The 55,642-nt window shown below is 42.8% G+C and carries 65 protein-coding genes, 1 tRNA gene and 2 pseudogenes (1 of these 68 cut by a window edge); 31 read left to right on the top strand and 37 right to left on the bottom strand.

The features are described from left to right. The 5 genes in view from O8C68_07745 to O8C68_07725 are tightly spaced (at most 30 nt apart) and all read right to left on the bottom strand, a layout consistent with a single transcriptional unit that may run on beyond the window. A protein-coding gene (locus O8C68_07745; GenBank protein MCZ7395693.1) for a hypothetical protein crosses the window boundary here: on the bottom strand, nucleotides 1-9 show its 5' portion. It extends 144 nt beyond the left edge of the window; 9 of the gene's 153 nt are visible here — the first part of the coding sequence; the start codon lies at nucleotides 7-9; its stop codon lies beyond the left edge, outside the window. Between the two features lie 30 nt (nucleotides 10-39). Continuing rightward, nucleotides 40-2,409: a CRISPR-associated helicase Cas3' gene (cas3, locus tag O8C68_07740; protein ID MCZ7395692.1), complete on the bottom strand. Its 2,370-nt coding sequence runs from the start codon at nucleotides 2,407-2,409 to the stop codon at nucleotides 40-42. Next, entirely contained in the window at nucleotides 2,393-3,073 is a 681-nt protein-coding gene (cas5, locus tag O8C68_07735) for a CRISPR-associated protein Cas5 (GenBank protein ID MCZ7395691.1), read from the bottom strand. The genes cas3 and cas5 overlap by 17 nt, the downstream gene beginning before the upstream one ends. 17 nt (nucleotides 3,074-3,090) lie before the next feature. After that, nucleotides 3,091-4,275, bottom strand: coding sequence for a CRISPR-associated protein (locus O8C68_07730; protein ID MCZ7395690.1), 1,185 nt, complete (start codon nucleotides 4,273-4,275; stop codon nucleotides 3,091-3,093). A 12-nt stretch (nucleotides 4,276-4,287) separates the two neighbouring features. After that, a complete protein-coding gene (locus tag O8C68_07725) occupies nucleotides 4,288-6,333 on the bottom strand; it encodes a hypothetical protein (GenBank protein ID MCZ7395689.1) in 2,046 nt (681 codons plus the stop codon). A gap of 320 nt (nucleotides 6,334-6,653) precedes the next feature. Between O8C68_07725 and O8C68_07720 the strand changes: the two genes are divergently transcribed. The 5 genes from O8C68_07720 to O8C68_07700 all read left to right on the top strand — a co-directional run bounded on the left by O8C68_07720 (nucleotide 6,654) and on the right by O8C68_07700 (nucleotide 10,982). Next, entirely contained in the window at nucleotides 6,654-7,466 is an 813-nt protein-coding gene (locus tag O8C68_07720) for a DUF6293 family protein (GenBank protein MCZ7395688.1), read from the top strand. A 30-nt stretch (nucleotides 7,467-7,496) separates the two neighbouring features. Beyond that, nucleotides 7,497-7,652: a hypothetical protein gene (locus tag O8C68_07715; protein ID MCZ7395687.1), complete on the top strand. Its 156-nt coding sequence runs from the start codon at nucleotides 7,497-7,499 to the stop codon at nucleotides 7,650-7,652. A gap of 164 nt (nucleotides 7,653-7,816) precedes the next feature. Next, complete coding sequence (thiI, locus tag O8C68_07710) at nucleotides 7,817-8,983, top strand: tRNA 4-thiouridine(8) synthase ThiI (GenBank protein MCZ7395686.1); 1,167 nt, start codon at nucleotides 7,817-7,819, stop codon at nucleotides 8,981-8,983. A 90-nt stretch (nucleotides 8,984-9,073) separates the two neighbouring features. Then, on the top strand, nucleotides 9,074-10,033 hold the full coding sequence (locus O8C68_07705) for a hypothetical protein (protein ID MCZ7395685.1): 960 nt from the start codon (nucleotides 9,074-9,076) through the stop codon (nucleotides 10,031-10,033). Between the two features lie 58 nt (nucleotides 10,034-10,091). Beyond that, on the top strand, nucleotides 10,092-10,982 hold the full coding sequence (locus O8C68_07700; GenBank protein ID MCZ7395684.1) for a pectinesterase family protein: 891 nt from the start codon (nucleotides 10,092-10,094) through the stop codon (nucleotides 10,980-10,982). Nucleotides 10,983-10,989: 7 nt separating this feature from the next. Here the strand turns inward: O8C68_07700 and O8C68_07695 are convergent, their stop codons facing one another. From O8C68_07695 to O8C68_07665, 7 genes are all read right to left on the bottom strand, one after another. Further along, nucleotides 10,990-11,757, bottom strand: a complete 768-nt coding sequence (locus O8C68_07695) for a sugar phosphate isomerase/epimerase (GenBank protein ID MCZ7395683.1) — start codon at nucleotides 11,755-11,757, stop codon at nucleotides 10,990-10,992. 202 nt (nucleotides 11,758-11,959) lie between these two features. Next, on the bottom strand, nucleotides 11,960-12,220 hold the full coding sequence (locus O8C68_07690; GenBank protein MCZ7395682.1) for a hypothetical protein: 261 nt from the start codon (nucleotides 12,218-12,220) through the stop codon (nucleotides 11,960-11,962). A 78-nt stretch (nucleotides 12,221-12,298) separates the two neighbouring features. Further along, nucleotides 12,299-12,526, bottom strand: a complete 228-nt coding sequence (locus O8C68_07685) for a winged helix-turn-helix domain-containing protein (protein MCZ7395681.1) — start codon at nucleotides 12,524-12,526, stop codon at nucleotides 12,299-12,301. Nucleotides 12,527-12,655: 129 nt separating this feature from the next. Beyond that, a complete protein-coding gene (locus tag O8C68_07680) occupies nucleotides 12,656-13,267 on the bottom strand; it encodes a TatD family nuclease-associated radical SAM protein (GenBank protein MCZ7395680.1) in 612 nt (203 codons plus the stop codon). 42 nt (nucleotides 13,268-13,309) lie between these two features. Then, on the bottom strand, nucleotides 13,310-14,149 hold the full coding sequence (gene map, locus O8C68_07675; GenBank protein ID MCZ7395679.1) for a type II methionyl aminopeptidase: 840 nt from the start codon (nucleotides 14,147-14,149) through the stop codon (nucleotides 13,310-13,312). Then, nucleotides 14,146-15,009, bottom strand: coding sequence for a DMT family transporter (locus O8C68_07670; protein MCZ7395678.1), 864 nt, complete (start codon nucleotides 15,007-15,009; stop codon nucleotides 14,146-14,148). Before O8C68_07670 ends, map begins: the two co-directional genes overlap by 4 nt. A gap of 79 nt (nucleotides 15,010-15,088) precedes the next feature. Beyond that, nucleotides 15,089-15,910, bottom strand: a complete 822-nt coding sequence (locus O8C68_07665) for a radical SAM protein (GenBank protein ID MCZ7395677.1) — start codon at nucleotides 15,908-15,910, stop codon at nucleotides 15,089-15,091. A 118-nt stretch (nucleotides 15,911-16,028) separates the two neighbouring features. Here O8C68_07665 and O8C68_07660 point away from each other — a divergent pair, with 118 nt between their 5' ends. Genes O8C68_07660 through O8C68_07645 form a run of 4 tightly spaced genes read left to right on the top strand, consistent with a single transcriptional unit; the run spans nucleotide 16,029 to nucleotide 20,757 of the window. After that, complete coding sequence (locus tag O8C68_07660) at nucleotides 16,029-16,346, top strand: phasin family protein (GenBank protein MCZ7395676.1); 318 nt, start codon at nucleotides 16,029-16,031, stop codon at nucleotides 16,344-16,346. Further along, complete coding sequence (locus O8C68_07655; protein ID MCZ7395675.1) at nucleotides 16,347-18,032, top strand: AarF/ABC1/UbiB kinase family protein; 1,686 nt, start codon at nucleotides 16,347-16,349, stop codon at nucleotides 18,030-18,032. Nucleotides 18,033-18,081: 49 nt separating this feature from the next. Then, on the top strand, nucleotides 18,082-19,605 hold the full coding sequence (gpmI, locus tag O8C68_07650; protein ID MCZ7395674.1) for a 2,3-bisphosphoglycerate-independent phosphoglycerate mutase: 1,524 nt from the start codon (nucleotides 18,082-18,084) through the stop codon (nucleotides 19,603-19,605). 36 nt (nucleotides 19,606-19,641) lie between these two features. Further along, nucleotides 19,642-20,757: a hypothetical protein gene (locus O8C68_07645; protein MCZ7395673.1), complete on the top strand. Its 1,116-nt coding sequence runs from the start codon at nucleotides 19,642-19,644 to the stop codon at nucleotides 20,755-20,757. On the opposite strand, the gene O8C68_07640 is transcribed toward O8C68_07645, so the two are convergent. Further along, nucleotides 20,747-21,445, bottom strand: a complete 699-nt coding sequence (locus tag O8C68_07640) for a peptidylprolyl isomerase (protein ID MCZ7395672.1) — start codon at nucleotides 21,443-21,445, stop codon at nucleotides 20,747-20,749. The two genes, O8C68_07645 and O8C68_07640, sit on opposite strands and share 11 nt — an antisense overlap. Nucleotides 21,446-21,583: 138 nt before the next feature. On the opposite strand from O8C68_07640, the gene ruvC reads away from it, so the two are divergent. Genes ruvC through ruvB form a run of 3 tightly spaced genes read left to right on the top strand, consistent with a single transcriptional unit; the run spans nucleotide 21,584 to nucleotide 23,642 of the window. Beyond that, complete coding sequence (gene ruvC / locus O8C68_07635; protein ID MCZ7395671.1) at nucleotides 21,584-22,054, top strand: crossover junction endodeoxyribonuclease RuvC; 471 nt, start codon at nucleotides 21,584-21,586, stop codon at nucleotides 22,052-22,054. A 4-nt stretch (nucleotides 22,055-22,058) separates the two neighbouring features. Next, on the top strand, nucleotides 22,059-22,646 hold the full coding sequence (gene ruvA, locus O8C68_07630; GenBank protein MCZ7395670.1) for a Holliday junction branch migration protein RuvA: 588 nt from the start codon (nucleotides 22,059-22,061) through the stop codon (nucleotides 22,644-22,646). Nucleotides 22,647-22,655: 9 nt separating this feature from the next. Continuing rightward, nucleotides 22,656-23,642, top strand: coding sequence for a Holliday junction branch migration DNA helicase RuvB (gene ruvB / locus O8C68_07625; GenBank protein ID MCZ7395669.1), 987 nt, complete (start codon nucleotides 22,656-22,658; stop codon nucleotides 23,640-23,642). A gap of 3 nt (nucleotides 23,643-23,645) precedes the next feature. On the opposite strand, the gene O8C68_07620 is transcribed toward ruvB, so the two are convergent. The 6 genes from O8C68_07620 to O8C68_07595 are packed head-to-tail and all read right to left on the bottom strand — an operon-like array spanning nucleotide 23,646 to nucleotide 26,881. Beyond that, nucleotides 23,646-24,212, bottom strand: a complete 567-nt coding sequence (locus O8C68_07620) for a DUF447 family protein (GenBank protein MCZ7395668.1) — start codon at nucleotides 24,210-24,212, stop codon at nucleotides 23,646-23,648. Then, a complete protein-coding gene (locus tag O8C68_07615) occupies nucleotides 24,209-25,072 on the bottom strand; it encodes a triphosphoribosyl-dephospho-CoA synthase (GenBank protein MCZ7395667.1) in 864 nt (287 codons plus the stop codon). Before O8C68_07615 ends, O8C68_07620 begins: the two co-directional genes overlap by 4 nt. 3 nt (nucleotides 25,073-25,075) lie before the next feature. Continuing rightward, complete coding sequence (locus tag O8C68_07610) at nucleotides 25,076-25,513, bottom strand: HEPN domain-containing protein (protein MCZ7395666.1); 438 nt, start codon at nucleotides 25,511-25,513, stop codon at nucleotides 25,076-25,078. Further along, nucleotides 25,510-25,929, bottom strand: coding sequence for a nucleotidyltransferase domain-containing protein (locus O8C68_07605; protein ID MCZ7395665.1), 420 nt, complete (start codon nucleotides 25,927-25,929; stop codon nucleotides 25,510-25,512). The genes O8C68_07610 and O8C68_07605 overlap by 4 nt, the downstream gene beginning before the upstream one ends. Nucleotides 25,930-25,942: 13 nt before the next feature. Then, a complete protein-coding gene (locus tag O8C68_07600; protein ID MCZ7395664.1) occupies nucleotides 25,943-26,698 on the bottom strand; it encodes a hypothetical protein in 756 nt (251 codons plus the stop codon). Nucleotides 26,699-26,716: 18 nt separating this feature from the next. Beyond that, complete coding sequence (locus O8C68_07595) at nucleotides 26,717-26,881, bottom strand: hypothetical protein (protein MCZ7395663.1); 165 nt, start codon at nucleotides 26,879-26,881, stop codon at nucleotides 26,717-26,719. A 315-nt stretch (nucleotides 26,882-27,196) separates the two neighbouring features. Between O8C68_07595 and O8C68_07590 the strand changes: the two genes are divergently transcribed. Next, nucleotides 27,197-27,637, top strand: coding sequence for a hypothetical protein (locus tag O8C68_07590; GenBank protein ID MCZ7395662.1), 441 nt, complete (start codon nucleotides 27,197-27,199; stop codon nucleotides 27,635-27,637). Between the two features lie 3 nt (nucleotides 27,638-27,640). Here the strand turns inward: O8C68_07590 and O8C68_07585 are convergent, their stop codons facing one another. The 3 genes from O8C68_07585 to O8C68_07575 form a co-directional block, all read right to left on the bottom strand. Further along, nucleotides 27,641-29,029, bottom strand: a complete 1,389-nt coding sequence (locus O8C68_07585) for an NAD(P)/FAD-dependent oxidoreductase (protein ID MCZ7395661.1) — start codon at nucleotides 29,027-29,029, stop codon at nucleotides 27,641-27,643. Then, nucleotides 29,026-30,096: a formate--phosphoribosylaminoimidazolecarboxamide ligase gene (locus tag O8C68_07580; GenBank protein MCZ7395660.1), complete on the bottom strand. Its 1,071-nt coding sequence runs from the start codon at nucleotides 30,094-30,096 to the stop codon at nucleotides 29,026-29,028. The genes O8C68_07585 and O8C68_07580 overlap by 4 nt, the downstream gene beginning before the upstream one ends. A gap of 102 nt (nucleotides 30,097-30,198) precedes the next feature. Further along, nucleotides 30,199-30,828, bottom strand: coding sequence for a class I SAM-dependent methyltransferase (locus O8C68_07575; protein ID MCZ7395659.1), 630 nt, complete (start codon nucleotides 30,826-30,828; stop codon nucleotides 30,199-30,201). A gap of 207 nt (nucleotides 30,829-31,035) precedes the next feature. Between O8C68_07575 and O8C68_07570 the strand changes: the two genes are divergently transcribed. The 11 genes and pseudogenes from O8C68_07570 (at nucleotide 31,036) to O8C68_07520 (ending at nucleotide 39,530) form a co-directional block, all read left to right on the top strand. Then, nucleotides 31,036-31,434, top strand: a complete 399-nt coding sequence (locus O8C68_07570) for a heat-shock protein (protein ID MCZ7395658.1) — start codon at nucleotides 31,036-31,038, stop codon at nucleotides 31,432-31,434. 69 nt (nucleotides 31,435-31,503) lie between these two features. Beyond that, the gene (gene mutL / locus O8C68_07565) at nucleotides 31,504-33,231 is read left to right on the top strand and encodes a DNA mismatch repair endonuclease MutL (protein ID MCZ7395657.1); all 1,728 of its coding nucleotides are present in this window, start codon (nucleotides 31,504-31,506) and stop codon (nucleotides 33,229-33,231) included. A gap of 55 nt (nucleotides 33,232-33,286) precedes the next feature. Continuing rightward, on the top strand, nucleotides 33,287-34,297 hold the full coding sequence (locus tag O8C68_07560; protein MCZ7395656.1) for a hypothetical protein: 1,011 nt from the start codon (nucleotides 33,287-33,289) through the stop codon (nucleotides 34,295-34,297). 1 nt (nucleotide 34,298) lies between these two features. Next, nucleotides 34,299-34,520 carry a hypothetical protein gene (locus tag O8C68_07555; protein MCZ7395655.1) on the top strand — a complete coding sequence of 74 codons (222 nt, stop codon included), beginning with the start codon at nucleotides 34,299-34,301 and terminating at the stop codon, nucleotides 34,518-34,520. Between the two features lie 139 nt (nucleotides 34,521-34,659). Beyond that, complete coding sequence (locus tag O8C68_07550; GenBank protein ID MCZ7395654.1) at nucleotides 34,660-35,916, top strand: hypothetical protein; 1,257 nt, start codon at nucleotides 34,660-34,662, stop codon at nucleotides 35,914-35,916. Between the two features lie 101 nt (nucleotides 35,917-36,017). Next, a complete protein-coding gene (locus tag O8C68_07545) occupies nucleotides 36,018-36,377 on the top strand; it encodes a DsrE family protein (protein MCZ7395653.1) in 360 nt (119 codons plus the stop codon). Between the two features lie 7 nt (nucleotides 36,378-36,384). Next, on the top strand, nucleotides 36,385-36,546 hold the full coding sequence (locus O8C68_07540; GenBank protein ID MCZ7395652.1) for a hypothetical protein: 162 nt from the start codon (nucleotides 36,385-36,387) through the stop codon (nucleotides 36,544-36,546). Between the two features lie 20 nt (nucleotides 36,547-36,566). Continuing rightward, entirely contained in the window at nucleotides 36,567-37,730 is a 1,164-nt protein-coding gene (locus O8C68_07535; protein MCZ7395651.1) for a cysteine desulfurase family protein, read from the top strand. Nucleotides 37,731-37,739: 9 nt separating this feature from the next. Beyond that, a pseudogene (gene nifU, locus O8C68_07530) lies at nucleotides 37,740-38,117 on the top strand (Fe-S cluster assembly scaffold protein NifU). Beyond that, entirely contained in the window at nucleotides 38,106-39,074 is a 969-nt protein-coding gene (locus O8C68_07525) for an NAD(P)/FAD-dependent oxidoreductase (protein MCZ7395650.1), read from the top strand. Before nifU ends, O8C68_07525 begins: the two are co-directional and overlap by 12 nt. 24 nt (nucleotides 39,075-39,098) lie before the next feature. Next, nucleotides 39,099-39,530 carry a flavodoxin domain-containing protein gene (locus O8C68_07520; GenBank protein MCZ7395649.1) on the top strand — a complete coding sequence of 144 codons (432 nt, stop codon included), beginning with the start codon at nucleotides 39,099-39,101 and terminating at the stop codon, nucleotides 39,528-39,530. A 155-nt stretch (nucleotides 39,531-39,685) separates the two neighbouring features. Here the strand turns inward: O8C68_07520 and O8C68_07515 are convergent, their stop codons facing one another. Both O8C68_07515 and O8C68_07510 read right to left on the bottom strand, forming a co-directional pair. Further along, entirely contained in the window at nucleotides 39,686-40,129 is a 444-nt protein-coding gene (locus tag O8C68_07515; GenBank protein MCZ7395648.1) for a type II toxin-antitoxin system VapC family toxin, read from the bottom strand. Beyond that, nucleotides 40,126-40,371: an AbrB/MazE/SpoVT family DNA-binding domain-containing protein gene (locus tag O8C68_07510; GenBank protein MCZ7395647.1), complete on the bottom strand. Its 246-nt coding sequence runs from the start codon at nucleotides 40,369-40,371 to the stop codon at nucleotides 40,126-40,128. Before O8C68_07510 ends, O8C68_07515 begins: the two co-directional genes overlap by 4 nt. Before the next feature lie 148 nt (nucleotides 40,372-40,519). Between O8C68_07510 and O8C68_07505 the strand changes: the two genes are divergently transcribed. Beyond that, nucleotides 40,520-40,891: a VOC family protein gene (locus O8C68_07505; GenBank protein ID MCZ7395646.1), complete on the top strand. Its 372-nt coding sequence runs from the start codon at nucleotides 40,520-40,522 to the stop codon at nucleotides 40,889-40,891. A gap of 289 nt (nucleotides 40,892-41,180) precedes the next feature. On the opposite strand, the gene O8C68_07500 is transcribed toward O8C68_07505, so the two are convergent. Then, complete coding sequence (locus O8C68_07500) at nucleotides 41,181-42,353, bottom strand: DEAD/DEAH box helicase (GenBank protein ID MCZ7395645.1); 1,173 nt, start codon at nucleotides 42,351-42,353, stop codon at nucleotides 41,181-41,183. A gap of 427 nt (nucleotides 42,354-42,780) precedes the next feature. Here O8C68_07500 and O8C68_07495 point away from each other — a divergent pair, with 427 nt between their 5' ends. Beyond that, the gene (locus O8C68_07495; GenBank protein ID MCZ7395644.1) at nucleotides 42,781-44,796 is read left to right on the top strand and encodes a vitamin B12-dependent ribonucleotide reductase; all 2,016 of its coding nucleotides are present in this window, start codon (nucleotides 42,781-42,783) and stop codon (nucleotides 44,794-44,796) included. Nucleotides 44,797-44,860: 64 nt separating this feature from the next. Here the strand turns inward: O8C68_07495 and O8C68_07490 are convergent, their stop codons facing one another. From O8C68_07490 to O8C68_07470, 5 genes are all read right to left on the bottom strand, one after another. Further along, complete coding sequence (locus O8C68_07490; GenBank protein ID MCZ7395643.1) at nucleotides 44,861-45,214, bottom strand: HEPN domain-containing protein; 354 nt, start codon at nucleotides 45,212-45,214, stop codon at nucleotides 44,861-44,863. Next, the gene (locus tag O8C68_07485) at nucleotides 45,192-45,539 is read right to left on the bottom strand and encodes a nucleotidyltransferase domain-containing protein (GenBank protein ID MCZ7395642.1); all 348 of its coding nucleotides are present in this window, start codon (nucleotides 45,537-45,539) and stop codon (nucleotides 45,192-45,194) included. Before O8C68_07485 ends, O8C68_07490 begins: the two co-directional genes overlap by 23 nt. A gap of 124 nt (nucleotides 45,540-45,663) precedes the next feature. After that, nucleotides 45,664-46,179: a DUF84 family protein gene (locus O8C68_07480; protein MCZ7395641.1), complete on the bottom strand. Its 516-nt coding sequence runs from the start codon at nucleotides 46,177-46,179 to the stop codon at nucleotides 45,664-45,666. A gap of 12 nt (nucleotides 46,180-46,191) precedes the next feature. Continuing rightward, nucleotides 46,192-46,713: a hypothetical protein gene (locus O8C68_07475; GenBank protein MCZ7395640.1), complete on the bottom strand. Its 522-nt coding sequence runs from the start codon at nucleotides 46,711-46,713 to the stop codon at nucleotides 46,192-46,194. A gap of 60 nt (nucleotides 46,714-46,773) precedes the next feature. Beyond that, on the bottom strand, nucleotides 46,774-46,917 hold the full coding sequence (locus O8C68_07470; protein MCZ7395639.1) for a hypothetical protein: 144 nt from the start codon (nucleotides 46,915-46,917) through the stop codon (nucleotides 46,774-46,776). A gap of 244 nt (nucleotides 46,918-47,161) precedes the next feature. Here O8C68_07470 and O8C68_07465 point away from each other — a divergent pair, with 244 nt between their 5' ends. Continuing rightward, a complete protein-coding gene (locus O8C68_07465) occupies nucleotides 47,162-49,294 on the top strand; it encodes a tetratricopeptide repeat protein (GenBank protein MCZ7395638.1) in 2,133 nt (710 codons plus the stop codon). Nucleotides 49,295-49,335: 41 nt separating this feature from the next. Here O8C68_07465 and O8C68_07460 read toward each other — a convergent pair whose 3' ends face one another. Continuing rightward, nucleotides 49,336-49,542 (bottom strand): hypothetical protein, encoded by a 207-nt coding sequence (locus O8C68_07460; GenBank protein ID MCZ7395637.1) that lies wholly within the window; start codon nucleotides 49,540-49,542, stop codon nucleotides 49,336-49,338. Nucleotides 49,543-49,572: 30 nt separating this feature from the next. On the opposite strand from O8C68_07460, the gene O8C68_07455 reads away from it, so the two are divergent. Continuing rightward, on the top strand, nucleotides 49,573-49,794 hold the full coding sequence (locus O8C68_07455) for a type II toxin-antitoxin system HicB family antitoxin (GenBank protein ID MCZ7395636.1): 222 nt from the start codon (nucleotides 49,573-49,575) through the stop codon (nucleotides 49,792-49,794). 24 nt (nucleotides 49,795-49,818) lie between these two features. Here the strand turns inward: O8C68_07455 and O8C68_07450 are convergent, their stop codons facing one another. From O8C68_07450 to O8C68_07430, 5 genes and pseudogenes are all read right to left on the bottom strand, one after another. Then, nucleotides 49,819-50,646 carry a 4Fe-4S binding protein gene (locus tag O8C68_07450; protein ID MCZ7395635.1) on the bottom strand — a complete coding sequence of 276 codons (828 nt, stop codon included), beginning with the start codon at nucleotides 50,644-50,646 and terminating at the stop codon, nucleotides 49,819-49,821. A gap of 35 nt (nucleotides 50,647-50,681) precedes the next feature. Next, a complete protein-coding gene (locus tag O8C68_07445; GenBank protein MCZ7395634.1) occupies nucleotides 50,682-51,122 on the bottom strand; it encodes a flavodoxin domain-containing protein in 441 nt (146 codons plus the stop codon). 10 nt (nucleotides 51,123-51,132) lie between these two features. After that, nucleotides 51,133-51,627, bottom strand: coding sequence for a rubrerythrin family protein (locus O8C68_07440; GenBank protein MCZ7395633.1), 495 nt, complete (start codon nucleotides 51,625-51,627; stop codon nucleotides 51,133-51,135). 464 nt (nucleotides 51,628-52,091) lie between these two features. Then, nucleotides 52,092-53,384, bottom strand: a pseudogene (purD, locus tag O8C68_07435) (phosphoribosylamine--glycine ligase). Between the two features lie 43 nt (nucleotides 53,385-53,427). Beyond that, on the bottom strand, nucleotides 53,428-53,994 hold the full coding sequence (locus tag O8C68_07430) for a TATA-box-binding protein (protein MCZ7395632.1): 567 nt from the start codon (nucleotides 53,992-53,994) through the stop codon (nucleotides 53,428-53,430). 153 nt (nucleotides 53,995-54,147) lie between these two features. Between O8C68_07430 and O8C68_07425 the strand changes: the two genes are divergently transcribed. From O8C68_07425 to O8C68_07415, 3 genes are all read left to right on the top strand, one after another. Beyond that, nucleotides 54,148-54,735 carry a 50S ribosomal protein L15e gene (locus tag O8C68_07425; protein ID MCZ7395631.1) on the top strand — a complete coding sequence of 196 codons (588 nt, stop codon included), beginning with the start codon at nucleotides 54,148-54,150 and terminating at the stop codon, nucleotides 54,733-54,735. Further along, entirely contained in the window at nucleotides 54,732-55,151 is a 420-nt protein-coding gene (locus O8C68_07420) for an exosome subunit (protein ID MCZ7395630.1), read from the top strand. The genes O8C68_07425 and O8C68_07420 overlap by 4 nt, the downstream gene beginning before the upstream one ends. 59 nt (nucleotides 55,152-55,210) lie before the next feature. Next, nucleotides 55,211-55,286: transfer RNA gene (locus O8C68_07415), tRNA-His, on the top strand. Between the two features lie 46 nt (nucleotides 55,287-55,332). Here O8C68_07415 and O8C68_07410 read toward each other — a convergent pair. Beyond that, the coding region (locus O8C68_07410) for a TGS domain-containing protein (protein MCZ7395629.1) at nucleotides 55,333-55,642 on the bottom strand (310 nt) is incomplete at its 5' end.

Raw genomic sequence — 55,642 nt, 5'->3', positions numbered from 1 at the left:
CAGGATCATAATTACACTTTTGTATTTGTTAAGGATTTGTCATATTATGTATACGCTTGGGGGTGTTTTATAATTAAAACCAACATCTTCATCATAATATTTCGACTCAAGAAAATAAAAATCGCCTTTTCCTCGGTTTGCAATTTCATCTGGATTAAAATTATATGCATTCACCGAAATAGAATTCATTGCTATTTTGCTTGAAATGTTTTTAAGTTTTCTTCTTCGCTCCCATCGATCTATTTTTTCGTTAAATATTTGCTCAATTTCATTCTTCAAATCAGGTACGAATTTTTCAACAATCAAGTTATATTGTTTTAGATTTCCCCTTAACTCTGAACGAATATTGAACTTATTTGGTTTACCGTTTTTTTTGTATTCGTGGGATAAGTCAATTAAACATTCGGTCCTAGAGACTCCCAAATCTTTTCGGCGCAATTCAATAAAATATTGCTTTGCTAAGTCAAAAACCTTACTTTCTATAATTTCTTTCCCTTCTTTCTTTAAGACTTCATCTAAGATTTTAAGAGTTGCTCCAATAGATAATTCGTCATAAACCATTACATTAAATTCACCATTTGGACTGAAAGGACTCTTTGCATTTGGATCATATAATCGAATGATATCTACGGACTTGGTATTTTTTTCACCTTCACGGTTGCATCGTCCAGCAACTTGTATTATTGAATCTAACGGTCCTAAATCTCTAATAACGTAATCCATGTCAATATCCACACCAGCTTCAATACATTGGGTGGTTATAACTAAAGCGCGGTCTGAATTTTTTATTTTCTCGATTCTTTCCAATCTTTCTTTAGGTATTACATAAGATGAAAGAAAGTATGTTTCTCTGCCATCAGAATATTCTTTCAATTTTTCGTAAATTCTTTTTGCACAATCTCTCGTATTGAGGACAAACATAATTTTATTTTCTTTTAAATTTTTAAGCTCAGTTTTCATTTCTTCAATAAAATCATCTATGGCTTTGGGCTCCTTATGTTTCAATATTAGTTTATAGCGAGATAATTTTTCAAAATATCTTTCAGGTCCTTTAACTAATTCTCCTACCTTTTTGTCAGTAACTATTTCGATGGCATTATCTAAAAAACGAGGTTGTGTAGCTGACATAACAAGAAGATAACTATTTCCAATTTCGGTTATGTATTTTATAAAAGTGTTAAATGGATTCCATAAGTGGGGAGGCAAAGCCTGTATTTCATCCATAATAATTATGCTGTTCATCAAATTATGAAAGCGCATAAGGTGTTTTGGTTTGAAACTTAAAAAAGTATATAAAAGTTGATCGAAGGTGGTCATGATTATTTGGGATTTCCAAATATTAATAAAAAACTCTGCTGCGTTTTGTTCATAGCCATTAAACTCAAAAGGCGAAAGAGAGTGCGTTTTTAGAAAAATATCCTCATTTGGATTGCCTAGGAATTCTTCATAAGTCTTAGCCGATTGATCTATTATAGAAAGAAAAGGTAGCGCAACAATTACCTGAGGAAGGAAACCGTCTTTTTCATTTATTTTTTCTCTTAATTTTAACGCCCAGGAAGCAGCCAATAAAGTTTTACCCATTCCGGTTGGCAAAGTAAGAGAATATATGCGATTGTCTAAATTAATATTGTTTATTTGGTTATTTACTTCAAAAGAGGCTTCTTCACGGTCTTTATTTATTATTCCAGTTTTATTTTTAAATTTATTTATTTTAAAATTATCCACTGTAGATTTATCTATGCTTATTGCTTTTCGCTGATATAATTCCTTGTCTTTAACTGCCAAATAAGCTTTATCGGCTTCAAGAAGCAATGAATAAATAAAAAGAGTCAATAATCGAAATTTAATTTTTTGTTCCGACGAACATCTATCAACATCAAATAATAAGTCTTCAATTTTGCAATCAACATCTAATGGATTAGGCGGGTAATCATTAATAGACAATCCAATGTTTTTTAAGTCGGATAGTTCTAAAATCTCTTTGTGAAACGATTTTATGCGTAATTCCATAGCACCATCATTTGGCAATGATTTAGAAAATTCGGAATGATGGCACTTAATCGCAATAAGTGGCGCTAATGCAATATAACCCTCAAGTTTATTTTCTTTGCAATAATCCATGATAGGCTTATAAGCGAGGATGGTCGATAACCCTGTATGCTGATGTTCACCATTTGGAGCCTTTTTTCCCGTTGATAATCGATTCTGAAAATATGGCGTAGCTTTTCCTATGTCATGAAAGAATCCGGTTCTTTTAATAAGTTCTTTAATATGTGTTTTGGAAATTCCAAGTTTTGAAAAATCCACTTTTTTATTTTCTAATAGGTTGATTGCTATATCTGCGACCTGAGATAAATGACTCTCAAGTGGTAAATCAGGATGTGATTTAATATTAGAAAACTGGTACATATTTATCCGACTCTGGAATTTTCACTACATGTCGTACATTTTTTAAAGGGATGGTACCAGCATCAAGGTTAATTGTGAAAACACCATGCTCGAAGTTGCGTGGTGGCAAAATTCCTTTAATTCCTTGAAATTCGGTTAATCTTATTGAATCTGAGGTTAATTTGGAAAAATCCAACTCACCATGTACTCCTCGAATGAAAGCACCATTAGCATTTACATCTATGCCTTCGACAAAATCTGCATCAGTTAAATCGCTTACTTCAAAATCGGTACTTGCAATAAATTGTGCTAATCCAAGATATGGTGTATATACAGGTTCCTGATACGACAATACCTTTTGAATATCTCTAATGGAATCCTCCTCTCCGAGAAGATATATTCTATATCTTGGTTTAACTACCACTTCAACAGAAGTTCTTGAAGAATCTTTATTTGAAGAGCTTCCAGGAAAACCTTGTCTGGCGAGGTAAGGAATAGCTATTGTTCTGTATTCACCGAGTATTTCGACACCACATTTGAACTTTTGATAGAGGCTCAGATTGTCCTTATCTATACCCAATACAGCACCAATAAAGCCCAATATTGCCGTTTTAGTGGGGCAAGGTTGAGTGAGTCGATAAACATTCGTAAAGGGTATACAGAAATGGGCGAACCTCCCCTGCATACAAAAAGATATGATTTTCATTTTGTTTCCGGCGCTTTATCAAAATCGATATCTGTAAGTTCAAATATATTGTTAACTAATTCTTTTGGTAGTCCTTCTTTAAATTCCTTTAAGGATATTAGCCCATAGGAAGCAAATTTAATAGAATCCACAGATTCTTTTTTTGAGTCAATTTTATTGAAGAATCCAGTTAAATCAATAGTAAAGTCATCTATACTTCTATAACTTTCTTCTTCTATGGTTTTTCCAACTTTCTCATCAAATTTCGGCTTCAATCCAACACTATTCACTAGATCACCGAAATGAAATGGCTTGTTATATTCTATGTCTATCAACAGTCTTGGAACTTGATTTTTACTTCGAGTATGACGTTCACGAGTTCCACGCCAGAGAGTTTTTAGGAATAAATCGTGATCTTCAGCAGTTAAACCCGTAAATTTCGCCGCATTTTCATTTGCTATGGCACTGGTTGCAAACAAACCATACTCGATGCAATGAGTGTCACCAATAATCCCAGCTTCTTTCTCTTCCTTACTTCCCATTACACTCGTAATTTGCTTGTTGGATTGAACTACACGATGAAGAGAAGTACCAATTTCTATCTGAATTGGCCCTGTGATAGGTCCTCCTAAAGGATTTAACTCTTTTTCCAATGCAAGCACGCTTCCAAACATTCGTAGATCTGAAAATGCGCCGCAGAGATAAGCTCTTAAATCTTTAATTATTCCACTTTGAAGTGTCTCAATATCGATATCTTTATTAATTAATATCTTTTTCAATTTATCTTTATCTTCTTTTTTGGAACTTATTATTGTTTTTAAAGTTGCAGGTGAAGGTTTTTCATTAAAGGATTTATAAGGTTCTAATGTTTTGTCCAATTTGCCTTCAGCATGTTTTTCAACTATATCTTTTAATTTTTTGATTTTCTCGGCTGTACCGAATAGATAGTTTGAAATTCTATCAGTTAATGTTACGGTCTCTGATGCATCATCTCCAAGTTTAGTAACAAGAATACTATTTAATCCATATTTAGTTGTGATAAAATTTCTTATCGACCTCTTAATGCATACGTCTGTGATATCGCATCGCTTGGTATGCCTATCAATACGTGGTTCATTCCCATTGGGGTCTCCATTTGGGTTACTCTTTCGTGCATCCCATAAAAAAAGGGTTTCGTGCCTATTTTTTAAGTGATTATTCATATTCTTTCCTCCTTATGTAGTTACAGCGTTCGCTTTTTTATCATCCTTTTTCATATAAATGAAATCTCTACCTACCGCCCAACCGTGACAAAAAGCTACCAAAGCCAATCTGTCGTTATCACATTTTCCTTTATCAAAATGGGCAACAGCTTTCATAAGCTCCTGCAGCCTCGGGCTTGAAACAATCTTTTCCTTATTTGTGATATAATTCAGGGCTTTTGGATATATATCCTGCAATATATCATTATATTTCAAACTCATCGTTCCAAGCCAATTATATGCAGCAAGTCGGCTGTTTTCTTTCTGCAAATTTTCAGCATAAGAAAATAGACATCCAACAAAGAATGGAGCCAGATATTGGCTGTCTTTGAATAATGGATGCATTTCAACAAACTTGCCTAAATTTGGCATAGCAGTGAATTCAAACTGTGTTTTGTCTGACATGGTTTTCACCTCCTTTTTGTATCGATTATTGTTTTCTTTTAGTTGTTCAAAAAAAACAAATAAAGACAAGAGATTACCAATATAATTGTCACGAGCATACTTGTCATTGCTATCTTCTTTTGCTTTGCGAGTTGTTTTTATAGCGGAGACCAAATTACTAAAACAATCTTCTGCAATCTCTCCACAAAAAATCTCCTGCCCATAAAAAATTGCCCTTAAATATCTCTCTACCTCTGGTCGAGTATTACTTCTATCCTTCTTTTTTTCCTCCCATGAAGGATAAAAGATTTGTTTCAATATATAAAAATCATCTTGAATCTTCCAAGAACACTGCCATACCCTACCAGTTAAATCCCACATTTCATTTAATCGTTTATTTGAATTTTGTATCGCATCAGCGATTTTAGAAAGTCTACTTGGTAAAACATCTGGAAAGATAACATTAATTTTATCGAGCCTTCTTACATTTGTTGAGTCACCTTTTGTTATAATGGCATCCCCAAAGGCGAAAGTTACTGTAGCATATGAAGGCAATTTCCCAAGACGATAAACCAGCCTTTCTTCTGTAGAGGCAATTTTTTGTTTTGGAGAATCCCATAAATTTTTTAGGTTTTCATACAATCTTAATTTTTCCGTATCGTCCTTTGGCATCAATTTAATAGACGGTAATACTAAACACTCATCACCACCCAATTTTCTGGTTAATGAAGCCAAAAGTTGCTGTTTAAAAATATATAATATATCTGAACAACCTCTGCATAAACGAAAAGAGGCATCGGGTTCGTATTTAAACGATAAATGACATTTATCTGTTGTTTGATAAAAAGATAGTTCTGCCGGCACAGCCCATTGATTTAAAAGTGGTTTTTCACATTGACATGAGGGACAAACTCCTATCAATTTTTGTTCCTTAATAACTTCTGAAGTAATCCTATTTTTAAATAAGTCCGTTCCTTTTTGGATTCCTGAACGCAATCTTACAAATAATAAATAACGGCGGAATAATTCATATTCTCCAATTGGTTTATTATCAATAGTCAATCCTACAAATACGGAATCCTTCGCTGGGAATTTTTCTTTTACATCTTGGTCTATTTTCTCTTTATTAACTTTTAAAACTTCAACTACACCTTGCAGCCAATCTCTTGAATCTATATTTTTTTCATCCCAAAATAATGGTCCTACTGTCTTCAGTTTCCCTTTTTTCTTTGTATCCTCTTTAATAAAGCAATAATCTTCCAATATAGTTTCAAGCGGATCTATAAAATCTGATGCTGAGAAATCTCCTTTTTTAGAATAGATTTTGTGTGGTGTGCTTCTAACCTTATCGCTCTTTGCCCCGCCCGAACCTTGCCAAAATAAATGAGCTGTCCAATCTTCAATTGCACCAATTTCAACGTAATCTTTAATTTCATAGGTTTTCGCTTTGATGTCAATATCGACAAATAAAGCATATTTGCATTTATTTGGGATTGCATCTGCAAGCACTTTAATATTTTCTAACGATGCATTTGTAATCAATTCGTCATGAAAAACTTCCCATGTTTGGTCAGCGGGGAGCACTTCTTTATTCTGTAAATACAATTCAGTAAGTTGTTTAATATCTCTCAACATTATATCACTTCTCCCGCCCCCTCCTCCTCATGCTCCTCCCGCGCCCCATCGGCGGGCTTTGCGCCATTGGTTTCGATACCTGTATTCAAGTTATTATCACCATGCTCCCTCAATGCAGTTAATCTGCGTTCATCTGCGTTTATCTGCGGTTCGTTTTTCTGTTTTGATTAGAACACTTATCTCTTTATATACATAACCAAAGCGGTGCGAAAGTATTCCGCGCCGCAGGAATAAACACTCTAATTTTGCGCTCCCTATATTTCAATTTTCCGCCGTTACATTTATTTGTAACGTTACCAATGTTACTAACCTGACAGAATATGGAACTAACAGGACAGAAAAAAGTACACATCGTACCTATGGGCTACGAGATAGACCGCATCGAAACTCCGCTGCGCGACATTGGCGCTGACAGGGTTTACATAATAACGGATGAGGAAGAGAAAGATATAGGAAAATTGTATCTCAAAGAACTCACCGGCAGGATAGAAAAGCTGGTGAGAGAGAAGGAACTTATCATCCTCTCCTGTCCTATCTGGGACTTCCGCAGGCAGATGTCGCTGCTCTGCGAACTTGTGCGGAAAGAAAAAGCAGCCGGCAACTTTGTCTACATCAACCTCTCATCAGGGAGCAAACTCTCAGCAATAGCAGGCACCCTCGCCTCGCTCATGTACGGCGCCGTGCCGTATTATGTCCAGGCAGAGAAGTATAATATCGAGCATCCCGACATCGAAGGCGGGAAGATTATAGGAATCACCAGCGGCGTTAAAAGAATACTAAAGATACCCACATACACAATCGAGCCGCCGATGGACGAACTTATTCACGCGCTTGCAATACTTTCTGAGCACGGTGGAAGAATATCCCAGAAAGAGTACATTTTCGAGCTTGAAAAACGAGGTCTTATAAAAGATGCTACTGGAAAGCGAGGAAAGAATAAAGAAATAACCAAAAAAGGATATGCGAAAGCAAAGAGGCAGTTTTTTGAAAAACTCGAAGATAAGGAGTGGACTGTTAAAAAGGGGAAGGGGCGCTCGTCGTATATAGAAATTACCGAAGAAGGGAAAAATACAGTTGAGACATTCATAAACGTCGCAACGATAGGAATTAAGATACACCAACAAGAAAAATAAAGATAACACTTATTATGCTTCAAGTCCTGAATGTTTTTAGCGCACTTTCTTGTAGAACGGCTCAAGCTCCCTGAACAACCCAGGGTCATCGAAGAAGTGCTTGAAATAATAGACGCCGCCGAGCTTGAAGATGTTAATACAGGGACGCTTTTCAGTTATATCGAAAGATGGTATCCCCTCTCCTAAATGAACTGGTGTCACCCTTGGGCCTATTTTTGTTTAAGAAAAGTTTTTACGTAAATACAATCTAGAATAGTCCATTCTTTGTTTCCTCTTATTCGAAAGAATTTAAGGTAAGTAATTGAATTAGATTCCAAGTTCCAAATCAATAAAAAAATGGTGAAAAGATATTGAAAAATACTGACGTGATTTTAGTCAGGTACGACGAACTTGCCCTGAAAAGCAAAAGAGTCAGGGCGCGGTATGAGCAGATACTTGTAAAGAACATAAAAGCAATGCTCAATGCAGATGGCAGTTCATATTCCGATGTCACTAAGGAGATGGGCAGGGTTTTCATACATTCCGGCGATGCCGGCGCAGCAAAAAGTGCAGCAAAAGTATTCGGCGTGGTCTCGGCAAGCCCTGCTTTTACCTGCGAGCCAACACTTGAATCATCAGCAGAATTATGTGCTGTTGTGGCAGCAAACATCATACAGGAAGGGCAGTCCTTCGCGATAAGGGCTCGGCGGGCGGGAACTCATGATTTTACATCCCGCGATGTAGCCATAGCCTGCGGGAATGCGGTATTTCAAAAGGTAAATAAAACTATCAAGGTAGACCTTGACTGCCCTGATGTTGAGATCTTCGTAGAGATGCGGCAGGATAAAGCGTATGTTTTCACCGAATCGATAAAAGGCGTTGGAGGCTTGCCTATGGGAACCCAGGGCAGGATGGTTGCACTCATCTCAGGAGGCATAGACTCACCTGTGGCTGCCTGGTTAATGATGAAAAGAGGGTGCGAGATAGTACCCCTGTATCTCAATAACGAGCCTTTTTCAGATGAGACCACGCGTGAGAGGGCAATGCAGTGCATCGATGTTCTCCAGAGATGGGCGCCGCAGAAAAAGTTCACCATTTATGAAGCAAAGCATGGCGATAACCTGCTTGCTTTCCTTACCAATTGCGACAACAGGCTGAATTGCGTATTGTGCAGGCGGATGATGTACAGGATAGCGGGAGAGGTTTTAAAACTGCAGAATGCTCACGGAATAATCACAGGTTCCTCGCTCGGTCAGGTGGCATCCCAGACCTCACAGAACATGCTGGCTGAGATGTACGGCATGGAATACCCGATTTATCATCCCCTCATAGGGCTTGATAAGCTTGAGATTACAGAGCTTGCAAGGAAAATAGGCACGTTTGAACCCTCAACCAAGCCGGCAACCTGCTGCATGGCTGTGCCGGAATATCCCTCCACAGCGGCTAAACCAGAGGAGGTGCTGCAAGCAGAGAAGCTGATAGATGTGCCTTCTCTTGTTGATTCAGCGATGAAGACTATTAAGAAATTCTCCCGTTAAGCTGTCTTACAATTATTACATCATAATAATTATAATATACATGGGAAACGTTTTTAAACAATGATACCGATACACAGTATCGGTGATTTGATGAATAAAATAGTTCCGGTCATATTACTAATCCTTATTGCAGTAGTGTTGTCAGGTTGCGCTGGTTCGACTCCTCCGAGTGAAAATGCTCCGGCGCAGGTGCAAAAGATAGAACATGCAAATACCAACCTTGACGGAAAGATCGTGGACGTGAAATTTTATCCTCCTGATGTCAGAGCTGGAGAAAATGTGAGCGCTGAACTCATTGTAGCTAATACTGGAACTGAAACAATTAAAAGCGAGTCTGTTGAAATTAAAGTTAAAGTAAAGACGCTGGAAGATTCCCTGGCAAACCTGTACTTAAAAACGATGAGCGATGAGAAGAAAACGAGAACTTTGGATCCCATCGATTTTGATATGGAAATCATGCCAGGGACAAATAAACCAATCAGTGCGGTTTTCCATTCAATTAAGGAGATGGAAGGACGCAGCCTTGCGGGCACGTATGACATCACACTCACCTTATCCGTAAACGGAGAACAGGTAGAGTCACTCGTGCTCCCGATAACACTCCATTCGGGTACGCCCAGGGTATTCACGCCCACACCGACGCCTTCTCCTACCCCGACACCCAGTCCTGCGCCTACCCCGATTCCCACAATCACAGAAACCCCAAAGCCTACACCCACACCTACCCCAACGCCCACGCCTACACCCGTGGTCGTTGCTACACCGACAGGTGTGCTTGTTCCTGCAAGGGTTATGAGTTCCATAGTCTATCCCACCAGTCTCCAGATAAATGCCGGTGACGAAGTGATATGGGACAACAGGGACGAGGATATCTCCTACACGATAACTGAGATGGATAAAAAAATGGGCAATATAACCCTGCCTGAGGACGGAAAAGCAAAATATATATTCAATACGACAGGTGATTACAGCTTCGGTCTGTATTACAACCTGATGAAGGGAGCCCCGAGTATCCAGAATATAAGTGTTAGAGTTAATGCAAGTAAGTGAGCTTGCATTAATTCACAATCTTTTTAATGTCGAAGAACGAATTAAGATCGGTGAGATTATGGTATCCAATAAAATCCTTATCAGTATATGCGTTATATGGCTGAGCATCGGATTCGCAAACGCAGCCACTCTTAACGTGGGGCAGGGGCAGACATACACCACCATCCAGTCTGCAATAGATGCAGCAAAGACGGGCGATGTTATTTCTGTCAGTGAAGGCACATACTCTGAGAACATCGTTGTAAAAATGAACGGGATTACAATTACGGGACAGAACAAAGAAAAGACCATCATTGACGGCAAAAAAACCGGCAGTGTGATCAGGATAGACCAGGCAAACGATGTCAAAGTCAGCGGATTCACAGTCCAGAATAGCGGCGGGAGCGGTCAGTCTGACGGCGGGATGAGCCTCTATCGGGCAAATAACAATGAGATTGCAAATATGATTCTTGTGAACAATGCCGTAGGTATTTCGATATACCAGGGAAGCAACAGCAACATTGTTTCAGGGAATGACATAAAATCGAATGGAAAATACGGCGTTTTTGTTTTCGCATCCAATGATAATAAGATATACAATAATAATATTCAGGGCAATGGATTCGGGTTTTATGGTGATACAGCCCGTACAAACCAAATTTACTCGAATAATTTCATTGACAATACCAACCAGGCTTATGACAACAGCGGCATGAACTCATGGGATGACGGTAAATCCGGCAATTACTGGAGTAAATATGTAATTTTGGGCGGGGCTAATGCAAAGGATAATTTCCCGCTTCCAAAACCCGTTACAATTAAAGAAGAGGCAATTAGCACGCCAGCCCAACAAAATACACCAGCAGGAGCTACATCGGCAGCAACCGGAAAATCCTCACCTGGCTTCACAGGTATCGTGGTCATAGTTTCATTGATCGCGATAGGGATATTAAGAAGGAAAAGAGGGTAGATTTATTTCACCTGAATATCGATTCCAGATACTTTCTTTCCCCGATTAATTCCCTGATTTTATCCTTTCTCGACAGAGGCTTGGAGTATACCTTGTCATCAATCTCGATGGTAAGGTCATTTTTATAGCCCGAATCCCGAAGCCTTCGCAATACCCTGTCCATTTTCTTCTCGCGGTTCGAAGGATAATGCGGCTTTCCATCGTGTGCGGCTCCGATATGCACATTGATAATCCTATCACCGAGTTCATCTATAAACGAGAGGGGGGTTTTGGGAGAATCCAGGAAAGCATGCACCAGATCGAAGGTGAAAAAAAGCCCTGGGAATCCATTTAAAACTTCTTTCATTTCATTCGGCAATGAGCACATGGAAGAAACACCAGGCGTGCTGTTTTCAAGTGCAAGAGCAACACCAAGAGCATCTGCTCTCTTCTTACACACCTTCAAATATTTCATGAATTTCTCCCTGTCCTCATTGGTAGGAACGCGGTGAACAGTCCTTTTACCGGGATGAATCGTAACCAGCCTTGCCCCGAGAGTATCTGCAAGCTCAAGAGACCATAATGTTTCCTTGATAGTGGCTTCATGTACGAGCTCGTTATACGATGAGGGGTTTAAATCCAGAATCGGGGCATGCAATGTGCACCCATGCGGCATCATGGATATTGCTTCTACCAGGGAAGCGACAGCTGTCTCGTCATTTCTGTTCATCCAGAAAAAAGGGGTCTCTGCCCAGAATTCAATGCTTTCGATGCCTGCCTCTAACAGTATTTCCATTATATCACAGATGCTGTATTCCCACAGAAACAGAGATGCACACGATAACCTCATTCTGACACCAATGGATATATTGGATTGATGCATTATTATTGTTTTCAATCACAGCCATAAATCAAAACTCATAATCCAGGCATTTAAAAGTATTTTTGATACAGAATTTAATAGAAAATTCGGAAAAAGAGGGAGTAACTGATCTGCCCTATTCTCTTGTGAAATATAATAGTATGCTCAATGCTACAAACTCAAGCGCGTCAGGGATTACTACATATATTGGATTATAGCCCAACAGATTAATTATAATCGGGTACACCTGTTGGGGAGGCGGGCTTGCGATTATAAGCAGCAGCATGATAGCCCGTGAAACGCTCTGCAACAGGAGCGCGATTGTGAAGATTATCAGACCGAGAGTAAAATTAGACTTGATTTTACTGTAAATCTCAAAATATGAAACTAAAAGCACAAGCAGTAATACGATGTTACCTGCTGTGATGTAATATGCAATCTCTGTTATCTGAATAATGCTTCCTCCTTCGTATGTTCATTTACTTTGCTTATCAATTTTTTCCCAAATCTGGTTAAACTCATTTAAATTCGCCTCCATAGCCTTGGAAAGGAAATACATAGCTCCGTATTTGTCACCTTCCATTGTGATTACTCCGTTTTTGACAAGAATATCAAGATGGTGCCTGATTGTTTTGTAATCCATATTCATAGCCTCAGTTAATTGATTTGCATTGTAAGGTCTATCAATAAGCAGCTTCAGGATTAATGCACGGGTATGCCCTCCGCGTGTTCCTGCAATCAGATACCATAGTAGTTTCTTCAGGGATTCTCCTCCTACCCGATTAATCTGGATAAATGAATATCTTATAATTATAGCTTATGGTAAAAAAGTTTATACTGGACCACCGTATCCTCTGACCTTAAGATCAGCACAATATTCTTTCGCAATCATCTCACATTTTTTAATATCCACCACTGGCAGGTTTACCACCGTGAATCGAAGTTCCATTGCGGATTTTGAAACATCACGAGCAAACTCAAGCATTTTTTCATATGCCTTTATGTATTTCGGGTCGCACAATTGATTATATGTTTCTGCATCCTGGGCATTCAGGCTAATGGATACGACCTTCATGCCCGATTCTGCAAGCTCCCGGGCTACATTCCTATCAGGATACAGGAGTTTGGCATGCCCTATGGTATCCAGCCTCACAGGAATTCCACGGGTTGCAAGCCATTTTGTGATTTCAAGGACATCATCCAGGCGTATTAGTGGTTCCCCAAAGCCCGTAAAGACAACTTCCCTGTAGTTTGAGAGATCGTACTCTGAAAGTTTTTTTAAAATTTCTGATAGTTTGGGTTCCTTTGAAAGCCGCAGATTATAGCCATAAACCCCATCAGAATACCGCTTGAGGCAAAAAACGCATTCGGCAGTGCACCTGTTTGTAATGTTGAGATACAGGTTGCCGTGAGCCTCGTAAACGATAGTGTCTTTTTCTTTCATTTTCACATATCAATAATATGTCTTATAGCATATTACTTTTCCTCACCTTGTTATTACCTCGCAACCCTCTTCGTTGGCTATCACGGTATGTTCAGACTGTGCGACAATCTCACCGCCTGCCTCGATCAATTCGAAGTATTCCCTCAGCCCTCTGCGATCCTTGCCGTTTATTTCAGGAATCCACCGCAAGGTGAAAGGTAGCGTTCCAAATCTCTTCCTGATTTCCCCTCTTTCTTTCCCCTCAACCCTGCCGCTCAGGGCAAAAATATGCGGTTTTCCATGTTTGATATTACCTTTACCATAGGTTGCAAAAGGTTCGATTGCAAAAACCATATCCTTCTTTATCTTATTGCTGAAAAAGCTCTTATAATTTGGAATAGTTACGCCTGCATGCAGTTTATACCTCTCAAGGCTGTGTCCTGTGAGATCCTTCACAGGATTGAAACCGTGTTTCTTAATAGTTTCTTCGATAATCTTCCCTACGGCACCTGTCTGTGCCCTGTCTTTGATGGATGCAATTGCTTTTTCAAGTGCTTCATCGCAAGCCAGAATCAGCCTGGCATGGTTCTTCGTCCCTATCTCGAGAGTTACGGCAGTATCTGCAATATAGCCGTCTATGTGGGCCCCGATGTCAATTTTGACAACGTCTCCTTTCTTAAAACGAGGCACATAGTCCTCAGGCGTGTAATGGGAGGCGATCTCATTGATGGAAATGTTGCAGGGAAATGCGGGCTTTGCGCCCAGGGCTTCTATCCTGTTCTCAACATATTCTGCTACTTCAAGTAAAGGGATATCTTCTTTTACCCTGAATTGCGCTTCTTTTCGGACTTTTGAGGCAATTTTCCCTGCTTCAAGGTAGCATCCATGAATTATATCGTTCATTTATCCCTGGTAACTAATGCAGCTCCTGCCAATATAAGTGCACCGCCTATTATTTCAAGACCCTGGATTTTTTCGTTCAGAATAAGAGATGCTAAAATAACTGCGCTTACAGGTTCTATTAATCCCAGAATGCTGGCGCTCGATGCCCTTACTTTTTTCAAGCCGTTAAAATAAAGGGACACAGCAAGTATGGTCGGGAATATCGCAAGAAGTATGAGATAATTCATATTGCTGATAACCACATTCAGAGGTACCGGGCTTATGGGCAAAAGAATCAGCGCTGCTATTATGAAACCCCAGAATGCCTGTGCGTATCCTGAATATTGCAAGCTCAGGTATTTTGAGGTCATTATCTGGAAAGCGTATGCGATACCCGACACTATCCCTGCTATTATCCCGATTGAATAACTTGAAAATTCAAGTTTTCCCGGGTCTACGATGAGATAAATGCCTGCAAGTGCTAAAAAAAGAGCTATTATCCCTTTTTTAGTCGGTCTTTCTTTCAAAAGCCAGGGAGAAAATAGAGTAATATATACGGGCGCTGTGTAAAGCAATAAAACCGCAACAGCAATGGAGGCGTTCAATAATGATATAAAATATGCCAGCATTGTACCTGCCTGCAGAATTGCGAAGAGCACCAGGTAAAATTTCCTGTCTTTGAGCTTTATCATACCAAGGTTTCCGGAAATCAACAAAGTAACAAAGAATATAATGGATGCAAAGGTGACCCTGTAAAAAATAATGCTCTGCGCTGGCATTCCATGTATCATCTTTGCAAGTATTCCGGCAAAGCCCCACAGTACTGAGGCAGTGATTATTTCTCCGTATCCGGAAAAGGCGGCGCGCTTTGGGAAATTCATCAGTTTCTGAATAGTCTGTGACGCAAAATACCTTGCTGAAAAGATTGGCGGCGTTGCCAGGGCCACAGGAAGCGAATTTCTATATAATTTTTTCCTCTCCTTTTTCCCTTGTCCTTACCCTGACATCCTTCAAAAATGACACACTTTTAGCCAGAGCTACCAGCTCTTCTCTTGTAAAAGGCTTCTCTTGTCTTATTTTTTTATCCAGAGCATATTCAGGAATGCCCTGCTGGATGACGTAAGTACAATCGTGTCCTTTAAGAAATTTAGCCACTCCTGAAACATCAGCAAAAGACCGGAAAACTGTAGTCCTGACTTCGATAGAAACATTCTTAAGATTAAATGACTGATGAGCGCGTTCGGCTGCATCTTCAATCCCACCAGTTATCGTGCTGTAACTTTGTGCATCATCGAGCGGAGCTTTGATATCAAGGAAAATTTTATCCAGAAGTTTTTTCTCAATCAAACTGGAAAGTCGTTCAGGATAATATCCATTGGTCTCAATTCCTACAAGCAGCCCATGATCTTTTGCGAATCTAGCGAGGCGTTCCAATCCTTCGAAATGCGAAGGCGTTGTAGGTTCACCGCCTGAGAAAACTACCGCGCTTATGAAGCTCTTTGCGTCAAGTATCTGTTTTTCGATATCTTCCATATCGACAACATTCCCTTTCTTGAAGAGAGGCTCTAACGGGCTCGAGACTATCTTATTTTTTCCTTTTTTCATCCTTCCTTTTTTTTCCCTGAAGAAAGGCACAAGCGGGTTCGACATACGGATGAATTCGTTATTTGAGCAATAAAGGCATTTGAAATTACAGCCGTTGAAGAAAACAACCGACACTGACCTGCCATACCAGTCTATTGTCGATATAGGGATAATTAAACCGCTAAAAATCAATTTCATTTTCTCCTTATCAAAAAGATTATGAGTCAATAAACTAATTTCATACTGGGCGATATATTAAATCTTGCGCCTGTTTGCATCACGTCAATCAGCGTGGTCGATTAAAGGAGGAATACGAATGTCAGATATGTTAGATATGTTTAAAAAAATGAGTTTATTCAGTATCGGGGTAATTTCCCTGACGCAGGAAAAAATCGAGGAATTCAGCCAGGAAATGGAAAAAAAAGGGGAGATAAGTAAGGATGAAGGAAGAAAATTCGTAAAGGAAGTTTTGTCCCAGAAAGAAAAACAGCTCAAGGATATTGAAGAGAAAATAAATGAGAGGGTAAGAGAGAATATCAAAAAGAGCGGAGTTGTAATGAAAGGCGATATCGAGACTCTTGAGCGGAAAATCGAAAAGCTTGAAAAAACAATCCAATCCATGGCAAAAAAATAAATGCGGCTGTTTGATAAAGAATATGCTTACGTCAAACGATACCGGGAAATCGTTGACGTAATGTTAAAGCATGGCTTCGGATACCTTGTGGATAGGTTCGGTCTTCGTCCTGTCAAATCATTCCGTGAGAAACTGTTCGGGCCAAGACCCCTCAAGGAACGATTGCTCATACTATCCGAGGCTGAAAGGCTGCGCATTGCTCTGGAAGAACTCGGACCCACGTTCATCAAGTTCGGACAGATACTCAGCACCCGCCATGACCTGATTCCTGAGGAATACATACAGGAGCTCTCCAAGCTTCAGGACCGTGCTCCACCTTTTGAATATGCTGAAGCAAAAAAAGTGATTGAAAGGGAATTCGGGAAAAGCATAGAAGAGATATTCCTGTCCTTCAATCCTAAACAGATTGCAACAGCCTCAATCGGCCAGGTCTATCGTGCAAAGCTCCTGGAAGGCGAAGAGGTGGCTGTCAAGGTGATGCGACCCGGCGTGGAAGAAATAATCGAAACCGACCTTGCAATCATGATGAGCCTGGCAAGATTTGCTGAAAAACACATAAAGGAAAGTAAATTTTTTAATCCTGTTGGTTTTGTGGACGAGTTTTCCCGAGTAATCAAGCATGAAATCAATTATACAGATGAAGCACAGAATGCGGACAGGTTTTATGTCAATTTTGCAGGAAGCTCAACTGTAAGAATACCAAAGGTTTACTGGAAATACGCAACAAAACATGTTCTTACGCAGGAATATTCAGATGGTATCAAGGTATCTGATATATCACAAATCGAGGCGGCAGGGCTGGATAAGAAAAAAATCGCAATTGATCTTGCAAATGCATATTTGAAAATGGTATTCGATGACAGTTTTTATCATGCAGACCCTCACCCGGGAAATATTCTGGTATCACGTGAAGGTGTTATTGTATTCCTTGATTTTGGGATGGCAGGACACATCGACCCTGTGCTTCACGAAAACCTTGCCAATATCATGATAGCTATACGAAATAATGATATAGATTTTCTTATAGAAGCCCTCGCAGAAATTGGATTGATCAGCGATGCTGGAAGTGAGAGCCCCGCGCTCAAGATAAAACTTGAAGAACTTTTAAACAAATATTACAGTTTATCTACTAAATTTATCGATCCGACGGCGTTTTTGCGCGACCTGATCGATGTTTTTGTAAAAAGCAGGGGGAAAATCCCAACAAATATAATGCTGCTTTCGAAAACGCTTATCATGAGGGATGAAATAAGCCGCAAACTTGACGCCGAGCATAATTTCGCAGAGCTTACCGAGCCCTATGTTAAAAAGATGATGGAGGAGCGCACCAAAGCTTCGTACATAATGGGAGAGGCAGCAAAAACCGTATGGGATTTTGCCCGTCTGATTAAAGCTTTCCCAAAAAGAGTTAACCATATCATCACAAAAGCAGAAAGAGGGACACTGAGATTTGAACTGGAACACCAGGGTCTTGAAAACTTTATCGAGACACTGGACATAATGAGCAATCGACTCTCTTTTTCCATGATAATCGCTGCCCTGATTGTGGGTTCTTCCCTTATTATCCAGACAAGGATGTCGCCCAGCATCTTTGGCGTTCCTCTGCTCGGGATTATCGGGTTCCTTCTTGCTGGTTTTCTGGGGTTTGGGCTTCTTATTTCGATACTGCGCTCTGGCAAGTGGTAATATCCGTAAACCGATAATTACATACCTCCGAGAAAAGTATTCAAGATGAATGATTAAAAAAAGACCTTTATTATTAATGATACTGGACGGCTATGGTCTGCGTGAGAACGCAGAGGGAAACGCCATAACATCCGCAAAAACACCTAACCTCGATAAACTTTTTTCAGGCTATCCTAATTCCAGGCTTATTGCCTCTGGCATGTCAGTGGGACTACCCCAGGGGCAGATGGGCAACTCAGAGGTCGGGCACCTTAATATAGGCGCCGGAAGGATTGTTTACCAGGATCTGACGCGGATAACAAAATCGATCCGCGAAGGGGATTTTTTCAGCAACAAAACGCTTCTGGATGCTGTAAAAAACGCCAGAAACAATGGTTCATCGCTGCATCTCATGGGTTTGCTTTCAGACGGGGGAGTTCACAGTCACATTTCGCATTTATATGCGCTGCTTGAACTGGCAAAAAAGCAGGGTATTAAAAAGGTATACATCCATGCATTTCTTGACGGCAGGGATGTGCCTCCGAAGAGCGCTTTGAATTATATTAAAGATGCGGAAAAAAAAATGAAAGAACTGGGCGGGGAATTTGCCACAATTTCAGGAAGATATTATGCCATGGACAGGGACAGAAGATGGGAGAGGGTGGAAAAGGTTTACAATGCCATGACAGCAGGGCAGGGTATTACAGCAGAGACTGCGACTTATGCCGTGGAAAATGCATATGTGCGCGGCGAGACGGATGAGTTTGTCGCACCTGTGGTGATTACCAAAAAAGGCAGGCCAGTCGCTCAAATCTCGGATAATGACTCCATAATATTCTTTAATTTTCGCTCAGACCGCGCCCGCGAGATAACCCGCGCCTTCATAGACCCGCAATTCAGGGATTTTAAGCGAGATTTTAATCCGCATACACATTTCGTGTGCCTTACACAGTATGATGAGACATTCAATATGCCTGTCGCCTTCCAACCGGAATCCCTGAAGAATATTCTCGCAGATGTCCTGTCCAAACATCATTTGAAACAGCTTCGAATCGCAGAGACGGAAAAATATGCTCATGTTACATTCTTTTTTAACGGGGGGCGGGAAACGCCAGTAGAAGGCGAGGAAAGGCTCCTGATCCCCTCCCCGAAAGTACCTACTTACGACCTGCAGCCTGAAATGAGCGCTCCTCTCGTGACGGATGAGGTGGTGAAAGCGCTGTCTTCAGGCAAATACGATGCGATAATCCTGAATTATGCCAATCTTGATATGGTTGGGCATACAGGAATATTTGATGCTGCCGTGGCTGCCGTGGAGGCAATCGATGACTGCATCGGCAGGGTATTTGATGCTGTAAAAGCCCGGGAGGGGTTGTTGATAATAACCGCTGACCACGGCAATGCTGAGCAGATGCTGGACGATAGCGTTCCACATACTGCCCATACCTCTTACCCGGTTCCTTTCATTTTCTGTGAGAAGGGCATCAAGCTCAAGGATGGGATACTTGCTGATATAGCCCCTACCCTGCTCGATGTTCTGGGGCTTGAAAAACCGCAAGAGATGACAGGAAAGTCTTTAATAAAACCGCTATAAAATCTTTATATACTTTTCAACCCTATATCCATTTATATGGACTCCACCGGCGATTTAACTATTTTCAACGGCAAACTCACCATACTCGTGGCTTTTGGGCATGGCGGGAAAGTGGACAATAGCCAGTTAAAAAAATTCATAGGTTCAGAGGCGGTTGCGGAAAGATGGAATAAACCCATAGAAGTGGCACATTCTGAAGGTGTGGCTGTTATCGTTGCGGGTAATGAAAAAATAACGTGCAACACAAATATATATACCGATGTTTTTGTCGCAGGCGTATCGCTCCTGCGGACAGAGATCGAAATCAGGGACAGGATATTGTTCAATGATATACTGGTGGCGCTTCATTCAAACACAATTATTGTTGAAGGACTTGATTTTCAGTCGTTCGTCAACAAGAGGATCAACGAGACTCGCGAAAAACTCAATCCTGGCATGACGATTTTTTATTCTCCGGTCACAAAGAGATACACGCTCCTGAAAATTAAAGATTTCACTCCAAAACTTGACCAGAAAAGCCTGAAGGAGCAGTACGGCGAGGTTATCACGCGTTTCCTGTCAGGCGAGACCTCCATACGCGCGCTGCACAGTAAAGAGATTACGGAAAAGCTCGCCAACGACCTCTCTTATTATGATGAGGACCTGTTTCTTGCCTCAACAGAGGGAGTACTCATTCTCGGATGCGAGGATTACTTCAAGGAACTGCGTGAATTGCTTGAACTGGCGATATCGCTTTTGCTTTTATTCCAGATATACGACATGAAGATTGATGTTGAAATCACAAATGCCTTTGACTCCATAACCAAACTGCGCAGTTCAAGGTATTATTTCCTCACTCAGGCGCCCAGGAAACTTGAAAAATCGTTGCTAAAAGTAAGCGAAATCGGGCTTGTAATCCTTGATGATATCGAGGACCTGATGAATCCCCATAAAATAACCTCAGACTGGTACTACCAGTCCGCCTATCAGAAGATGCTGAACACGCTCAGGGTGGGGGAATTCGAGAAAGTGGTGGAGCACAAGATTAATTCGTTGCAAGAGCTATACACCACAGCAAGGGAACTTTCCACACAGCAATTGACCCTCATCCTTGAGGTGGCGATAGTTGTCCTGATTCTGTGGGAAGTGCTCAGACCTGTTATTATGATTTAATTTCACTGGCTGTTTTCGGCTCCAGCACATCTTTGTTGTATCTCTCAAGATACACTATTTCCTTAATATCGGTGTTATCTATAATCTCGCGTGCAATCTGTCTTTTTGACATGAGCCATCGCTGGTTATAGGTCAGTGCCGGTTCAATTTCAACCGTCGCAGTGCCGTCATTTACCTGAATTGAAAAATCCTTCCCGATATACAGACCTAAAAGACCCTTTACCTTACCCTCTATATCCTCTATTTTTTCTTTTATCTCGTAGTCGTATGTGACAGTCTGTCCAGCCAGGAACCTGTTAAAGTCAACCTGCGCCATCCTGCCAATCACCCTGATCACCATGCCCTGGCGACCATCAACCTCCACCATCGTCTCAACCCGAGGTCTTTCCTTGAATTTGGTTATGGGTACGCTCTCGATAAGTTCAGGGTTCCTGTGCCCGAAAGCTTTTTCAGGCGGGACTGTAACTTCACCTTTATAACCCACATCCTTGCCTGTGAAATCCTCATCCAGCCCGGCGATGGTGTGACCCGCGCCCACGATGATAACATCTCCCCCGTATTTTCCTTTTTCGTTATAGATTTTATTGGCTTTTGCCACTTCTTCATCCGTTGTATCAAAAACGCGGCTATCGTCTGCTGTTTTTCCGGTGTATGAAACTCTTATAAAATCTCCTTTCTGGATACTCATAAATTATTCCTGTCCTTTTGCGCTTTTCATGTATCGATGGTATAAAATACTTACTTAACAGGTTCCGGTGAAATATGTAATGCAAAAGAAAGTATTCCTGACCAAAAGGACATAAACGTGAAGCACTTTTTAAACACCATGATTGTCGTCGGAATTGACCCGGGACTTGCAACCGTGGGCTTTGGCGTCATAAGAACTGAGAAAAGCGCCATTACTCCCGTAAGCTATGGTTGTATAAGAACCTCTGCTGAAAAACAAACCCCGCAGCGGCTCCTGGAAATATACACCGAGGTTATCGCACTTTTTGAAAAGTATTCTCCAGAAGCTGTCGCAGTGGAAAAACTCTTTTTCAATAAGAATGTCACAAATGCGATGTCGGTCAGCGAGGCGAGGGGGGTTATCGTTCTTGCGGCGCAGCAAAAGCACATACCTGTATTTGAATATACTCCGCTTCAGGTAAAACAGGCAATCACAGGTTCGGGAAGGGCGGATAAAAAACAGATGCAGGAAATGATTAAGAGGCTTTTAAATTTAAAGGAAATACCAAAACCTGACGATGCTGCAGACGGTCTTTCGATTGCTTTATGCCATATAAATATAATGAGATAATAACATGATTGCACACATATATGGAGAGATTGCGCATCGCGGCGAAGGTTTTGTTGTTATCGATGTCAATGGTATAGGGTATCAGGTCAGTGTCACGAAACCGGCATTGCTGGAGCTTAATCAGAGAGAAAAGGTAAAGATGTACACCTACCTCCATGTCAGGGAGGATGCCCTCAATTTATATGGATTTACCAGTGCAGGCGAGCTTGAGATATTTAAACTCCTGATAAGCGTGACAAGAGTCGGACCCCAGATTGCATTGAACATCCTTTCTCAGATTAGGATAGAGGAGCTTGCTGCCGCAATAATACATGAGGATGAAAAAGTATTGACCCGCATTTCTGGAATCGGTCAGAAAAATGCCAAGCGGTTAATCCTCGAACTCAAGGACAAAATGAAAAAGAAAATGGGGGATTATAAAGCCCCTGCAAGCAATGTCAATTACGATGCTGTGAGCGCTCTTGTTTCCCTTGGATTTGAAATGCGGAGGGCTCAGGAAGCCGTAAACGCCGTATCCGCAGGCATTAAAGAACCCACTGTGGAAGCATTGATTAAAGCTGCGCTTTTGAAAATAAAAGAACGCAAAGAGTAAATAATCGCCATGGAAGAAAGAATCATCACGCCAACTTCCCTGAATGATGAAAAGGAAGATATCACCATCCGCCCCACCAGGCTTTCCGAATTCATAGGGCAGGATGCGCTCAAGGAATCCCTCAAGGTATTCATAGAGGCTTCCAAGAAAAGGGGCGAACCGCTTGACCACATCCTTTTTTCTGGACCACCGGGTCTTGGGAAAACCACGCTGGCGCATATTATCGCACATGAGATGGGCTCTGATATAAAAAGCACCTCGGGTCCAGTGCTTGAGAAGCCTGGCGATCTGGCTGCCATACTTACTGCGCTTAAGAAGGGGGATGTACTCTTTATTGATGAAATCCACCGCATGAATTCCGTTATCGAGGAAATTCTGTACCCGGCGATGGAGGATTACCAGATAGATGTGATGATAGGCGAGGGACCAAGCGCGCGCTCAATAAAACTCACGCTTGAACGTTTTACCCTCATAGGCGCAACCACAAGGGTTGGGCTTCTTGGCTCGCCGTTCAGGGACAGGTTCGGCTTCACGTCGCGGCTCAACCTCTACTCGGTGCAGGAGCTTGTTTCCGTAGTTGGGCGCAGCGCTTCCATCCTGCAAATTCCGATAACGCAGGACGGTTCGCTTGAAATAGCGAAGCGCAGCCGGGGCACGCCGCGCATTGCGAACCGGCTTCTAAGGAGGGCATGGGATTTTGCCCTTGTGAGGGCAGAGGGAGAAATCACGCAGAACGCAGCGGATGATGCGCTGACCATGCTGGGCATTGACAGGCTCGGACTGGATGAGCTTGACAGGAAAATTATTGCTGTAATAGCAGAGGATTTTGGCGGCGGACCTGTTGGCGTTAAGACAATCGCGATATCCGTGGGTGAAGAGGTCAGGACTATCGAAGAGGTTTACGAGCCATACCTTATACAGATAGGATTTATCAAACGAACGCCTCAGGGAAGGGAGACTACGCCTGCGGCTAAGGAACATTTAAGAGTTCATTGATTTTTATCCGATCAGTTCATAGAGCAACTTCATGGCTTCCTTCTCCCGCTCCCCGCCGCATTTTTGGACTATGGTATTGTAATATCCGATGCAATCGAGATATTTCTGTTTTTTTAGCGCTGCATACCGTGTAGCATGAATTGAAGCCTCAATCACTGCGTTGAATCCTCGATTCACGGGCTGGATTTTTCGCTGATTTATTTTTCCTTTGAGAGGCGATAACTCTACAACTGAAATCTTTTTGCCTTTCCTGCATCTGCAATCAAAAAGAATCCATCCCTGCGCGTTCTTCAAAACCGGAAAACCTTCCACGGATTCGAATATTTCAGGTTCGATATCCGAAAGAGAGGACCGAACGAATAAAACAGGGTCGTCCACGATATTTGCTGCCAGCTCTGGCTTGCTTAATATATTGTCCAGCGTCTTTGAGTCATAAATCCTTGCAAAGAGCTTTTCGCCTTTCCTGTGCAGACCCATAGGCGCTGCATTGGGCACTCCCTCAGGCGAGAGGGTCGTGAATATCACTTCCGATATCCCTTCGTATATCCCGAAATCCTCTACATCGATCAAAATCTCATCCCCTCGAACAGCGAGACGAACAATCCTGCGATAATTATATCAGCGGTTGAACCGGGATTGATGCCTTCCCTTAATAATTCTTCATCAAAGGAATGTATTTTACCCCTTATCTTGTCAATATCCCCTTTTTGCATAATTTCTTTTGCCCTCAAAGAAACCTCTTCAGCTTTCTTGCTGTCAAATTTTGTCTGGATGAATGTATCTTTATTGCTGGATAAGAGTTCCATGAAAGTAAGCACCACAGCATCATTAATACTGTATTTTTTAATTTTATCCCTGATCGATGCGGCACACTCAAAGGTTTTCTGGAAACCGTTCACCCATTCCAGAGCGATCATGTCATAGCTGCTTGAAATCTCCATCAGGTTAAAAAGAGTCAGTCTCTGCTGCTTTATTTTGCCAAGAGAATTAGCATCACCGAGGTCGAGGTCGTCAACGGGTTTAACCTTGACTTTTGCTTCGGAAAATGCCCTGTACAGTTCAATTGCATCCTCTTGCGTGGTTTCTCTTACAACTTTCTGAACCTGCGCTTTCAGGCATTTTGTATTTTCACACCTGCCTGCTGCCATCACAAGCGGAATGAGAAGCAAGAATGCGCCGAAATGAGTGTTGCCTCCCTTCTGCCATTTGCTGCTCTCGAGGACTGCTTCGCGGATGAGCGAGCCGGTGCCTGAGCCTGAGCGTGCAGCCTTTTCCAGCACCGGATATACTCCCACAGCGCTTGCAAGGAAGTGCTCGAAGCGCGTGTCTGTGTAGTTATGGTCTCTGTCGATGTTGCCTGGCTTGGGCGTAGCTGAGACTTCGAGGAGCATTGCGAGCTGGGCGCAGCGGGCGATGTGGGATGAGTCCATCGGTTATACCTGAATTTTATAATTTTTCTTCAAAAATGGAATTAATATCTCGAAAACTGTTCGCATCCTTGTTTCACTCATAATAGCATTATCAAGGGTGAATTGCTGGGATGGAATCCATATCGGTTTAACGCTCCAGTCGGGATATCTTGAGATAGCCCAATTTTCTTCAAGGGGTATGACTGCATCTTCAAGTTTAGCCATAGTCGTGTTGTCAATTTTGTCTTTGAACTCATTAAGAAAAAAAGAAAAAATTTCATGTTTATAGATGCCGATTTTACCTTCTGCCGCAAGACATGCTTTCAGTAATTTTTCAATAGACTGTTGAGCATGATATGTTGCGGCGCTGAATTTTTTATTTTCAATAAGTAAAGATACTACATCATAGTCATTGTTTGCTTCAATAAGATAAGCTTTTGCGATGTCCGTGTTCTGCGTCAAGCCACCACTTCCCAGTAATCTGCATGCTTTTGAACTTTAGTTGAAATTTTTTGTTTAAATTGTTCTTTTAATTTGTTAAAGGTACCATCATCGGATAATGTGATGCCGGAATCTAATATATTCAGTATTAGAGGATTATAAGCTTCTAATGCAGCCTTTAGTTCTTCGACAGAACCAACCTTTGGAGAAACCTGACCTACTGTTCGGTAAAGCTTTTTCCTGAGCTCTATTTCAAGGTCTCGGCGTTCCGTCCAGTTTGCGAATTTCCTGTTAAGGATTATAAGGATATCAATGTCGGAATATGTCTGAGCTTTCCCTTTTGCATATGAGCCGAACAGGATTACACTGTGAAGGTCAGATTGAAATATATCCTTTAATTCAGATACTATTTTTTCTGAAAGTTTTTTCGTTACCATTTAATCACTCTTATCACTGCTTAGTAAGGCGGGTATCAACGTTCCCGATAAAAGCTACTGCTGGATATATTTCAAACCTATTATCATACGAAATGGGCTTAATAAGCCTTTCATTAAGTAACCAAAGAGACCTAAAATTCACCTTTTCCTTATTATTTAAATCTGGACTATTTGTAAACAGTTGTTTAAAATCTTTTTGAAAATCCCTCTCTTTTATGTCATCTTCTACTTTATCATCTCGGTAGCCATAATAAAATACAACAGCTTGTAATGCTATTTTAATTAGACCTTTATTAATTGATAAATCCTGACACTCGTCTTTCCTTACACTGTTTAGTTGTTTCAAAGCTACATTGAATTTTTTAGAGATTGCGCTACTGTTTGCCCTTTTATAAGCAAAATAACAATGTTTTAATTCCATTATGAAGAAATAATGTTTATAATTTATCCAATAATCAACATGACCAGAATATTTACCTTTTCCATGAGGTTTTCTATAAACAGGGTGTTCCATAACAAAACTGGGAGTTAAATCTGCAATAGACTGGCAAACAACCGAGTGCAATTGTCTCTCTCTGTAACCAAAAATATGATCATGATCTTTTGTATCCTTCAAGTACTTATCAAAGTAATCAGCAGAGTGTGTAATAATGCCACAAATAAGTTTGTCCAAAAAAACTCTTGAAACTTTAGTTCCATCATCATTTTCTTTAGGATATTGGACGACTACCAATCTGCCACAATTTTTTATAGTTTTATATTTAATCAAATAGTCACCCCACCTTCTTCAATACCCCCTTCCCGCAATCACTCCCGTCGCCGCCGCCTTCACGATATCCCTCGAAAGCCCCGCGCCGTCGCTAGCCAGCATAGATATAGGAAGTTCGATTGCTTCTTTAATGTTTTCGAGGGTTTCATCCTTTTCTTTTTCTAGCAGCATTTTGAAGTTCATACTTATCATCTAACAATTTTGTTATATAACATTTCTGTTATATTAGGCATTGGGATTATCACGGTATTAGCATTAAGGAGAAGGTAAAACTTCTCCATCATCTTTTTATATATTCGATGCATTGTTAAAATTAACAGGTGATTTGTGTGCCATTGAAAGAATTTAGCCGATATCTGGAAGGCAAAAATTTTGATGAAATCCTCCATAAAGGTAAAAAAGAGAGTTATGAGCTCATGCTTGCGCAGGGAGTGGCTCCTGTTGCATTGTTTATCTCCAAACTCATGATCGAAGCAATACAGCGGGAAGAAAGCAAGCATGCACTATCTGGACACTTCCGTGCTGTTAGTCTACACACTTGCCGAGGATGTCGAAAAAGAGCGATATAGGCACGTTTCGGCACTTTTTAAACTTATAAATGCCGGCAAAATAAAAGCCATAACTTCCTTTTATGCGCTGCATGAGTTGTTCATAATCGCTTTACAGAATGCACCTGACCTTGAAACCGGTTCTATATTCGGAAAAGAGGCATTGAGTAAGATACTGGAGACAAAGATAATCCTTGCGCCGCTGCTGAAAAGAGAGGACAGGATACTTCATTCAGAAACATTCTCAAAACTGAATGACGCATCAGACATACCTCATGCAATTTCAGCGCTTGTTTATAACTGTGAGGACATTGTTGCATACGATGATCATTTTAAAGCCACCAGCGATGTAATTCCTTATTTAATGCCAGAAGAAGTGATTAAAGAATAGATTTTATCCACTTTTCTTCAATATCCCCCTTCCCGCAATCACCCCGGTCGCCGCCGCATTCACGATATCCCTCGAAAGACCCGCGCCGTCCCCTGCCGCGAAAAGGTTCTTAATCGAGGTCTCCATGTTCTTATCCACCAGAACCTGCATGGAATAGAACTTCACCTCTGGCGCATATAAAAGCGTTGAGTCCGCAGCCACGCCCGGGATTATCTCATTCAATACCTCAAGCCCTTCCTTTATGTCAGTGACGATTCTATGGGGCAGCGCCATGGAAATATCCCCGGGCGTCACGTCCTTTAACGTATTAACCACAACATTCTTCTTGAGCCTTTTTTCAGTGCTGCGCCGTCCCCTGCGAAGGTCGCCCATCCTCTGCAATACAGGTCTTCCTCCGCCTATCGTTGTTGCAAGTTTGGCAATGCTTCTTCCATACTTTATGGTGTTCTCCAGCGGCTCGGTAAGCTCCACCCTCACAATAAAAGCAAAATTCGTGTTCTCAGACTCCATGTTCCTCATGGAATGACCATTCGTGGCAATGAAATCCTCGTACTCCTCCTTGACCACGAAACCATGCTCGTTTGTGCAAAAGGTTCTCACAAAATCATCGTATGTCTTCGTCTGGATATGGAATTTCGGGTCGCGGTTTATCTTTGTAATCGGGTCCATAATGATTGCAGGCACTTCAACCCTCACGCCAACATCGATAGGCGCGTATTTTGCCGCTATCTTGTGTTTCTTCACAACCTCGTCAATCCACGCGGCGCCAATCCTTCCAGGTGCGATAATCGTAAAACGGGAGCGCATCTCCGTTCCGTCCTGCAACATTACACCGGCACAGGTATCGTTCTCGATAATAAGGTCTGCCACCTTGGTTTCAAGCAGGAATTCAATGCCTCTCTCCTTCAGATCCTTCTCAAAGTTCTCGATAACCAAAGGTGCATTATCCGAACCGATATGCCTCTGGATTATTTCAATAAACCTCGCTCCCACAGCAGCAGCACGGCGTTTCAACTGCTCCACCTCATCTCCTTTGGGTACATAAAGCTGCTCCGGCGCCCCGTATCTCACGAATACCTTATCCACATGGTCAACAAGCTGCCATGCATACTCAGGGTCTCCTGTCTGCTCAGCAAGGTCTCCACCGATATCAGGGCGAAGGTTAAGGGTGCCGTCAGAAAAAGTCCCGGCTCCGCCTACTCCGCACATGATATCGCAGGGGTCGCAGTGCATGCAGATGCTGTGCAGGTTCATCTTGCACTCGCGCTTATCAATATCCCTTCCCTTATCAATAATAAGCACGTCCATTCTGCCTGCAAGTTCATCTGCCGCGAACATGCCCGCAGGTCCTGCCCCCACTATAATCACATCATATTCTTTCTTTTTCGTCATGATATTACCTCTGAAAGCCGATTCGAATCCCGCGCATTCTTGATTTCCCTGGCGATACGCCTTCCTGTTGAGAGTTTTTCATCCACCAGATCCGAATACGGTGAACCTGAAATGAACAGATTGGTTCCAGCCACGATGCGCGCTGAAATCTCAAACACTTTCAACTCAAGTGAGTCGGTTACTACTGCTTCAAGACAGAATGGTCCTATCATGCCTCCAAACAACTCAAGTGATTTCTCAACTACCTGCTCCCCCATCTCGAATATCCTGGGGAGCAGTGATTCCCTTACTATGAGAGGCTGGTTGCCAGTTACCACAAACGTGGGATAAATACCTGCCCCGGCTAACTCCGTCGGTGAGCCAATCCTGAAAATCTCATCCGCATTCGATTCCACGCGCCTGTCAATGCCCAGGAGTTCAAGAGCCCCCTTACTCAATTTGTAGCCTTCCTGCTTGATAGGTGAATAAAAATAATGCATGTAATAGCGTGTTCCAAGAACGAATTCCTGTATGGTGTATTTTTCTTTGGTATTAATCCTTTTCTGGAAGTCTGAATAATTCTTCACAACAAAGAAACCCATCCCGCCTTTTGCACCGTAATACTTTACCATCATGGGCGAATCGATATCCTCGGGGTTCTTTATCTGGCGCGGCATTTTTATGCCCGCGGACTCAAGCCATTCCCGGCTCATCTCCCTGTCTGATTCCCATTCAAGCACGCGGCGGTTGCCGAATGTGGGAAGGCGAAGCTTCTGGAAATTTGTGGCTCCGAGGTACTCCACAAAAGAGCCGTGAGGTATCAGTATGGCGTTTTTCTTTGCAAGTTCGCTTGATTTTGAGAGGATTTCCCTGTAATCTTTCACAACGAAGAATTCATCAGGTTTTGCCTTCGGGAAAGCATCATAGAATTTTGGCGGCGCACCCAGGCATATCCCGATTGTCTTGAAGCCCTCTTTTCTTGCCCCGTCGAAAATCTGAAGGCTGCTGTGCGAACATACCGTGGCGATAGCTAGATTATCCTTATCGTAACCCTCTAAAATCTCAAGTATCTCCAGCTCTGCGACCATTATGCACCTGTGTAGTGCAACACTTATATATTTTACTGGGTTAATTAATCTTGTGGAAAGGTTTCGTGGTAAGCTTTCCTCTACAAATACGATAAATCTGACTTAATTTTTTTGAAATAAGGCATATATATATGGTCTTGGCTCGCCCGAAGGCATATAATGTGTATAATCAAAATATTCAAGCAGGCTAAAATCCGCTCCTAAGAATTTTGCCAGTATGTTCTGGTCATAATTTTTAACATCCAAACCGCTGCATTTTTTTGCGCCCTCTAACGAAAAGGCAGCGATAATAACATAACCACCTTTTTTAATCACTTTCTTTAGCGTAGATAAATACATGTATTGCTGGTCATCTTTTAATAAAAAATGTAATACTGCCCTGTCATGCCACACAGCAATATCTCTTAGATCCTGGATATGAATTGGCTGGGTAATATCATCTACCATCCATCTTACCAGGGAGGCTTTTTCTTTACCCAATCTTTCTTTTAGCTTGTTCAAAGCTATTTCACTTATGTCGGTAGCAATGATATTACTGAATCCCTGGTTAATGAGATAATCAACAAATGTTGATGCACCTGCCCCCACATCTAATATAGATTCGTCTTTATTAATATGACATTTAGATAGTAATTTTATAGAAGGCTCAGGGATTTCTTCGTACCATGTCAGCTCATCTACATCTAATGCCGCATAAATTTCATTCCAGTGCTCTTTCATTGAGTCATTCATAATCGTTCTTGATAATTTATGCCTCACATAAATAACAGTTATCCTTCAATCAGGAATTTGTAGAGTCATGAAAGTTTTGTTAATTTTACAACTTTATTTCGTTTTCCTATGCCGAATGGATGATATATAAAGTCAAAGATTTCGGGACTCACATATGTGAAAGCCATCCAATTGTTTAAATACTTTTAATCATATTTTGGTTCAGGGATGGAAATCAAACTAGGATCCAACGACTTCGTGAAAATACTTGCGATAGTAGCCGGAATGGCTTTTATCATGATTTCGGTAGCGTATGGGATAACGTATATAATAGCAGAAGGGGTCTCCCCAATCCCGCCGTATCTTATCCTGTTTATATTCGCCGTCGGCTTTGTTCTGGCTTCGGTGTTCTTTGAAAAACGGGGTGCAATGTATCCCTGGTCGCTTGTGGGCGGTGCAATCGCATCGGCAATTTCAGCGTTTATAATTACAGCTTCCATCGGCGGAATAAAATACATCTGGGAAAAAGGACTTGGGGGTCTGAGTACGGATACGGCTTTTTATGCCCTTTCGATAAGCATAATCCTGAGCATGGTTTTACTCAATCTTGCGAGACACAAGCTTTAACAGTGAAGACCTTTCTGGATTACAGTACGCGAAAGAATGAATAATCAGGAAGAGCATTATAACGATAATATGGGAAAAATCCACGTACTCGATGATGCGACAATAAACAAGATTGCGGCCGGCGAAGTGATAGAACGCCCCTCCTCTGTCGTCAAGGAACTTATCGAGAACTCCATTGATGCCAATGCTTCCGACATTAGGGTTGAAGTTATCAAGAGCGGAAAGAAGCTGATAAGAGTAACCGATAACGGGTGCGGGATGGGTAAGGAGGATGCTGCGCTTTCATTCATGAAGCATGCCACAAGCAAGATTGGCAAAATTGACGATCTCGAAACTGTGAGAACAATGGGGTTTCGAGGCGAGGCGTTATCCTCCATTTCTGCCGTAGCCAAGGTAGAAATAATCACGAAAACAAGAGAAGAGTTATCAGGAACAAAGGTAACGGTTCATGGCGGAAAATTGATGGGCACAGGCGAAGCAGGAGCTGCAGACGGAACTGCAGTCACAGTCGAAGAGCTTTTTTACAATACCCCGGCAAGAAAAAAATATCTCAAATCTGACAGCACCGAACTTGCGCACATAATTGATGTTGTGACAAGAAATGCACTCGGACATAACAATATATCTTTCACTTTACTTCATAACGGGGCGGAGATATTGCGCTCACCCGCCTCGGAACTTCAGGACACAATAATCCACATCTACGGCAACGAAGTGGCAAGGGCGATGCTTCCTGTTTATTTCGAATCAAGCCTTGCAAAGGTAACAGGATTCGTATCAAAACCTTCCCTGACGAGGGGCAGCCTGTACTTCCAGAATTTTTACATCAATGACAGGAGCATCGGTTCCAGGGCTATAAGCTTTGCTTTGAGGGACGGGTATGGCTCACTCATTCCCAGAGGGCGTTTTCCCATAGCGATTTTAAAGATATACGTGGACACTAAGGAAGTGGACGTCAATGTACATCCCACAAAAAACCAGGTTCGCCTGAGCCATGAGAGGGAAATATGCGATTCGGTTGCCCATGCTGTTAAAATTGCCCTGTCGCAAAAGAATCTTATTCCTGATGTTGGTAATACAAAAAAACAATCGCAGCTTTACGAAAACGCCCAGGAAATACCTCTTGTGAGGGAAACGGGCACAGGATTCAAAGTTTCTATTAAAGATACAGAGAGAAGACTCAGGCAAACAGAACGATTTGCCGATGAGAAAAATAAAAAAATGGAATTGCCGCAGGTTAAGGTTCTCGGGCAGGTGGGCAGCTTATATATTATTGCCGAAACCAGCGATGGACTGATGATAATAGACCAGCATGCGGCCCATGAGCGCATATTCTACGAACAGGTGCGTGAATCGAGGCGCAGCGATTCCCAGGAGCTAATAGTTCCCATTAACCTTGAACTTGATTCCAGGGAGAAGGTCTTGATTAAGGAATGCGTCCCCTATCTTGAAGAGTTTGGCTTCAGGATATCAGAATTCGGACCAGATGCTTTTGCGGTCACGGCAGTACCCGATGTGCTCGGAAGGCTTGAAGACCCAGAGCTGGTGCACGACATAATAACAGACATCCTTTCTGAGGAGAGGATAAAGGATGAGACAGGGCTCTTTGAGCGTGTTACTAAAAGTATCGCATGCAGAAGCGCGGTCAAGGCAGGGGCGCAATGTTCCCAATCGCAGATGGAAGGGCTCATAGCACAGCTTTTCCTGACGGAGAACCCGTATACCTGTCCTCACGGCAGACCAACCATGGTTTCTTTTAACAGGCAGGAACTTGACAAGATGTTCAAGAGAAGTTGATTGAAAACATTTGGTAAAGTTTATAAGTGACTATAATCATTTACAGGATGGGATTATGAAACCAGGGTATCTGCTCACTATTATATTGGCTTCTGTGTTGATTCTGTCCTTTGGCATTGTTTTTCTAAAAGGCGATGTTCTTCAGCCTGAGCCTGATTACAAGCCGCCATCGTCCCTTTCAATCCGGGAAGTGGATGTCAAACCTGTTGAAGTGACCAGTTCCACGATAGAAGTGAATATTACTGCGTATGTAAACCATGCCGGGGGTAAAACAGAGAACGCAACCATGCTCATAAGAGCTATAAGCAGCGATACAAGACTGCTGGAGACTCAGGTTTCTGCGCCGATACCCGACACTGATTCGGACCTGGAAAAAACGCTTGCTGTTTCAACGAATTTAACGGTGGAAAGAAACGGCGGCTATGACCTGAATATCCTGCTTTTTGATAACGGAAGTATAAGCGACAGCGGCTCGGTGAGCATCCGCGGCTTGAATGCGCTTACGCCGGAATCAAAGCGCAGCGGAGTGGTTCTGAGCAATATCGATTTTACTGTCAGCAATGTATCGGCAGGCAGGGTTTCCATCAAATCCGACATCTACCTTGAAAATAAAGGTCAGGATGCTTCGGAAAACCTCAAAATGATCGTCAAGGCACGGGAGGCGGCTTCCAACCTGCTTGCGGATAAAACAGGTACTGATACCGGTGTTATTGCAAGCGAGGCTACAGCGGTTAAAAGCGTGCAACTGGTTGTGCCGGACGGGTACAATTACATGGTGGTGGTGGAGCTCTGGAGAGGGGATACCATGATAAACAGCTGGGAGAAGCCTGTGCTTCTTGCGCCTACGAAGACAGTTCCCAAGGAAAGCACGGAGAAAAATGTGAACATCGAGGTTTCAAAGTTCGTGCGCGAAGCAGGAGTGCAGGGCATACAACCGGGCATGGTATATCCAATGGCAACTGCAATACCTGCTGCGTACGCAGGAGCGCCCAAAACGCCTGGATTTGAGACATTCGCTGCTGTATCAGCGCTCTTAATTGTATTTGTATTGAGAAGGAGGTTGTAAAATGGTCAGTCGTGAGAAATTGGAGGATTATTTTTACCTGGGAATTTTCCTTATAGCCATGTTATTTGCGTTAATATCCGTATTCGGTCTTTATTACGCAATCAACACGCTCATATCAACCTGGTTTTCATACAGGTACCAGCCCATATTCAATGCGCTTTTCAGCCTGGCAATTCTGGCCATCAGCATTTATCTGATAAGAGAGAGACTGATAAAAAGATAGAAGCAGCTTAAACTTTTTTGCATATTTTTGTCGTTATTGTAGTTTCCATCAACATTGATATACCCATGCGTAAATATATCTCTTAGATTTTAGAAAACCAGAACACTCGTTACGAAAACTTTAACATGAAGGGTTCAACTTGAAATGGATTGACAGGCTCTTTGGACAAAAAGAAGAATCTCCATCCCAGATAAAATTTGAGGAGCTTCCAGAATGGCTTGCTGTAAAGTCAAAAAAAATATCCTCTGAAATCAGCAAAAATGCCTCTTCTCGCTACTTCGAGATCCAGGGTGCCCTCGAGGAGATAAAAGAGAGCACTGCTTTACTTGAAGAGGCACAGCCTGAGGGAAGATTCCATCTCAAAATGGTGAAGATTGCCACAAGCAACCGGGATAACATGGCACGGCAGGTAAGAATGCTTCTGGAGAATATAACCATCCCGCAGGCTTCTGACATCAAAAGCATAGTGGTTTTTCATGAAAACGCAATGCAAACCCTGACCGTATGTCTTGAGAACATGATGAAGAGTTATCAGTATACCAAATTGCTGTTTATCGAAGAATCAAAAAACGTCATAGCAGATGTGAATGCGCTTGGAAGACTTCTTAATCAATTGATCGAACCCATAAACGATCAAAAAAATGTGCTGGATGCTTTTGAAAATGCCAGAGGCTTGATACATAATATAAAAAATATGACCTCGGATATCGAGCTCAGGGAAAAAGTAATAAAAGAAAACCAGGAAAAAATTAGTCTTTTGAAAAATGAGATTGAAGAGAAACAAAAAGCTCTTTCCCTCCTTAAGGAAAACGACTCCTGGAGACAGTATACAAATTTAAGGAGCGAGCTTATGTTGCTTGAAAACAATGCAAAAAAAGTAGAATCCGAAATCAGGGGTATTATTTCCCCTCTGAACAAAGCCCTGGGCAGGCTCAAGCAGTTGAGCGACAGCGGGCGGTACACCCTAAAACCACAGGACAAAGAAGGTTTGAATTTTTGCATATCCGACCCGGTAAAGGTAGTTCCTGATTTCTTTATTGAATTTCAAAAAATCGTTGGAAGTGGTGTCCTGAACCTGACGCCTGAAAAAAACAATAAAATCCTGGAAGAAACAAGTCTTGTAATACCATCTCTTGGGAAATACAAAAATGAATATCAGCTGCTTGTCCTGGATATCGGAAGGAAAAAAGATGAGATATCCAAATTGAACGCAGCCCATGAAGAAGCACACCTGACCAGGGTAAGTGCAGATTTGCATGAGAAACTTACTGCTCTTGAAAAGGAACTTGGAGCATCACAAGAGCGTCTTGCATCCCTTAAACATAATATTGAATTGAAAAGGCATGAATTACAGCAGTGCATATCTGTCATCGATGCCAGAGTGAAGATATCCTGACTTTGATGAACCCAAAGAATATAACTCTTTTTTAGACGGGTTCATCCAACATGGAAAAGTGTATGTATTATTAACCCTAATAGAATAGTGGGAGAATAACCATGCCAAACATGCTATATGTCCAGACCAGCGGAATCGATACCCCGGAGCGTCTGTATTCACCTTTTATCCTTGCCCAGACCGCAAAAGCAATGGGGATAGACGCAACAATATATTTTCTCGGAATGGGAATAACAGTGGTGAAAAAAGGGAATGCAGCGAAGATAAAGATGGGAAGTTTTCCGTCCTTAAAAGAAGTCATGGACGAGGCGGTAAAAGCAGGAGTAAAACTCATGGTATGCGAGCAGAGCTGCCAGCTCATAAACCTTGCAAAGGGAGATTTCGTTCCAGCGGCTGAAATTGTTGGGGCTGCCACGCTCAATGATCTAGTGCTTGAAGCGGACGGAACGATGTGGTTTTAGGGGAAGTATGAAAATCCAGTGGAAATGTTCGTTATGCGGCTATCAGTTCGAGGGGGAGGCGACACCACCAGGCAGGTGTCCATCATGTAAAGAGGCTTGCGCTTTTATCGATGCGACCTGCTACATACCTGAATGCGAAGGTCCAGAGGGAAGAGATAGACGGATATAATGTTAAAACAAGGTGAAAAAATGAGACAGGCTTACATGGATTACGGTGCAGCCTCGCCAGTTGATGCGCGAGTGCTTGAAGCCATGATGCCATATTTTGATAAAGATGTTGGGAATCCCTCTTCCCTTCATTCTGCAGGAAGAAAAGCCAAACGGGAGCTTGAGAGCGCACGTCTAAAAGTTGCAAACCTGATTGGCGCGCCGAATCCGAAAAGCATCACATTCACTTCCTGCGCCACTGAATCTAACAATCTTGCCCTGCGTGGTGCTGCTATGCGGTATAAGGATAAAGGGAATCATATAATAACCACTTCCGTGGAACACATGTCTGTGATGAATCCCCTGAAAGATTTGCAGAGAAGCGGGTTTGAGGTCACGCATATTCCTGTGGATAAAGATGGGCTGGTAAGTGCCGAGAAAATAAAGAATGCGATTACGGACAAAACTATACTTATGTCCGTGATGTACGCCAATGGAGAAGTGGGAACGGTGCACCCCATAAAAGAAATAGGCGAGATCGCAAGAGATAAGAAGATACTGTTCCATGTGGATGGGACGGCTGCAGTTGGCAAGGTGCCTGTCAATGTCGAAGATGAAAACATCGACCTTCTGACTATATCTTCCAATGATATGTACGGTCCAAAAGGCGCTGGGGCGCTCTATATCAAACAGGATGTAAGGCTCATGCCTTTCATGCTTGGCGGAGGGCAGGAATCCGGCATGAGAAGCGGCTCCGAGAATATCTCCGGCATAGTGGGGATGGGGAAAGCTTCGGAACTTGCCCAGAAGGAAATGGTCGATGAAGGCGCACGGCTCATAAAGATGCGGGACAGGCTGATAGATAATATCCTGAAAATGGAGTATACTTACCTCACAGGTCACAGGACAAAGAGGCTTCCCAACAATGCAAGTTTTAGATTCAGTTTCATCGAAGGCGAGAGCATCATATTGCAGCTCAACGACCTGGGAATAACAGCAAGCACGGGTTCGGCATGTTCCACGAAAACGCTTGAGCCGTCGCATGTGCTTATTGCTTTGGGATTGAGGCATGAGGAAGCACACGGTTCACTTCTGCTCACGCTCGGCAAATCGAACACGGAAGAGGATGTTGACTATGTCATAGACTCAGTACCTAAAATAGTAGCTAAACTCAGGGCATTATCGCCGCTTTATCATGAGAAATAGGTGAAATAAATGGAAGAACAATTCGAATATTCAGAAAAGGTAATGGATCATTTCAGGAACCCGCGGAATGTGGGTGAGATCAAAGATGCGGACGGAGTGGGAAGAGTCGGGAATCCCGTATGCGGGGATTTGATGGAGATCCAGATAAAAGTCGAGAATAATATCCTGAAGGATGTGAAATTCAAGACGTTCGGCTGCGGCTCTGCGATTGCTACGAGCAGCATGATCACAGAAATGGCGATTGGAAAAACGCTTGAAGAAGCGCTCAAGATCACCCGCGGCGATGTTGCGGCCGAGCTTGACGGTCTTCCCCCTATCAAAATGCACTGCTCTAACCTTGCTGCGGATGCCCTTCACGCTGCCATACAGAATTACATGAGCAAAAAAGAAGAGCACGCAAAGATTGAGGCAGAGAAATACGATTTTGACGTGATCGTTGTGGGAGGGGGCCCGGGCGGGCTGACTACCGGCATATTGTGCGCCTACAGGGGCCTTAAAACTGCCATCTTCGAGGCTTCAAACTGGGGGGGCATTCTTTCATGGCTATGCCCTAACAAGATGATCGAGAACTTCCCAGGGCTTTGTGAGAAATCAACATGCCAGGACCTTGTCAACCAGTGGGTGAATGAAGCCAAGAAATTGAAAGTGGAATTAAAAAAGGAACGTGTGAATGAGATCACCCAGGACAGGAAGATCATTGCGGAAAGCGGAGAATACAAAGGGAAGATAATTGTTCTCGCCACGGGCAGCTCCCCTGCCGCCGGAGGCGTCAAGGGTGAAGAGAAATTCAGCAAGAACGAACGGGGAGTATATTATTATGTCACGAATCCTGAGAAATTAACAGGAAAGCGCGTTCTCATCGTGGGCGGGGGCAATTCAGCCGTTGATGCAGCTTTGAGTTTGGCAGATACTGCCGACCTCATTACTATAGCGCACAGGAAAGACGAGTTAAGGGCAGAGCCCTACAAGATCGAGCGCATGAAATCGATCGATAAAATCAAGGTTTTGTACAATACCGAGGTTCTGGAAATCACAGGAACAGACAAGGTCGAAAAAGTCATCATGAAAGACCTGAAGGAAGATGAAACCATCCAGCAGGTCGTGGATGCAGTTGTGCTGGCAGTGGGCATGACACCGAATACTGAGATATTCAAGAAGCTCGGACTTGAGATGGATGAGAAAGGATACCTGAAGACCGACAAAACCCAGAAAACAAATATCGATGGGGTATATGCAGTCGGAGACGTCGCCTCTGATTTGCAGCTCGTTGTGGTAGCGGTGGCGCACGGTGCAACTGTGGCGCACAATGCGTATATTGAATTGAGGAAACCTTATTGGAGATGAGATTGGAACAAACGGGGAATAAATATGGCGAAAGTGGCAATAATATACGATTCTGCAACGCATAATACCGAGATGATGGCAAAAGCGATAGCAGACGGAATAAAGTCAGAAAAAGTGGATGTGAAACTCTCGCATGTCCATGAGGCAAAGATTGAGGATATCAAGAATGTTGACGGTGTGGTTCTCGGTTCGGGTACTTATCATCATGAAATAATGCCAGCCCTTGAGGTGTTAATTGACCAGGCAAAGGATGTGGACCTCAAAGGAAAAGTTGGGGCAGCCTTCTGTTCCTATGGCTGGTCTGCGGAAGTGGTGGACCTGATCACGAACAGGTTGAAAGGTTACGGCATGGAGACTTTAGAAGGGCTTCTGATACATGAAAAACCTGATGAAGCAGGGTTGGAGAAGTGCAGGGAGTTTGGGAAACGAATTGCGATGAAGGTGAAAGGGCGTTAGAAAGAAACCGCAGATAAAGGCGCCCGCATATCAACATATTTTCCCACATTTTCCATTAAATTCTGATATAGTCTATCAAGCTAATCAAGTTTCAATCCAAATCTTTTGACTCTCTTTCAACCATTTTCCTTGTTGTTTGCTGTACTGTCCAATTATTAAATATATGACCGCGTAATAATTTCCACGGGCGTCATTACAGCTTTGTTTATATCATAATCAGATGGGTTCCATGTAACAAGAGCATCGCTGTACTGTTCGGCATGCGCTCCAATAATAAAGTCAGGCAATATACGTTTTAACGACCGTTTATTTTTTAACAGGTTTATTGCATAGAGCTCACCTGCTTTTTTTGCGGTTTTTGCGGTTGTACATTTTACCTCGATGTTATTCACGGCTAAGAAGCGCTGCAGACGCTTTTCTTCATTTGCCGAATCGTTTGATAGATAAACCCCGGTATAAAGTTCGGCATATACAATATCTGCAATGTATATCTCATGTCCTGCATGTTTTACCCATGCAAAAAAGCTGTCTGTATCATTTGAAAATTTGTCTCCTTTGAAATGGCTTATGATCACATTTGTGTCCAGCGAATATTTCATTTCTTCCCACGCATCCAGTTCACTATTTCAACCGCATCCTCCATTTCTTTAAACACGGGATGTTTGCGCCATGCGCCTTTTGTCTCTTTCATGACTTTATCCCAGTTCTGATCGATTTTTTCTACCTGGATTTTTCCGCGCTTATATGAAATATCCAGGACATCGCCTACTGCAATCCTGGCTTTTTTACGGATTTCTTCTGGAATTGTAATTTGATGCCTCCGTGCAACTTTTGTTTTCATTCAAAATCACCAATAATCCTATTGGATAAATAGGAATATATAGTTATTCGGCTTTCACCCTCTTCCTCCCGGTCAGCAGCTCGTACACTTTAATACCCATACCAACAATTATTAATCCTGAAATACATAATAAATTGAGGAGTTAGTAATGCCAACAATTGTTCATTTTGACCTGCCTGTAGATGATCTGGAGAGAGCGAAGAAATTCTACGAAAAGCTGTTCGACTGGAAATTCAATCAGGTGCCGATGCCAACACCCTTCTACTTTATCGAGACAAAAGATTTGAATGGGAACCCTGCAGTAGGAGGCGGGATGGGAAAAAGAAGATTGCCTTCGCAGAATATTATGAACTACATCGGCGTATCCTCTGTTGAAGAATACATTGTAAAGGTAAAGAAGCTGGGTGGTAATATCATCACGCCCAAAACGGCAGTGCCTCGCTGGGGTTATCTTGCGATATGTGTTGATACGGAAAATAATACATTCGGCCTCTGGGAAGAAGACAGGAACGCAAAGTAATATTCATATTCCGCCATTCTCCCTTCAAGCACAATGAATGTCAATGTATCAGAGTTACCGTTTTTTCCATTTATCTGGTAACATCTGCGGTTAATTGTTTGATTCAAGCCCCTCCTGTTCGGAGAACTGCAGGCATTGGGTTCGGAGGGAGCCTGATGCGAATTCTCCACTCGAATATTGCTGCTCTCCCATTTACATCCAGAGTGTCCCAACTTTATTGTCGCGCTAACATCCCGCAAGCAGGCTTTCAGAGCAGTCCGCTTCTGCCTTCAGCGCCAGTAATATTAACCTAATACAACCGTCTGCGCCTGTTACGCTGCTGCCCTTTTTTAACAATAGGCTTATTCATATTAGGCCTGTTCATCCTTCTTTCAGGCTGTCTAATAACGACCTTCTCAAAAGCAGGCACTGTCTCTTCCTTTATATCCACATCATTTTCCTTTAAGACGGCTGAAAAATTATCATAATCCTTGCTTGAAAGGATATTTATCGCCTTTCCTTCCGCTCCCGCTCTTGCAGTCCTTCCTATCCTGTGGATATACTGCTTGCTCTCCCGGGGAATATCGTAATTATAAACATGCGAAACACCCTGGATATCGAGCCCCCTTGCAGCCACATCCGTGCATACAAGGATGCAGGATTTCCCGGAATGGAATCTATCCATGACATTGTTACGTTTTCCCTGCGGCAATCCTCCATGAATGGCCATTGCATCTATATTTGCAAATCTCAAGTTCTTTGCAACTTTGTCGGTATTTCTCTTGGTATTGCAAAAAACCATGACAAGGCGTGAGTTTTCATGCTTCAGAAGATGCACCAGCAAATTAAATTTTAAATCTTCTCCAACATCATAATAAGTCTGAACCAGTTTCTTGGGGTCAACATAAGAATCCACCGAAACCTGAAGCGGTTTTTTCATGTGCTTCTGGGAAAGCCTGACAACATCCTTTGTGATCGTTGCCGAGAAAAGAAGAGTCTGCCTCTCTTGCGGGCATTTTCTGATTATTCTCTCCACGTCATCCTTGAAGCCCATATCGAACATCCGGTCTGCTTCATCAAGCACAAGGGTTTTTACATTGCCAAATTTAATAGTATTTCTCTGGATATGATCAAGTATCCTGCCCGGTGTTCCTACCACAACATCTGCAGTCCGCAAACCCTGGATTTGCGGATTGATCCCCACGCCCCCGTAGACCGCAATGATTCCCAGAGGTTTGTACTTTGAGAATTTCGACAGAGCCTTTGAGACCTGCTCAGCCAGTTCTCTTGTGGGAGTCAGTACCAGAGCCTGGATGCCTTTTCCCCGCTCTGAACTCTTTATTATACCGGAAGCAAATGCAAGCGTCTTTCCGGAACCTGTTGCGGACCCGGCTATAACGTCTCTCCCTGCAAGTATCAAAGGGATGGATTTTTCCTGTATTTCACTCGGGTTTTCGAATTTCTCATCATTTATTGATTTCAAAACGGGCTCACTTATGCCCAGATTTTTAAAACTTTCCATATTATTTTTTTGAAAAAGCGTGATGCTGTTTCTTATTAACCTCTTTAATTTATATTAGAACAATTAAGAGCTATAAGCACAACTTTATAAAAGTCTAGATTAATTTACTGCTTAATAGTTATTAACCGCTGATAATGGTGGACGCCCTTTTATACCTTTGCCTGTTTTGGTTGAAAGTCTGAGAATTTATCCTCTTGTAAAAAACGCTCGCCAGGCGAAGACGAACCTTTCAGAGCCGCTGGCTCAAACGCTCAAACCAAAGTTTTTAATATACAGCGTTATAAATTATCATGCATATAATTGAAGCATGGGAACAGCCGAAAAATAACGGTCAATACAGGGGGCTAATACCACGATACAAAAAATCCGCAAAAGAGACGGAAGAATAGTGGAATTTGATGAGTCAAAGATAGCAACTGCTGTCTTTAAAGCTTTTATAGCCACAAAAAGCAAGGACGGGAAGAGAGCAGAGGATATAGCAAACCAGGTCGTGGGAATTATCGAGCAAAGAATCCCCGGAATTCCTGGCGTTGAAGATGTTCAGGATGCCGTGGAGGAAGCATTGATAAAAAATGGATATGCAGGAGTTGCCAAGGCTTACATCCTCTACAGGGAGAAGCGCGCCCAGATAAGAAAAGCCAAAGGATTTTTCGGCGTAAAGGATGATGAATTGAAGTTAAGCGTTAATGCTGTGCGGGTGCTTGAGAGGCGCTACCTCTTAAAGGATGAACACGGGAACGTAATAGAGACGCCTGCGCAGCTTTTCAGGCGCATCGCAAAAGCCATCGCTCTTGACCCTGAATCCGAGGAAGAATTTCTCAGCATGCTTGTAAACCTCGAATTCCTCCCAAATACGCCCACGCTTATGAACGCAGGCACTGACCTTGGTCAACTATCCGCATGCTTTGTGATTCCTGTTGAGGATTCACTTGTGGGCATTTTCGATGCCGTAAAGCACATGGCGATAATCCAGCAATCAGGCGGGGGCACGGGTTTCTCGTTTTCACGCCTACGCCCAAAAGGAGATATAGTAAGATCCACGAAAGGCGTAGCTTCAGGTCCTGTTACTTTCATGCGGGTGTTCGATACCACCACGGATGTGATAAAACAGGGGGGCAAACGCAGAGGGGCGAACATGGGGATACTCAGGGCTGACCATCCTGATATTATAGAGTTCATAACCTCGAAAACAAGAGAAGGCTTCCTTACGAATTTCAATATCTCCGTGGCTGTGGATGACAAGTTCATGAAAGCCGTGCTCGAGGACGGGGAGTATGAATTGATAAATCCTCGCAACAGGGAGGTTGTGAAGAAAGTAAGAGCGCGTGAGATATGGAATCTCATCATCACAATGGCTTGGAGGACAGGCGACCCTGGGGTGGTTTTTATCGACGAGATCAACAGGCATAATCCGACGCCGCAGGTTGGCGAGATAGAGAGCACTAACCCTTGCGGCGAACTCCCTTTATTGCCATACGAGTCATGCAATCTCGGCTCAATCAATCTTGCAAAAATGGTAACTGTTGGCTCAATTGACTGGGAAAAGATTGCAAAAACAATAAATACTGGCGTGAAATTCCTTGATAATATAATAGATGTAAATAAATATCCCATTGGTGAAATTGAGGCAATTACAAAAGCTAACAGGAAAATAGGGCTTGGTGTGATGGGCTTCGCCGACATGCTTGTGCAGCTCGGCATACCGTACGATTCAGAGGATGCACTGAAAACGGGGGAAGAGATAATGAGTTTCATACAGGAAAAATCCCATGCAGCATCTGAACAATTGGCAAAGGGGCGCGGTGCATTCCCGAATTTCCCCGGGAGCATCTATAAAGATAAAAAACCTCTTCGAAACTCCACCGTGACAACGGTAGCGCCTACAGGAACTATAAGCATCATTGCAGGATGTTCAAGCGGCATCGAGCCATTGTTTGCGGTTTCTTTCGTGAGGAACGTTATGGAGGGAACGAAGCTGCTTGAGGTGAACCCTTATTTTGAGGCTGTAGCTAAGGAAAGAGGTTTTTACAGCGAGGAACTTATGATGAAAATCGCTAAAACCGGGACGCTTAAAGGCATAGAAGAGGTACCTCTGGATGTGAAGCGGGTTTTCGTCACGGCTTTTGATATAGCACCACAATGGCATATGAGGATGCAGGCTGTTTTCCAGAAATACACCGATAACGCTGTCTCAAAGACCATCAATTTCCCGCATGATGTTGATATCAAAGATGTAGAAAGGGCTTATATGCTTGCCTATGAATTAAAATGTAAGGGGATTACGGTTTACCGCTATGGCAGCAAGGCGCAGCAGGTATTATATCTCGGGGACGTAACTGACAGATACGTATCGGCGGATGCTGAATATGCAGGCGGGTGCCCGGCGCCGGTGTGCCCGGTGTGATGTTCATTGATATAGAGAGCAGCGAGCTTTACTCACTAATTATCTTCTTCGCCCAGTTGAAAACTCATTCTGCAATTTTAAGAGCCTCAAGGTATTCTCTTTCATCAACAGGCTCAAACTCCCCAGGATAGCGCGTACCGACTGCGTATGCGGTAAGTGAAACAGCTTCTTTGATTTCATCTGATACATCTAAACCGCTGTCCTCTATGAGTTCTATGAGATAAGCAATGGAATGAGTTTTTGGAAAAGGTACGCCCCTTTGGACAAGCAAAGCTTTGATGGATTTCTCAACAGCCTGTTCACAGTCAAAGCAGAGATCTTCATATAATACTTCCTCGGAAACTTTCCCTAATTTTGCTCGAAACAGATTGCTGTTGGCTCTTTTTAACCATTCCTCAACCAGAGATTGGCTTTTCATAGACCACTTTCCCATGACTTGAGATTTCTTTGTAGATCATGAAGGGATTGTCTTTTAACTCCTCAAAACGCTCAGGCGTTTCAACAATAACATCAATCGGCGCCCCGACACCGATTATAAAACTATAAATCCTTTGTGCAAGTTTTCTTCTGTGCTCTATCCCCTTTTTAATTATGCACAGGTCGTAATCACTATCTTTTTTATAATCTCCCCTTGCACGAGAGCCGAAAAGGATTATTTTATCAGGGTCTACGGATTTTATTATGATTTCTATCGCCTTTTTAAGGGGCTTTTCGATTCTCTTGCGAACTTCAGTATCTGGCATATGAATACTGTTAAATTTATTGAGTATTAAACTTATTCCAATCAAGATATAAGGCAGAACATATATTTTTATAGAATTGTGAATAACTTGTAACACAATTTATGAAATGCACATTGTTACAATATCAACCATAAAGCTCGGCATTCTCTATCTGCACTCTTGCCATCTCCACTGCAAGTTTGGTATAATCCTTCCGGTTTATTCTTCCTTTGGTCAGCCAGCCTATGATGCCTTCTTCGTACCCGATATCAGGTTTATCAGAGATTGGCATGAAAGCCTCTGAGATCGTTATCCCTTCCTCGACTACTCTTTTGGTGCACTTCGGCGGGTACTCAAAAGCAGGTCCAAGACCAAGATAAATCTTCGAACCATCATAAACGGCACAGCAGCAGAAGTTCATGTATCCGCTCTGTGTTTGCGGCACTTGCGCTATCCCGTCCTCTATACCCGCAGAGTATTCGCAATCCCTGAAAACCGATTTAGCCCTGAATATCGCGCCTTCGATTATCTCATCAAGGCTCAGGGGCTGTTCCCTCACGCCTGACCTCCCGGCTACGCCTTTGACCTGATAGGAAGGAAAGACCTCCTGCACGGCTTGTATCTTATTCGTGTTCAAAGAAGCAACGAAAATACGTTTCATAGATAATGTGGCTTAATTTTTCTTTTTTTCCTTAAAAAACTTGATGAAATACTTCCATCCTGTCTTGCAGAGAGGCTTCCTTTTTTCCGGGTCTTTTCTTACCCAGTCCATAAGGTAGAAGAACTGCGCCTTGTATTCATCCACGGTCTCCTCTACAATAAGCGGAGGATTCGGGACACCAAGTCCTCGAAGGTATTCGATGAAAAGCTCCTCTCCTTTGTGCTGGGCGATTCCGTCAACCTTCATTACCGTGAATTTATATCCCTCGTTTTTCAGCCACTCTGCAGTTCTGTCGTGGATGCAGCCCGAGCATATCTCTATCTCCTCATCCTTGGGGACTTTTAATCTGAAGAATCCCTGCTCAACTATGTTTCTGGCAGCGGCAAGATAGGTCTTCTTTTTAAATGTATCTAAGTTGAAATGCTCTATCGGGACTATGTCGTAATGAATCTCTTCAGTTTCCTTCCTCACAACTATGATACCCACGCCTCCGATTGGCGTGCCCCACCCCTGGTCATCTATCTGGATTGTCATGATATTTTGAGATTAATTGCGCTCTGCTATGAAAAAAGTTCCTGCCTGATCGAGCGATACTTACTTCCACTCATACATTTCGACGTGCGGGGTCTCGCAGCAAAGACAGCTTCCACATACCACATTGATGGTAAACTGTGGTGCGCCGCAGTCTTCGCATGGCGTGCATTCCTCACACCCTTTCTTACACTGCCGTGTGTCCATAGATATATGTAATTGATTATAGTAAAAATAACTTGCGGTCGAAAAAACTGATGAATCCACCGCAAAGGCGCAAAGAACGCAAAGCGTAGAAGTATATTATGAAAATTATAAATCTGCGGCGCTTCCGCAAACCCCGCGCAGCCGCCTGCCGCACCACCGCCCCGCCGGCGCGCGAGTGAGGGGGGTGGGGAGTTAGAGATGTGGTCACGAAATCATTATAATGTTTACAAGTAATTGAAGAAGTATGTCTAACGGAGTGGTATTCGTCGGGCGAGAAAAAGAAATTGAGGATTTCAGGTCAGCAGTCAATTCTTTAGAAGATGGTGGACGGGCAATGCTTGTGGTCGGCGCAGTGGGGTATGGCAAATCCACGTTACTGCGGGAATTTGAGCGGCGCTGTAATGAAGACGAAAAGATATTTGAAAAAGGGGAAGTAATCGTTATCAGAGATGAGTTCTCGCGCTCTGACGACCCTCTCTCTTTCTTATCAAGGGTTCAGGAAGCGTGGCTCAAAGAAGTCAATCCGAAATCTATGAAAATTATTGGCGGGGTGAAAAAATATAGAACATATCTGGAAGGGGCTATCGATGCAATAGCCACAGGCGCTTCGTTACTGTCACCAGCAGGTGCTCTTATAAGTTCAATGAAAATGGGATTGCCTTCAATGCCAAAGCTTCCCCAGAACATGGGTTTTTTACTTCAGGCGTTTGTTGCTGATCTGGCGGAATTCAAAAAAAACAATCCTGATAAAAGGCTCGTACTTCTTTTCGATGAATACCATAAAATTTCAAATGAAGATATTTTCAATGCGATGTTCGATGATATTATCGAGAATCTCCCAAAAACCAAAAATATCCTGCTTGTAATTGCATCGAGGGAAAAAATGGTTGAAGCTAGTGCTGAACCGCTTAAATTGTTCGAGGAATATGAAACTGCGTCATTTTTTAAAGAAAATCTTGCAATTGACGATAAGAAGTTGGTTACAAAAGCACAGAAACTTCTCAAGGGTCATCCATATAGTCTTGGATTGCTCCTGCGAATCTCAAAAGAAACAAATATCGAGGATGTGATAGAGGGACTTCCCGAAACGAAAGTGGATGATTATCTCCACAAGGAGTTCTTTGACCGTTTGCCTGAAAATGTGCAGAGATTCTTGCGAAAGGTATGCGTACTTCAGATACTCGATGAGAACATCTGCAAATTCGTAATAAGTTCTGATGATTTTGATGAAACTGCCTGTCACAATATATTGAATCAACTTCAAAAGCTGATGGTACTTGATGAGCTGGGCAAAGTAAAGACGTTAAGATTTTACAGGCTTCATGACCTTTTCAGGGACTTTTTGGTGTTGATGAATGAAACATCACTTCCAGGATTGCATCTGAAGGCTGCGGAATATTATAAGAATAAAATCGAAAAGGGAAGAGAAGCTAGAGGGATAGAAATAATGGATGTCAGATTTGCCCTTTATCACTTGCAGGAAAGTAAAGATGTAAATGCTTTTGTCGAAGTATTGAATGACCATCTCGAGGGCCTTCATATGCTTGGTTATGTGATTGAATCATTGAATTATTTCAATAAAATAAATTTTGAGAAAATATCTGATGCTAAAATAAAATCATTCGCTCTACACAATTATGCAATTAATTTATATTGTATAGGAAAGTATGACGAGGCGCTTGATAAATACAACCAGTCATTGGAGATTAAGAAAAAGCTCGGCGACCATAGCGGAATATCAGCTACACTCCATCAAATCGCAATGATTCACGAGACCAAAGGCGACTATGACGAGGCGCTTGATAAATACAACCAGTCATTGGAGATTAGTAAAAAACTCGGCGACCAGCGCAGAATAGCATATACACTTATCCATATCGCAAATATTCACGAACGCAAAGGGGAGTTTGATAAGGCGCTTGATAAATACAACCAGTCATTGGAGATTAAGAGAAAACTTGATGACCATAGAGGAATAGCATCTTCACTGCTTGGTATCGCAATAATTCACCAGAATAAAGGAGAGTACGATGAGGCAGTTGAGAAATACAACCAATCATTGGAGATTTATAAAAATCTTGGCCACCAGAGCGGAATAGCCTCTTCGCTTCACCAAATAGCTAATGTTCACTATCTCAAAAGGGAATATGACGAGGCGCTTAAGAAGTACAACCAGTCATTGAAGATTATGGAAAAACTCGGCGACCAGAACGGGATAGCATATACCACGGCACAGATGGGGTTACTCTATGCCAGTGCGGGCAACAAGAAAAATGCAATTGAATATACTCAAAAAGCTCTTGAGATATTTGAAAAAATAGGACTGGAAAACGAGGTCAAAAAAGCAAAAGCTCAGATAGAAAAAATACGTAAATAAGCATAATCAAGTGCAAATGATTACTACAAAAAAAGGAATCATCACTTCTCAATAATCGTCTCCTCGATCTTTATCCCGAAATGCCTCGCCGCCGCCTCAAAATACACCAGCACCTCATCCCCTTCCTTGAGCGCGGTCACAGCTATGGACTTCCCATCAGCGCCGACAAGCTTTATCGTCTCTACGTTCTGGAGCAAAGCCATTTCAAACTTATAAATAGATAATATCCCATCGATAAATTCATACACAAGTTCAACATACTATTATGAGACAGCATCATGAAGAAAGAATTCACCATAGTTATAGAGCAGGATGAAGACGGTATATACGTAGCATCCGTGCCCGAACTCGAAGGATGCCATACTCAGGCAAAAACCCTTGATGAATTAAGAGAAAGGATAAAGGAAGCGATATTGCTTTATTTAGAAGTCGAATCAGACCTCATTCAGGAAGTTCCTTTAAATTTCGTAGGCATCCAGAAGGTCGAAGTCGCAGTTTGAATGGATAAAATAACGCCTCTGCCTTCATCCTTTACTTCCATATTTCCTCACATGCTCCCAGGCTCTGTGATATTTTTCAAACCTTTTATCTTTTGAATATATGGACATATCCGTCCTTCCGAACAATTCCCTGTCCTTCCCTACGGGACAAACTTTGATACAGATACCGCAAGGAGACCTGTATTCGTTCCGAAGTTCCATGCTTCTTATCGCACAGAGCTTTTTATCCACTGGCGGAGGAAAATTTCCCTTTTTGGGTATAGCCCCTACAGGACAATTCTTCACACAGAGAAGACATCTTGTGCACAGGTCTTTGGTTTTTATCGGGTCGGGTTTTATTTTTGCAGTAGTGAATATCGATGTAAATCTGACCCTTGGCCCGTATTCAGGTGTTAAGAGAACATTATTTTGCCCGAAAGAACCCAAACCAGCCAGATATGCTGCATGCTTATGAGAAAAAAATGCAAATGGTCTTTCAATTAATATTTTTATGTCTCCATAGGCATCCCTTGGCAAATAAATGGAACTGAACCCTTTTTCATTCAGGAAATTCGCTATTTCACATGCTTTTGAGTCCAGCATCGAATTAACGGTTTTATAAAGCTCATGATAATATATGGAGGGCGCAGTTTCCACTATGGGCAGAGGCACGGGCAGCCCTATTACAATCACTGATTTTGCCTCAGGGTATATGGATTGCGGCCAGAATTCTTCCGGAATCCATGGCGAGAGGACATGAGGTAGCTCCTCAGGAGGAGCTGACCATCTTTCTACCGGCGCAAAACCGATAAGATGAACACCAATGCTCCTGCATTTTTTTAGTATCTCTTTTTTGAGCGTGTCAGGTTCCATATATTATCTTATACTAACCTGAAAAGCCAGAAATCTTAGTTTCCCTGCACATTTTTTAATCGTTTTGCGATTACCTTACCCAGTTCTTTGCAGGTCTCTATACCTTCTTCCTCAGGTATTCGTTTTATCCTCAGGTCAGGCTCAATCACATCCATGCCGTAGCCTTTTAGCATCCTGCTTATTACGCCTGCCGCCTCCCCGCTCCAGCCGTACGAACCAAAAGCTGCTCCCACTTTCCCCTTGAGAGGAAGCTTTCCCAGGCTTTCCACGTATTTGATAACTGTTGGCATGCCTGCCCCCTTATATGTCGGGGAGCCTATGGCTATGGCGTCTGCTTTCTCAACATCTGCCTGGGTAACCTCATCAACTTTCTTAATGGTAACTTCTAAACCCTGGCTCCTTGCCCCTTCCTCTATGGCTTTTGCCATTATGCCTGTGTTGCCAAACCCGGTGCCGTATATTATTGCCAGTTTCATAATAACACCTTCAATCTATCTTCCTGAACATCTCCTGAGGTGCATTGCAGATAGGGCACTTCTCTGGCGCGCTATTTTCCACGGTATTGCCGCAGATTGAGCAGACATAATACTCAACTTCCTTGTTCCTGCCGAGGCTATCGAGGGCGTTTTTATACAAGCCCGCATGGATTTTCTCCACCTTGTTTGCCACGTCAAAGCTGAGAATTGCTGCATCCGATGCTTTTTCTTTCTTAGCTGCCTCTATGAACTTCGGGTACATCTCCCTGAATTCTGCGGTCTCGCCTGCGATGGCGCTCCTGAGGTTATCGGTCGTGCTGCCAACGCCGCCCATCACCCTCAGGTGGTTCAGGGCATGAACTGTCTCGGCTGCGGCTGCTGCCCTGAAAAGCTTCGCAACCTGTCGGTAACCCTCTTGCTCTGCTTTCTCTGCGAAGGCAAGATATTTCCTGTTCGCCTGCGATTCTCCCGAAAAAGCTTCTTTCAAATTATCCTGGGTTGTCATGATTTTCTCTCCCTGAACTAATAATTCCCTGCTGTACTGATATTGTTTTCCCTCATGTAAATGCATTACCCGGGACTACCAACCAAATCCCATCAATATTTGTAAGAGTCAACTTCTTCTACTGGCTTTTTATCCTTTTTAAGAGGTTCATCCTTAACGTCAATATCATGGGGAATTGTTTCCTTTGTTTCCTGTACCCTGCCAACGTTCATAGCGATTTTACGAAGAGAATCCCCACTTTCTTTTGGCTGTGGTTTAGGTTTTGCACGCATCCTGGATTTTTTCAATTTATAACCAGCCGGAGGTAATTCGGATTTTAAAAGTCCAAGCTCCACTTTTCTTTTGCGAATCAACTCAAGTATCGGCTGCCTTGAGTTTTCAGACATGTTCGCAAGCATGCGCTCAAGCTTTGCAAGCACTGCATCTTTTTCAGGTAGTGTTGTTTTATTATTGTTTTCCATCGCCCTCAGTTCCTCCATATGCAGAATTCTTCTCCTTATTAGTCCATCAGTTCCTATATCACGCCTGCTGCGAAGAGCGCCTTTCAGAGCCAAAAGACCTGCATGTGCTTTTTTTTCCGCTTCTCTGATGGTATCCGCAATACCCAGAAGAGCTACAGCCCTGGAACCTGTGGTATATATTTTATTATCCTTTTCATATACGCTTGAATAAAAAAGAAGCGCATCCTTGACATCTGAGATTTCCACTACCGAATCCTTCACAGGATTATCAGGGTAGCCCTCAGGTACGGCATACTTGCACACAGTCGCACTCTTTTTAAACGTGACACTGATTTTATCCAGTGTTCCATTGACTATGCCCAGACACACGTCAAGAAAATCATTTTCAAGAAGAGGCAGGACGTTCATGGCTTCGGGGTCGCCAAACCGTGCATTGAACTCGATGACAGAGATGCCTTTAGCTGTCGCCATGAACTGACCATAAAGAATACCCTGGTAGGGCACGCCCGTTTCTTTCTTTATGCTCAGGATAGTGTCTCCCATTATTTTCTGAGCATCAAGATAATCGGATTCCTTCATGAATGGGAGTATCTCCTTTGCATCATTGTATGAACCCATCCCGCCCGTATTTGGTCCTTTATCCCCCTCTAATGCCCTCTTGTGATCCTGAACACAGGGTGCAAACGCAAGGGTGCTGCCGTCCACGAATGCCTGGACTGTGAATTCCTCGCCGATTAAGCGCTCTTCAATCACGAGGTCGCCGCTCTTCAGAACCTCTCTTGCATAATCCTTGGCGCCGCTTATGTCAAAATGGTCTCCCATGACCCGAACGCCTTTGCCGCCCGTGAGACCTGCAGGTTTTATTACAACGTCACCCAGTTCCTCTATGAATTCATCCGCACCGCTCTCACCCTTCCTGAACACACGGAACTGTGGGCATCCTGAAATCTGGTATTTCCTCATGAACATCCGCGTCCAGGCTTTATCAAATTCAATCTGAGCAGCCTGCTTTCTTGGTCCCACGACCGGTATTCCCGCACCCCAGAGCAAATCCGGAATACCTGCGGCAAGAGGAGCCTCGGGACCTATGACCGCAAGCTCGATTTCATTTTTTAACGCATAAGCTACGATTGATGGGTCTGTTTCCTTTACAAGCAAAAAGTCTTTGCACAATCGGGCTATTCCAGGATTTTTTTTCCCCATCACAGCGTAAAGCTGCGGGGTTTTCTTGCTTCGGGCGATTGCCTCTGCAATTGCATGCTCTCTGCCACCGCCTCCAACTAATAAGACTTTCATGCTCCATCCGGAATGTTTTCAGGAATAAAAAATTGCCAAAAAACTATAGCAAGCCCAGTCCGTCAAGTTCCTCTACAATCTTATCCACAGCGGCTTCTGCATCCTCAGGTTTCTTTCCACCAGTCACCACAAGTTTTCCGGAACCGAACAGCAGCATAACCACTTTTGGGCTGGCAAGCCTGTATACAAGACCAGGGAACTGCTCAGGTTCGTATTCAATGTTCTCAAGCCCGAGACCTATTGCGATAGCATTGAGGTTCAGCACCCTTCCCAGATCTGCGGACGCCACGATATTCTGTATCGTTATTTCTGGTTTCTTTGTGATATGGATGCCCATTGCCCTTAATTTTTCAAAGACCTTGGCAAGACCGATGCTTACATCCTCGATGCTCTTTGCCCCTGTACATACTATCTTGCCGCTTCCGAAAATAAGCGCAGCGGTTTTGGGGGATGCAGTCCTGTAAACCACGCCCGGGAACCTCTCCTTATTGTAGTCAGCACCTTCAAGAACACGTATAACTTCATTGAGGTCGAGTTTTGTTCCGATAGCAGTCGATGCAACAACGTTCTCTATTTTTATAGTTCCTTTTGGTTCTGTAGTACTTGCCATAATCATCGCGTTTATAAGGGTATTTAAGGCTTTATATACATTGGGGTAAGAAATCTTTAATTACAATGACATTGTCTAAGCCAAGAAGCGGCGGGAGAAGATCCCGCAGGGATGTGGCCTGAACAGGCTGAACCGTAAAACAAGGAGAACACAATGAAATCAATGTACGCATACGTCAGAGATGCATGGAAAAAACCTGAAGAATCAGGTGTTGACGAGCTAACGTGGGAAAGGCTTCAGGAGTGGCGGCGTGAGCCAGCGGTGACAAGAACGGAACACCCGACCAGACTTGACAGGGCACGAGCCTTGGGCTTTAAAGCAAAACAGGGGATTATAGTCGCGCGCGTAAGAGTCCGAAGAGGTGGACGGCGCAAATCAAGATGGCAGCGTGGAAGAAGGACAAAGCACATGGGTGTGAACAAGATAACCCCTGGAAAAAGCATACGGAGCATTGCAGAAGAGCGGGCGGCGAGAAGATACCCCAATATGCAGGTATTGAACAGCTACTGGGTGGGACAGGACGGGAGACACAAGTGGTACGAGACCATCCTGGTTGATACAAGCCATCCCGTAATCAGAAAGGATAAAAACCTGAAATGGATTACCAATACCAATCAGAAAGGGCGCGTTTTCAGAGGGAAGACAAGCTCTGGCAAGAAGGGCAGAGGTCAGAGGCGAAAAGGCAGGGGAACTGAAAAGACAAGACCAAGCCTGAGTTCGCACCAGAATAAAGGGAAATGAGTATACATAATATCTCATTTCGCACTATAGCTGCGGCAACTGAAAGTGAGGACAGGGTAAAGACTGCCCTGTCGCTTTTCCTTTTTGATAACGAAATAGAATCTATTAAGACTGAAGGGCATTACGGGAATCCGATTACCATACATCAGGCGCATATAAAAGGCAGAAGCTGCAAGCTGTTTATTGAACTTTTAAAATCAAAGCTCGGTGAGCATGATTTGAAACGATTGAAAAACGAAAGCTGCGAGAGAATAGATGAAGACTGTGTCCTTCATATCAGGTTTGACAAACAGGCAGCTTATAAGGGAATAGTGCATCTTGCCACAACTGCGGATACAATAGCCGCAGAGATAAAGCTCAAAGCGTATCCCGCCAGGCGCGAGAAAGCCGTGGTGGTTGCGCAGGAACTTTTCTAAACAAAACATTTATCCATTTCAGATACATTTACGGGGACACCCCCATCATAAATCACGGTGCCTGGGTGGGGTAGCTGGTTATCCTATGGGACTGTGGATCCTACGACTCGGGTTCGAATCCCGACCCGGGCCCCAAAAATTTTGTTTGGAGCCCTGCATATAGTGATTTACAAGCTCCCGATCACTTCACAGCCACAATCTTCACGATATCCCCGTTCTTTAACTCGTACTTCTCCCCGAGCCTCATCTTGGTACGCGCATCCACAGCATACAGGAATCCCTTGCCTATATCGGTATGCACCATAAAAGCAAGGTCTTTCGGGGTGCTTCCTTTCTTCAGCAGGAAGGCATCAGGGAGTATTCTACCCAGCTTATCAGTGAATTTAGTCTCATCCTCCACAGGATAAACCACGATAAGACCAAGCAGATTGAAAACCGTTTCATTGATGCACTTCTGGATTCCGGTGCCACCGTTTTTCTTCATCAGGGCA

The sequence above is a fragment of the Candidatus Methanoperedens sp. genome, assembly GCA_027460525.1.
Taxonomy (GTDB): domain Archaea; phylum Halobacteriota; class Methanosarcinia; order Methanosarcinales; family Methanoperedenaceae; genus Methanoperedens.
The sequence above is the reverse complement of the archived record's forward strand: the minus strand, read 5'-3'. Positions and strand labels throughout refer to the sequence as shown.

Excerpts from the sequence above, each read along its gene's own strand:
- O8C68_07680 (MCZ7395680.1), bottom strand. The coding sequence starts at position 13,267 with ATGAAAGAAAAAGACACTATCGTTTACGAGGCTCACGGCAACCTGTAT.
- O8C68_07590 (MCZ7395662.1), top strand. The coding sequence starts at position 27,197 with ATGCACTATCTGGACACTTCCGTGCTGTTAGTCTACACACTTGCCGAG.
- gpmI (MCZ7395674.1), top strand. The coding sequence starts at position 18,082 with ATGATTAAAAAAAGACCTTTATTATTAATGATACTGGACGGCTATGGT.
- O8C68_07665 (MCZ7395677.1), bottom strand. The coding sequence starts at position 15,910 with ATGAAATTGATTTTTAGCGGTTTAATTATCCCTATATCGACAATAGAC.
- O8C68_07520 (MCZ7395649.1), top strand. The coding sequence starts at position 39,099 with ATGGCGAAAGTGGCAATAATATACGATTCTGCAACGCATAATACCGAG.
- cas5 (MCZ7395691.1), bottom strand. The coding sequence starts at position 3,073 with ATGCAGGGGAGGTTCGCCCATTTCTGTATACCCTTTACGAATGTTTAT.
- O8C68_07545 (MCZ7395653.1), top strand. The coding sequence starts at position 36,018 with ATGCCAAACATGCTATATGTCCAGACCAGCGGAATCGATACCCCGGAG.
- O8C68_07595 (MCZ7395663.1), bottom strand. The coding sequence starts at position 26,881 with ATGAACTTCAAAATGCTGCTAGAAAAAGAAAAGGATGAAACCCTCGAA.
- O8C68_07555 (MCZ7395655.1), top strand. The coding sequence starts at position 34,299 with ATGGTCAGTCGTGAGAAATTGGAGGATTATTTTTACCTGGGAATTTTC.
- O8C68_07695 (MCZ7395683.1), bottom strand. The coding sequence starts at position 11,757 with ATGGAAATACTGTTAGAGGCAGGCATCGAAAGCATTGAATTCTGGGCA.
- map (MCZ7395679.1), bottom strand. The coding sequence starts at position 14,149 with ATGAACGATATAATTCATGGATGCTACCTTGAAGCAGGGAAAATTGCC.
- O8C68_07480 (MCZ7395641.1), bottom strand. The coding sequence starts at position 46,179 with ATGAAACGTATTTTCGTTGCTTCTTTGAACACGAATAAGATACAAGCC.
- O8C68_07540 (MCZ7395652.1), top strand. The coding sequence starts at position 36,385 with ATGAAAATCCAGTGGAAATGTTCGTTATGCGGCTATCAGTTCGAGGGG.
- O8C68_07560 (MCZ7395656.1), top strand. The coding sequence starts at position 33,287 with ATGAAACCAGGGTATCTGCTCACTATTATATTGGCTTCTGTGTTGATT.
- ruvB (MCZ7395669.1), top strand. The coding sequence starts at position 22,656 with ATGGAAGAAAGAATCATCACGCCAACTTCCCTGAATGATGAAAAGGAA.
- O8C68_07470 (MCZ7395639.1), bottom strand. The coding sequence starts at position 46,917 with ATGGACACACGGCAGTGTAAGAAAGGGTGTGAGGAATGCACGCCATGC.
- O8C68_07580 (MCZ7395660.1), bottom strand. The coding sequence starts at position 30,096 with ATGGTCGCAGAGCTGGAGATACTTGAGATTTTAGAGGGTTACGATAAG.
- O8C68_07455 (MCZ7395636.1), top strand. The coding sequence starts at position 49,573 with ATGAAGAAAGAATTCACCATAGTTATAGAGCAGGATGAAGACGGTATA.
- O8C68_07640 (MCZ7395672.1), bottom strand. The coding sequence starts at position 21,445 with ATGAGTATCCAGAAAGGAGATTTTATAAGAGTTTCATACACCGGAAAA.
- O8C68_07655 (MCZ7395675.1), top strand. The coding sequence starts at position 16,347 with ATGCGGCTGTTTGATAAAGAATATGCTTACGTCAAACGATACCGGGAA.
- O8C68_07715 (MCZ7395687.1), top strand. The coding sequence starts at position 7,497 with ATGTTTTTAGCGCACTTTCTTGTAGAACGGCTCAAGCTCCCTGAACAA.
- O8C68_07660 (MCZ7395676.1), top strand. The coding sequence starts at position 16,029 with ATGTCAGATATGTTAGATATGTTTAAAAAAATGAGTTTATTCAGTATC.
- O8C68_07605 (MCZ7395665.1), bottom strand. The coding sequence starts at position 25,929 with ATGGTAACGAAAAAACTTTCAGAAAAAATAGTATCTGAATTAAAGGAT.
- O8C68_07510 (MCZ7395647.1), bottom strand. The coding sequence starts at position 40,371 with ATGAAAACAAAAGTTGCACGGAGGCATCAAATTACAATTCCAGAAGAA.
- cas3 (MCZ7395692.1), bottom strand. The coding sequence starts at position 2,409 with ATGTACCAGTTTTCTAATATTAAATCACATCCTGATTTACCACTTGAG.
- O8C68_07645 (MCZ7395673.1), top strand. The coding sequence starts at position 19,642 with ATGGACTCCACCGGCGATTTAACTATTTTCAACGGCAAACTCACCATA.
- mutL (MCZ7395657.1), top strand. The coding sequence starts at position 31,504 with ATGGGAAAAATCCACGTACTCGATGATGCGACAATAAACAAGATTGCG.
- O8C68_07475 (MCZ7395640.1), bottom strand. The coding sequence starts at position 46,713 with ATGACAATCCAGATAGATGACCAGGGGTGGGGCACGCCAATCGGAGGC.
- O8C68_07445 (MCZ7395634.1), bottom strand. The coding sequence starts at position 51,122 with ATGAAACTGGCAATAATATACGGCACCGGGTTTGGCAACACAGGCATA.
- O8C68_07490 (MCZ7395643.1), bottom strand. The coding sequence starts at position 45,214 with ATGAAAAGCCAATCTCTGGTTGAGGAATGGTTAAAAAGAGCCAACAGC.
- ruvC (MCZ7395671.1), top strand. The coding sequence starts at position 21,584 with ATGATTGTCGTCGGAATTGACCCGGGACTTGCAACCGTGGGCTTTGGC.
- O8C68_07430 (MCZ7395632.1), bottom strand. The coding sequence starts at position 53,994 with ATGGCAAGTACTACAGAACCAAAAGGAACTATAAAAATAGAGAACGTT.
- O8C68_07535 (MCZ7395651.1), top strand. The coding sequence starts at position 36,567 with ATGAGACAGGCTTACATGGATTACGGTGCAGCCTCGCCAGTTGATGCG.
- O8C68_07570 (MCZ7395658.1), top strand. The coding sequence starts at position 31,036 with ATGGAAATCAAACTAGGATCCAACGACTTCGTGAAAATACTTGCGATA.
- O8C68_07725 (MCZ7395689.1), bottom strand. The coding sequence starts at position 6,333 with ATGTTGAGAGATATTAAACAACTTACTGAATTGTATTTACAGAATAAA.
- O8C68_07585 (MCZ7395661.1), bottom strand. The coding sequence starts at position 29,029 with ATGACGAAAAAGAAAGAATATGATGTGATTATAGTGGGGGCAGGACCT.
- O8C68_07525 (MCZ7395650.1), top strand. The coding sequence starts at position 38,106 with ATGAGCAAAAAAGAAGAGCACGCAAAGATTGAGGCAGAGAAATACGAT.
- O8C68_07425 (MCZ7395631.1), top strand. The coding sequence starts at position 54,148 with ATGAAATCAATGTACGCATACGTCAGAGATGCATGGAAAAAACCTGAA.
- O8C68_07505 (MCZ7395646.1), top strand. The coding sequence starts at position 40,520 with ATGCCAACAATTGTTCATTTTGACCTGCCTGTAGATGATCTGGAGAGA.
- O8C68_07700 (MCZ7395684.1), top strand. The coding sequence starts at position 10,092 with ATGGTATCCAATAAAATCCTTATCAGTATATGCGTTATATGGCTGAGC.
- O8C68_07450 (MCZ7395635.1), bottom strand. The coding sequence starts at position 50,646 with ATGGAACCTGACACGCTCAAAAAAGAGATACTAAAAAAATGCAGGAGC.
- O8C68_07420 (MCZ7395630.1), top strand. The coding sequence starts at position 54,732 with ATGAGTATACATAATATCTCATTTCGCACTATAGCTGCGGCAACTGAA.
- O8C68_07465 (MCZ7395638.1), top strand. The coding sequence starts at position 47,162 with ATGTCTAACGGAGTGGTATTCGTCGGGCGAGAAAAAGAAATTGAGGAT.
- O8C68_07705 (MCZ7395685.1), top strand. The coding sequence starts at position 9,074 with ATGAATAAAATAGTTCCGGTCATATTACTAATCCTTATTGCAGTAGTG.
- O8C68_07730 (MCZ7395690.1), bottom strand. The coding sequence starts at position 4,275 with ATGAATAATCACTTAAAAAATAGGCACGAAACCCTTTTTTTATGGGAT.
- O8C68_07485 (MCZ7395642.1), bottom strand. The coding sequence starts at position 45,539 with ATGCCAGATACTGAAGTTCGCAAGAGAATCGAAAAGCCCCTTAAAAAG.
- O8C68_07615 (MCZ7395667.1), bottom strand. The coding sequence starts at position 25,072 with ATGGACTCATCCCACATCGCCCGCTGCGCCCAGCTCGCAATGCTCCTC.
- O8C68_07720 (MCZ7395688.1), top strand. The coding sequence starts at position 6,654 with ATGGAACTAACAGGACAGAAAAAAGTACACATCGTACCTATGGGCTAC.
- O8C68_07575 (MCZ7395659.1), bottom strand. The coding sequence starts at position 30,828 with ATGAATGACTCAATGAAAGAGCACTGGAATGAAATTTATGCGGCATTA.
- O8C68_07670 (MCZ7395678.1), bottom strand. The coding sequence starts at position 15,009 with ATGAATTTCCCAAAGCGCGCCGCCTTTTCCGGATACGGAGAAATAATC.
- ruvA (MCZ7395670.1), top strand. The coding sequence starts at position 22,059 with ATGATTGCACACATATATGGAGAGATTGCGCATCGCGGCGAAGGTTTT.
- O8C68_07515 (MCZ7395648.1), bottom strand. The coding sequence starts at position 40,129 with ATGAAATATTCGCTGGACACAAATGTGATCATAAGCCATTTCAAAGGA.
- O8C68_07440 (MCZ7395633.1), bottom strand. The coding sequence starts at position 51,627 with ATGACAACCCAGGATAATTTGAAAGAAGCTTTTTCGGGAGAATCGCAG.